This is a genomic window from Pseudomonas sp. PF05, from assembly GCF_056521845.1.
Genome location: NZ_JBWLPW010000001.1, coordinates 921,941 through 979,611, shown reverse-complemented (window position 1 = coordinate 979,611; position 57,671 = coordinate 921,941). Strand labels below are relative to the sequence as shown.

Genomic DNA, 57,671 nt, shown 5'->3' with positions numbered 1-57,671 from the left:
TCTCCAGCGCCCGCGCCGGCAGCGTCGTGCGCTACCTGCAGAGCAACGGCATCAGCAGCGACCGCCTTACCGCAGTCGGCTATGCAGACACCCGTCCCTTAGGCGACAACTCAACAACCCAAGGTCGCGCGCGCAACCGTCGAGTGGAGTTCATTCTGGAGCGCTAGGATGATGTCCTCGTTGCGGTAACCGGCGAGCAGGCAATATATCGATTGCCAGATATGCACTTGGCCTGGCACAGCAGCGCTACAGCACGCTGCGTCATCAATTCCCAGACATTGGACCGCTCGGGCGTTTTACATCGCGTTTGTTTTGCCTGGGCGAACCAGGGCTCGCCAGGCGGCTCGCTTGAGGTACCCGGTGGGTACGCAGCAACAAACCGATTTCCTGCGCGCTGACCGCTTTGCTGAAAAAGTACCCCTGGATTTCATCGCAGCCGTTATCACGCAAGAAGCTTTGCTGTTCCTGGGTTTCGACACCTTCGGCAATGACCTTGAGGTTCAGCTTGTGCCCCAACGAAATCACGGCGGTGGCGATGGCTTTGTCGTTCTCGTTGTCGGGCAGATCGCGCACGAACGACTGGTCGATCTTGAGTCTGGCGATCGGGAAACTTTTCAGTGCGGCGAGGCTGGAATAGCCAGTGCCGAAGTCGTCGATCGAGAGGCTGATCCCCATGGCTTGCAGGGCCTTCATTTTGCTGATGGCTTGCTGAAGGTCTTGCATGATCAGGCTTTCGGTCAGTTCCAGCTCGAGGTACATCGGGTCCAGGCCGGTTTCCTGCAAGGCATGCATCACCCGGTCGATCAGGTCCCTTTCGATGAACTGTCGGGCGGAAATGTTCACCGACATGGTGATCGGCGGCCAACCGGCATCCTGCCACGCCTTGTTCTGTCTGCAGGCGGTATGAATCACCCAGTCGCCGATGGGCACGATCAACCCGGTCTCTTCGGCCTGGGGAATGAATTTGATGGGAGAGACCATGCCCAGCTCGGGATGCTGCCAGCGGATCAATGCCTCCACGCCGATGATCTGGCCTGACTGCAAATCCACTTGTGGCTGGTACAGCAGCAGGAACTCGTCGTTATTGAGTGCGCTTCGCAGCCCGTCCTGCATGGCGAGCTTGCCCTGGACCTTGTTATTCATCTCGCTCGTGTAGAACTGGAAGCTGTTGCGCCCCAGCTCCTTGGCCCGATACATGGCGGCGTCAGCATTGCTGAGCAGCGTGTCGGTATCCGTGCCGTCGGCCGGGTAAGTGGACAACCCCATGCTGCAGGTGACATGGAGCGTATGGCCGCTGAGTTGAATCGGCCGCAGGATGGCTTCCTGGATTTTGTGCAGCACTGGCGTCACGCCGTCCAGGTCCGAGGGCTGGTCGAACAGGATGATCACAAACTCGTCGCCGCCCAGTCGCACGACCGTGTCGATACGCCGTACACACCCCAACATGCGCTGGGCGACGGTTTTCAGCAGTTCGTCCCCGGCACTGTGCCCAAGGCTGTCATTCACCAGTTTGAATTTGTCCAGGTCGAGAAACACCACGGTCACCAACCGGTTGTAGCGCTGGGCATATAGCATCGCCTGCTTGAGACGGTCTTCGAGCAGCGTGCGATTGGGCAGCCCGGTCAGGGCGTCATGATCGCCCATGAAGCGAATGCGCTTTTCGGTCAGTTGGCGTTCTATCGCAATGCCAGCAAGCGGTGTCGCCATGTCGATCAGTTGCGTCTCGGCCGCGCTGGGGCTGCGTACGGTGTTGGCATACAAGGCAAACGTACCCAGGACCTTGCGCTCATGGGACAGGATCGGCGTCGACCAGCAGGCGCGAAACCCATAGGGCGCAACGAGTGAACGGTACGCTTGCCACAGTGGATCCTGGTCGATGTCCGTGACGATGACCGGCTCTCGGCGATAGGCCGAGGTACCGCAGGAGCCGACGCTCGGACCGATCTCGATCCCGTCGATGAGTTCGCTATAGGCTTTCGGCAAACTGGGTGCAGCCCCGTGCAGCAGGTGCTTGCCCTCCTCGTCCAGCACCAGGATGGACACCTTCATGCCCTCCAGTTGGGACTCGACCAGGTGCGCCAGGCTGTCGAGCACCTCTGCAAGCTCGGTGCTCCTGGCGATCAGTTCCAGGACATGACCTTGTCCGGCCCGAACGATGGCCTCCTGCTCCAATCGGTCGTTTTGCACGGCGAGCCGCTCTGTGGCGATACTCAGTTGGGCCGTTCTTTTCTCCAGCTGAAGCCGGTCTTTGAGAAATTGATTCACCGCCCGCGCCATGTTGCCGATCTCGTCCTTCCCATGGTCGGCCATCAACAGATGCGTTTTGTCCGTGTGTTCCTGACGCAATTGCCGGCTTATTTCATTCAGGCGCACGAGCACATGGCGGCCCATGAAAACCCGGGTCACGAACCAGGCGAACACCAGGCTGGCGCCCAACATGATCAGCACCCATTGCTGGCTGCGATTGGAGGCCTCGACCAGGCGCTGCACCGCATCGCGATAGTCTTGGGTGTAGGCGTCCGATTGCGTACGGGCCAGCGCGACGAGGACCCCGGCCTCCTCATTGAGTTGCTCATTGAAGCGCTGCAGGACGTCCTGCTGATTGATGAGCGTCTGGCGCAGGGAAAAGAGATCCGGCGTCTGCACATCAGCGTCGGGTAAGATGCCTGCGGTGCGTGACAGGTGCTCGTAGCGGGTCCGCAGCCGTTGCACGGCCTCACTGTCGACCGCCTGCGGCAGATCGAAAAGCAGCACCGCCAGTTCGAGGCTGGCCCGGGTCTGGGTCGCCGTTAATCGGGCGGTTTGATCCTCCAGGGCCTGCTCGAAGCTGACTTCGGTTTGCAGTAGGCTTTCTCGTAACTGCGCAACGATGTTAGCGGTATTGCGGAACATCTGACTCGACTGATGCATGTCGAGTATCGCCACGCCACTGTTCGCGGCAGTCAGTTGCTGCACCCGTTGATCGAGGGCTTCAAGCTGTTCGACGGTCGCCGCATAGCTTGAACGCAGGATGTCTGGGGAACGGGTTGTCAGCAGCTGGTCGGTCTGGCGTTCGATCAGCAAGGTGCGCTGCACCATGTCTTGCCCATTTTGCATGCGGACCAGTCGTTCATCCGTCAGCTGACCAGTGGCGCTGTTTGAGGTGCGCAACGCGTAGACCGCCGTGGCGCCCGCTGCCAGGATCAGCAGCGCCAGCGTCAGGAACGCCAGGGTGAATTGTGCGCGCAGCGATTGTGGCAATAGCTGGCGTCCAAGCCGGGAAGTCATGTCCAACATCAGGGATTCCATTGGTGGCGATAGATGTCTCGATAGCCATTGTCAGGATCGTACTGGAATTTTTTCCCGCCATCGAAGGCGATATTGTCGGCATTGACCAAGTGAATCGGCGCGACGAAGCCGCTCACTGGTTGACCTGCAAACAATCGGTTCAATTCATCCATCACTTGCCAGCCATGCTGGTTGAGCGGCTCGGCCACAGTAACGGTCTGGTAGGTTTTTGCCTGTATGCGCAAGAAAGCCGAAGCGCTGCCGTCACCGGCAGACAACAGACTGATGCCGTCACTGGGTATGGCGGCGCTGGTCAGCGAGGCAATCGAGTAGTCGAAATAGATGTCGTTGATGGCCAACGTATGGGTCCAGCGCTTGCCATAGCGCTGAAGCAATTCTTTGGTGATCGCCGGCATCTTCTCGCCACTTTCGGAGATCGCCACATCGCGCACCTCCAGCAACGTACATTCACGACAGGCCCGAATGACGTCTTCCATGGCCTTGGCTTTCGCCATGGCAATGCTGTACTTGGAGTCGGTCAGGATGACCACGCCGGCGCGTCCGTCTGACTGCGCCACTGCCGCCATGGCCGTGAGGCGCGCCACTTCAAGCGGGTCGGTCGTGACGTTCATGGCCACCGGAGTGCCTTCAATCGGCCCGGGGCGCACCCCGGCGTGCCAGCCAACCACCGGCACCTCCTTGTTGGCGAAGAGCAGCAGCGCCGCCTTGTTCTCAAGGGCATCGGAGCCGCACAGGATGAGGCCGTCAGGCTTCGCGGCCAGGGCATCGGAAAAGGCTTTTGCGCGCCCGGCCGATGAGCCGGCACCATCGAATATCTTCAGCGTCCAGCCCAACGCGCTGGCGGCCTCACGGGCCCCCTGCGCGACGCCGACAATGCCTCCGTTACGCAAATCTTCTGCAACCAGCGCGATGCTCTTGCCCCGCTGGGCTTGCGGGCCGGATACCGGGCCGCTCCAGCGCACGGCGCCAAGGGAGGCCCTGGCAACGACTTCCTGCGCTTGAACCACTGTGACGGTGGCGTTTTCGAGACCCGCTGCGGTTGGCAGGTCCTGGCCGTACCCGGACGTTGCCGTGAAAAGACAGGAAATCGTTATTGAAGCCATTTGCAGCCGCCAGGACCTTCGTACCCTGGGCCCAATCGAACAGATTCGATCACCGCATGTGGTGCCGTGTCTGGGGCCGGTGGTGCGATCGAAGTCGGGCATGGCTTCCCTTTTTGCCAAGAATGCGGTGTTCCAAAAGGATAGCCGGTTCTGCTGACGTCCATGTAGCCCGGGTGACGCCAAGTTATTGGCGAAGTTAACGACGAGATAAAAATAAATTAATACAGTGACGGTTTCCCGACGCGCGGTATCCATGTGCCATTGCTGGGGCATTAAATCCAAGCTCATCATCGGTAGGCAACCCCGCTAAACGTTTGGGCCGCCGACCTGGACTACAGGATGTAATCAACCGCATCACTCAATGGAGCGACACCGAGATGATGACTGTCTATTTTGTTGTGATGACGATCTGCAGTGGCTTCGAAGGCTGTGTCGAGCAGCGACAACCAGGGCCAACCTTTGCTTCCAAGGCAATGTGCATGGAGACAACCAGAGTCATGGCGCCGCGCAAAGGGGTGAAGTTCAAGTGTCGCAAAGAACGTGTATTGGTGGTCAATGAGGCATCGCCAGTAGAAGGTTACGGCAAAATCGTCTCCACCAAGCCCACAGGCCAGCCTTAGTAATTAGAGCGGGCACGGCGCACCTAGAAGCAAGCTAAACAGCCCTGGACGCGGGCTGAAAAACTTCAGCTGAACGTGAGGGCGGCGTGCAACATCCGAACTTTGATCGTTGTACGCTCCTCACCCATTCCCAAGCATCTGCCACAACGACGCCCCCACCCCGGTAATGCTCTCCCCGGCAATCAACCCCGCCGCCGCGGTGATGGCGAAGCGTTCCGTGAGGCTCGGCCAGCGACAGTTCACCAGCCACGTCAGCACCGCACCGAGGGCCATCATCAGTGACACCGAGGCCGGCAGGACGAAGGCCAGGCCCAAGGCCGCCGTGCTTGGCAGGTAGCGAGCCCGATGCCCCGGTAGCAGGCTGTCGAGGACTCCCAACAACAAGCCGACCAGGCCACCGATGAAAATCGCCCAGCGAATGCTCGCTGACAAGGAATCCAGGCCCAGGGTCAAAGTTTGTGCCACGGCCTTCCAGGTGGCGACTGCCGGGGCTGGCCACTCTTCGGTGAGCAGCATGGTTTGCGGGTCGGGGATCAGGGCCAGGTAAGCCAACACACCGACGATGCTACCGACGAAAATCCCCAGGGTCTGGGCGATCAACTGCTTGCGCGGCGTAGCGCCAATCGCCCGGCCGACCTTGAAGTCGTTCATCAAGTCGGTGCACTGCCCGGCCGAACCGCCGGCGGTGTTGGCGCTCATCAGGTTGATCGGCACCTGCCCCGGCGCGACGATGCCAAAGCTCAACTGGGACAATTGCCCGATGGCCCCGATCGGTGGAATGCCCGTGGCGCCGACCACCCGGGCGGCCACCGCCGCCAGGCAGATCGCCAAGGGAATGGTCAACAGGGCCATCCATGGGTTGATGCCAAACAACAGCACTTGCAAGCTCACCACCAGGAAAATAGCCAGTACGAAACCAGCAGCAGGCCCAGGCTTGGGTATCGTCCAGATCGCCCCGCCGCCCGTCTTGGTGGACCTGTGCAATGCCCACAAGCGAATCGCCAACGAGACCAGGGTCGAGCAGACCATCAGGCTCACCCCCGGCCAGAGCAACCACTCCACCAGCGCCGCGAATTGCGGGCCGCTGCTGCCATCCGGCAACTGCACCAGGCCTTGCGCCAGCAGCCACGGCGCCAACCCGCCCCACGCCAGCAGGGCACCGAGCAGCAGGGTCAGGCCCACGCGAATACCGATGATCCCGCCGAACCCCACTAACAACAGCGAAGGGTCGGCGGTAAACGTCAGGCGCTCCAGTTGGGCGCTCGGAGACCAGCGCGGGATGGCCCACATGAAGGTGTCGAGCGCCTTGACCAGCCCGGACAGCAACGCGGCGCTGAGCAGCACCTTCAAGCGCGTCGCGGCTTCGTGACCATGGTTGTAGATGTGCAGCAATGTTTCCAGGGTCGCCATGCCCTCGGGAAATTTCAGTGCCTTGTCATTGAGCAGTGAGGGGCGCAGGTACCAGGCAATCCAGACCCCCAGGAAGCTCACCGAAAAGACCCAGGCCACCATGGGAATGGCGTCCAACTGCTGGCCGGTCAGCAAGGTATAGGCCGGGATGGGCGCGACCAGCCCACCGGAAATGATCGACGCAGCGGCAGAGGCCACGGTCTGGTTGATGTTGCTTTCGTGCAGCGTCCAGGGCAATCGACCCACCGACCGACTCGCCAGGCCTTGCCAGATGCCATAACCGATCAGCAAGGCAATGATCGACATATTGAACGACCAACCGATCTTCAACCCGGCATAGACATTGGAGGGTGTCAGCAGGATACCGAGGACGATGCCCGTACTGACCGCACGCGGGCTGAGCTCGCGTTCGACGGTGGCGTTCAAGGGGAATGTGGACGAGATTGGGTGCATGCGAATTCCTTATCGGCACTGAGACAGCGGCCAAATTCAGACTGACCCCTGTGGGAGCGAGCAAGCTCGCTCCCACAGGACCACTTAAAACGGCAACTTAATAAGTGAAAGCAGTATTGGCGCAAGGTTCACCTGACAGAGGCAAAACCGTGGAGCGTGCTCACCCGAGTCGTCCATCCATGGGCTGCGCTCGACTTATTTTTCCCCCTCGCAATTAACCATCCAGGCAATCCCGAAGCGGTCTTCAAACATGGCAAAGCGTTGCGCCCAAAAGGTCTTCTCCAAGGGCATGTAAACGCTGCCACCTGCACTCAAGCCATTGAACAGCCGCTCGGCCTCCTCCACGCTGTCGACATTGAGCGAGACCGACACGCCTTGCGGCTTGCGAAACGGCTGGCCTGGCGGGCAGTCGGAGGCCATGAGACTGAAAGCGCCGACGGTCAGGCAGGTGTGCAGGATCAGATTGGGATCCTTGGGCATCCCGGTTTCTTCAGGTGCCTCGGCAAAAGACATGGAAAACAGCTCGCCACCGAGTACCTCCTGATACAAGGCGAAGGCTTGCTTGCAGTGACCGTTGAAGGTCAGGTAAGGGATGATTCTCATGGTGGGGTCTCCTGTAATTGGCTTCACGATTGGCCGGACATCTGCGTCCGCAGGCGTTCTTCCTGCTCGCGCAATTCGGGAGTAAAGGACTCGCCGAACTCCTCGAGCTCGAAGATCTGGCGGATCTCGATTTCACTGTCGCTGACCATCGGGTTCGGGCAGCGCTTGACCCAATCGATGGCCTCCTGCAGTGACTGGACCTTGAAGATCCAGAAACCGGCGATCAGCTCCTTGGTTTCAGCAAAGGGCCCGTCGATCACCGTCCGGTCCTTGCCGGAAAACTGCACGCGTACGCCCTCGGCACTGGGGTGCAGGCCTTCACCGGCGAGCATCACCCCGGCCTTGACCAACGCTTCGTTGTAGGCGCCCATGGCGGCCAGCAATTGCTCGCTGGGCATTTCTCCGGCTTCCGATTCCGGACTGGCTTTGACGATCACCATAAATCGCATGCTCTGATCTCCTGAGAGTGGATGGATTAGGCCGTCCGTGTGGCGGCTCTATGGGTTAATCGAATGGCAATGGTCGAAATCGACAAGTCGACGCGATTATTTTTCGAGACGCCGTTGGCGGCCTGGGAGAGCTTAGCCTCCTCGCCATGAAGTCAAGAGCAGGTCGAAACTGCGGCATGACTATGCTCTTGGAACAGACACGTAACGGAGAATCCGTCCCCATGACCTCGAATCTTGCCGACATTTATAACCACTACCTTGCCTGCCTGAATGCACAGGATTGGCAAAACCTGGGCCTTTTTGTGCACCAGGAAGTGGTTCACAACGCGAGACGATTAGGGTTGCATGGCTATCAAAGCATGCTGGAAGCGAACTATCGGGACATTCCCGACTTGCGATTTGAAGTCGAATTCCTGGTGATCGACCCACCCAAGTTGGCGGCTCGCCTGGCATTCAATTGCACGCCGGCTGGGGAGTTCCTGGGGCTTGCGGTCAATGGCGCACGGATCGCCTTCACGGAAAACGTCTTCTACGCGTTCGAGGACGGCAGGATCCGCGAGGTCTGGTCGATTATCGACAAGCAAGCGATCGAAGCTCAGCTCCAATCAACGTAGCGGATGCTCCAGGCCGCGAATTGCAACGACCTGTGCATCGTGACTGCAGGCAGCAGCGTCACGGAGTTCTACCGGAAAACCAAATCCAACAAGCAATCATGCTCGACATCCATTGTTCGACGCAGCTCGAAGTGAGGAACCTGCCGAGCGCATAGTCTGTGAGCCACCTTGGAGGAGATGGCGATGACTCACACGCGCTTTTTTGGCAAGACCGTACTGACCTGCACGTTCGTCCTGGCGATGATCGGTTGGGGGATCGGCTTCTATGGGCCGCCGATCTATATGCAAGCGGTCATGGAGCGCACGGGTTGGCCGATTGCCCAGGTCTCGACTGCCGTGACCGTGCACTTTCTCAGCGGCACGATTGTCATCGCCAACCTGCCACGCCTTTACGCACGCTTCGGGATACCCGCCATCACCCTGCTGGGCTGCATCGTCCTGGGCATCGGCGTGAACATCTGGGCGCAAGCCAACCAGCTCTGGGTGTTGTATGCCGGCGCTGTCTGCTCGGGCATCGGTTGGGTGACATTGGGGGCTGCGGCCGTCAACAGTCTGATCGCCCCGTGGTATATCAAGGAAAGACCCAAGGCCCTGGGCAAGGCCTACAACGGCGCCAGCCTGGGTGGCGTGATCTTTTCACCGCTGTGGGTGTTGCTGATCGAGCGTTTCGGCTTTGCCACGGCCGCGCTGCTGATCAGCGTCGTCGCAGTGCTGCTCATAGGCGCGTTCGCCTTTCTGGTCTTCAACAAAAGCCCACAAAACCTGGGACAGCATCCCGACAATGCAGCCCCGCCGGAACCCGAGCGGGCCAACACCAGCGCCACGCCGTGGACCGCCATGCAGACGCTCAGGTCAGCCAGTTTCCGCAGCCTGGCAGCCGGCATGTCCTTGGGGCTGTTCGCCCAGATCGGCTTGATCGCGCACCTGTACTCGATCCTGGTGGGACGCATGGGGGCGCATGACGCCTCCTTCGCCATGGGTCTGGCCACTGCCAGTGCGATGGGCGGGCGATACGGCGCCGCACGCCTGATGATCCAAGGCATGAACCGCCGGCACCTGGCCTGCCTCGGGTATGCCATCCAGATGCTGGGCACGCTGATGCTTCTGGGCCTGGACCTTCACCCGACGATGGCCTGGGTAGCCGTGGTACTGATCGGTTCGGGCATTGGCAATGCCACCTCCTTGCCGCCACTGATTGCACAGAGCGAGTTCAGCCGAGAACAAACCGCCAAGGTGATCGCCCTGATGATCGCGATCAGCCAAGCCACCTACGCCTTCGCCCCGGCCTTTTTCGGCCTGGTCCGCACCCTCTTCACCGATCCGAATCACGCCATCGTCGCCGTCGTGACAGCAGCGGTCGTCGTGCAGGGGCTCGCTATTTGGTCGTTCTATCGGGGCGTGTCCGTTCGCAGCTTCAAGAAAACCGCTTGCTGGCAACGCGTCCCATAAAACACGCCTGGTCACTGCCCCACCCTGGCCCAGAAGGCTTCGGCAGATTGACTGAGTGGCGCCGATGGACGGGTCAGATGAATTTCCAGCGGTATATCCCAGCTTTCGTCGAGCGCTCTGACTAAGCGGCCATCCAGCATTTCCTGCTCGGTGAGGCTCTTGGGCAACCAGGCCACGCCTTTGCTTTCCAAGGCCATGGACATCAGCACCGCGGCAAGGTGGCTGCTGAAAAGTGGCTTGAGGTGAAGGTAATCTTCTTTGCCACGCAGCCTGTGGGCGACGATACGCCCCAATCCAGACTCATGGGTGTAAGCCAGGTATGGCAGTGCCGCAGGCGAGGTGCCGAAGTTGGCAGAAGCACTCGCCAGAGGAACGAGAACGTCTTCACCCACCTTCTTGCCGATGAACTGATCTGGGGCGAGCAAAGGTGGAACATCGGGATGGCGATGGCAGAGCAGAAACTGCACCTGGCCATGTATCAGCATCTGCTCACAGACAGCCATGCTATCGGAGTGCAGTTGCACAGCCTCGATGGGGGCACCGCTCTCCGAGCTTCGAAGCCACCTGGGAAAAAATGTGAACGACAGGGAATGCGTTGCCGCAAATTGAAGCGACCTGGCAGCCATCCCCGCAACCTCTTGAGCCTCGTTGCGCATTCTGTACAAGCGCCTGGCAGCCTCCTGAGCACTAGGCAAAATTTGCCTCCCGGCTTCAGTAAGCGTCGCGCCTTGAGGCGTTCGAACGAACAATTGCACCCCCATCCAACTCTCCAGCGAGCGCACTCTGCGACTGAATGCCGGCTGGGTAACGTGCCGCGCTTCAGCCGCCCGAACGAAGCTGCCGTACTCCGCAAGCGCTGAAAAATCCTCAAGCCAGACGAGTTCCAAGGGCCATGCCTCCTGTGCATAGGGTGCGGCATTAATAGCATTGGGCGGGTGACATCGCAAAGCATAACGTGGGGCTACAAACAACAAGAGGACCCCGTCATGCGCATCGTAGACATTCGTGAAAAAACTGTTTCCATTGCCTCCCCAATCGCTAACGCCTACATCGATTTTTCGAAAATGACCTGCTCGGTTGTCGCTGTCATCACGGATGTGATTCGCGACGGGAAGCCTGTCATCGGCTACGGATTCAATTCCAATGGCCGCTATGGCCAGGGCGCACTGATGCGTGATCGTTTCCTGGCGCGTATTACGGAAGCTGATCCAGACACACTCATCGACCATGCCAACAACAACCTGGACCCGTTCGCCATCTGGAAAACCCTGATGACCAACGAAAAGCCAGGCGGCCATGGCGAGCGCTCGGTTGCCGTCGGTACCATCGACATGGCTGTGTGGGATGCCGTCGCCAAGATTGAAGGCAAACCGTTGTATCGCCTGCTGGCCGACCGTTACCGTAACGGCGTGGCAGATGACAAGGTCTGGGTCTATGCAGCGGGCGGCTACTACTACCCTGGCAAAGACCAGACCAAGCTCAAAGCAGAAATGCAGAGCTATCTGGATCGTGGCTACGACGTCGTCAAGATGAAGATTGGTGCAGTGCCACTGGATGAAGATATCCGTCGCATCGAGGCGGTGCTTGAAGTGGTTGGCGACGGTCGTCGACTGGCGGTCGATGCGAATGGTCGTTTCGATCTTCAAACCGGTATTGCGTACGCTGAAGCTATCAAGAAATACAACCTCTTCTGGTACGAAGAGGTCGGCGATCCGCTGGATTACACACTCCAGGCTGAGCTTGCCAATCACTACGAACTGCCCATGGCCACCGGTGAAAACCTGTTCTCCCACCAGGATGCCCGCAACCTGCTGCGCCACGGCGGCATGCGCCCTGATCGCGACTACCTCCAGTTCGACTGCGCGCTGTCCTACGGGCTCGTGGAGTACATGCGCACCCTCAAGGTGATGGAAGACATGGGTTGGTCTTCTCGCCGCGTAGTGCCTCACGGTGGTCATCAGATGTCCCTGAACATCGCCGCGGGCCTGCACCTGGGCGGCAACGAATCGTACCCCGATGTGTTCCAGCCTTTTGGCGGCTTCGCCGACGGTATCCGCGTCGAAAATGGCTATGTCGGCCTGCCGGATATTCCAGGTGTCGGCTTCGAAGCCAAGTCCGCTCTGTATGCCGTCATGCGTGAGTTGGGCGAAGGCTGATCACCCTCTATCTGCGGTCTCTGTCAAAGAGGCCGCAACACCCGGTGTCCCCTCTCGACGCCAAGCCACAGCCCATCACAAAAATAAAATGAGGTGCTCCCGTGGAAATCTCCAAATCCCGCTGGTATGGCCAGTTGTATGTGCAAGTACTCATCGGCATCGTGATCGGTGCAGCAATCGGTTACTTCGTGCCTGATATCGGCGCCAAGCTCCAGCCCTTTGCCGATGGCTTCATCAAACTGATCAAAATGCTGTTGGCGCCGATTATTTTCGGTACGGTCGTTGTCGGTATCGCCAAGATGGGCAGCATCAAGGAAGTCGGACGGATTGGCGTAAAAGCGCTGATCTATTTCGAGATTCTTTCAACCATCGCCCTGGTCGTCGGCCTTATTGTGGTCAACATCGTCAAGCCTGGCGTCGGTATGAACATCAACGCCAGCACACTTGATGGAAGTGCCATCAGCAAATACAGCCAAGCTGCCAGTGAACAAGGCGGCACCATTGATTTCTTTCTCAATATCATCCCGCAAACCTTCATCGGCGCATTCTCCAACGGCGTCATGCTCCAGGTCATCCTGCTTTCGGTATTGATGGGCGTTGCCCTGGTTCAAATGGGCGAAACCAGCAAGCCACTGATCAACACCCTTGATCTGTTCCTGCAAGGCCTGTTCAAGATCGTTGCGATGGTCATGCGCCTGGCGCCGATTGGTGCCGGTGCCGGCATGGCGTTCACGATCGGCAAATACGGGATCGGTACCTTGCTGTCGCTCGGCCAGTTGCTGGTCGCGCTCTACATCACGACCTTGATTTTCATCGTGGTCGTGCTCGGTACGGTCGCTCGATGGACGGGCATGCCGCTGATGCAGTTTCTTCGTTATTTCAAAGATGAAATTCTCATCACCCTTGGCACTTGCTCAACCGAAGCCGTGCTACCGCGAATGATGGTGAAGCTTGAAAAGCTTGGCTGCAAAAAATCCGTCGTGGGCATGGTGTTGCCAACTGGCTACACCTTCAATGCGGACGGCACCTGCATCTATCTCACCATGGCCGCCATCTTTATCGCCCAGGCGACCAATACGCCACTGACTTTTGTGGATCAGATGATTCTGCTGGGCGTATTCCTGCTGACCTCAAAAGGCTCGGCCGGCGTGGCGGGTGCGGGGTTCGTAACGCTGGCTGCTACGCTCACAACCATCCACTCCATTCCTCTGGTCGGCCTCGTTTTGCTCTTGGGGATTGACCGGTTCCTGAACGAAGCGCGGGCGGTAACCAACTTGATCGGTAACGGCATCGGCACCCTCGCCATTGCCAAGTGGGACAACTCGTTCGATGTCGAGGCCTGCGAGCGTGAAATCGCCGCCATGAAACACGAAAAGGCAGCAAGAAAGGCATTGCTGGCGCAAAAGTAATCCGCAAGGCGCTCCGGTCATGCCGCTTCGAACATGGCATGACCGGTCGTGGTTTCCAGGTAATGCTTGCGGGATACAAGCCACCTCAGCCATCGACGCGTTTTGACTGACAGCACTCGGCTGCGGACTCAATCGATCGACGCAACAGATTGGCCCAATAGTACGGCGTTAGTATTGTTGTAAATGCTGGGGTTCTAAGCTTCGTCAATCGTTCGCGCTCGCCACCGGTGTCCGTGAGTGTTTAACGCGGCAAACAATCAAACCGAGGCTTTTAAGTCCACGCCCAATGCCTGAGCAAATGCCTTGACCAGGGGGCTGCGCACACTGTTATGACGCAGTATCAGGCTGAACGGCGTGACGATGTTGAAAAGGTCCGGACGCACCGCGCGAAACTCGCCCCGCGCTACCATCGGCGCGGCGTAATGCTGGGGCAGGAAGCCCAGGAAACGCCCCGTCTTGATCAGCAATGCAACGGCCTCCACCTGGGTTGCCGAGGCGGAAAAGCTGTCGTAGTGGGCAAATTTCAGTTTGTCGCGATGAATCGCGTAGCGATGGTTGATGCACTCGTAATCCTTGAGCACATTTTCCCCCATGTCCGCGTCCGCCATGGAGAACAGTGGATGGTCGAGCGCGCAGTAAACCTCCGAGTGCTCTTCGTATAGCGCGTAGTAATCAAACTCTTCGCGCTTTTGATAAATCGGCACAATTCCCGCCACCAATCGCCCCTCGACGACGCCTCTTTCAACCTCATCAAGTTGCGTGGCCTGAAGTTGAAACCTGACCTTGGGAGACTGTTCATTTATACGTTTAAGTGCGGCAACTAACGGTGAATTATCATCGGAGATTGTATTATCAATGACCCCCACGCCAAGATCACCGACAAGTTCGTTTTGCGCGGAACTAAGGCGGTCACGAAAGTTATCGACCGAGGCAAATAAATCTATTGACGCCTGATACACCAGACGCCCTTCTTCTGTCAGGTGAAAGCCTTCCCGCCCCCGCGTGCAAAGGCGCATGCCGATACGAATCTCCAGGTCGGAAATCTGTTTGCTGATGGCTGCCAGCCCCACATTCAGCTCATTTTGCGCAGCACTGAAGCCGCCTGCCTCGACCACGGCCTTGAACACCTTGAGCAGTTTGAAGTCCAGCCCACTGAGGGCTAACGGTGCCCGTTGCAGAGGTTTCGGCGGCGGGTTTCCGGAATTGGAAAGTGGGGTTTCCATAATGCTTATTTACCTCTGGTGCCCTATCCAACAATCTGTGCCCAACAACAAAAAATATAGCTGGCCTAATAATAATGAACACAGAAAACCAGGCTTGGCAACCGCCAATAAATCCCAGACATCAGTGCCGAACCACTGATCTCGAAACATCAAAAGCTGACACTTCGATCAGCTCTCGCTCCGTTGCAACTGCCCCCTTGAAAACTGCTCTGGCCTGATTTCGCTCGCTTATTTTTCAGCGACGTTACGGCCCGGACTACCCCTTTCAGTTCGCGTTACCGACGAGGAAAACAACAATGTCTCAAACCACCGACCGACTCTGGGGTGCTCGCTTCAAAAGCGGCCCTTGCGAAGCCCTGGCGGCCCTCTCCCGTTGCCCTGAGCGTTACTTCCGGCTCACCCCGTACGACCTCGCCGGCTCCAAGGCTCATGCTCGGGAATTGCAGCGCGCCGGGCTGTTGAGCGAGCAGGAAACCCTGACCATGCTCGACGCCCTGGAGCGTATCGGTGCGGACTACCACGCTGGCAGCATCGCCCCGACCCTGGATGACGAAGACGTCCACACCTTCATCGAGCGGCTGCTGACCGAACGCCTCGGCGCCCTGGGTGGCAAGCTGCGTGCCGGTCGTTCGCGCAACGACCAGACCGCCAACGACCTGCGGCTGTTCCTGCGTGACCACGTACGAACCCTGGCCGTTGAAGTGCTGGGCTTGCAGCACGCGCTGGTGGACCAGGCCGAGCAACACATCGAGAGCATCTGCCCCGGCTTCACCCACCTGCAACAGGCCCAACCGATCGTGTTTGCTCATCACCTGCTGGCCCACGCCCAGTCGATGCTGCGCGACGTGCAACGCCTGGTGGACTGGGACGTGCGTACGTCGCTGTCGCCACTGGGTGCGGCGGCCATGGCTGGCTCAGCTATCGCGCGCCTGCCTCAGCAATCGGCAAAAGAAATGGGCTACAGCGGTGTTTGCGAAAACTCCATCGACGCCGTGGCCAGCCGCGATCACGTCGCCGAGTTCCTGTTCATCGCCAGCATGCTCGGCATCAACATCTCGCGCCTGGCCGAAGAGTTTTGCCTGTGGTCGTCGCGACAGTTCCGCTGGGTCGCGCTGGATGACGCCTACGCCACCGGCAGTTCGATCATGCCGCAGAAAAAGAACCCGGACATCGCCGAACTGGCACGGGGCAAGGCGGGGCGCCTGATCGGCAACCTGACCGGCCTGCTGTCCACCCTCAAATCCTTGCCACTGTCCTACAACCGCGATTTGAGCGAAGACAAGCACGGCGTGCTCGACAGCGTCGACACCCTGCTGCTGGTGCTGCCGGCCATGGCCGGGATGGTTGCGACCATGAAGGTCAACGTCGAAGAACTGCGTCGCCAGGCACCGCTGGGCTTCACCCTCGCCACCGAAGTCGCCGACTGGCTGGCAGTGCGCGGCGTGCCGTTCAAGGAAGCTCACGAGATCACCGGTGCGTTGGTCCAGGCTTGTGAGAAACACGACATCGAATTGTGGGAAGCCTCCCCCGCACTGCTGGCGGAAATCGATCCGCGCCTCACACCGCAAGTACGCGAAAGCCTGACCCTCGAAGCCGCCATCGCTGCCCGTAGCGGCTGGGGCGGGACCGCGCCACAACAGGTGCGCGAACAGATCGGCCGGCTGAAAACCGCCCTCGCCGCCCAGCAGCAGTGGACCGAGGACTATCAGGGCTTGCGCCTCTGATGCAACACACAAAACCTGTGGGAGCGAGCTTGCTCGCGATTACGGTTTCACCTTCAACATCAACGTGGACTGACCCACCGCTATCGCGAGCAAGCTCGCTCCCACAGCGATAGCGCCGAAACCGAGTACGGAGAACCACCATGAGCCAGACACAGGCAGAACGACTCCAGGCGGAGCGCAAGCTGGCGGAAAACCAGTTCGACATCACCCAGTACGATCATGTGCCCCGGCGCTACTACGGGCGGATCTTCTTCGCCACGGTGATCGTCATCGCACTCATCGGCCTGGTGCGCGCCTTCGCCGAAGGCAAGATCGAATGGTCGTACATCGGCCAGTTCCTGACCTCCCAGGCGATCATGTGGGGCTTGCTCAACACCATCGTCATGGCAGTGCTGGCCATGGCGCTGGGTATCGTGTTCGGCGTGATCACCGCGATCATGCGCATGTCGGCCAATCCGATCCTGCGCTATGTGGCGCTGACCTACACCTGGCTGTTTCGCGGCACGCCGCTGATCCTGCAACTGCTGTTGTGGTTCAACCTGGCGCTGATCTTCCCCACCCTCGGCATCCCCGGCCTGTTCGAAATCGACACCGTGAGCCTGATGACCCCCTTCGTGGCGGCCCTGCTTGGCTTGAGCATCAACCAGGGTGCCTACACCGCCGAAGTGGTGCGTGCCGGCCTGCTCTCGGTGGACACCGGGCAGTATGAAGCCGCCAAGTCGATCGGCATGCCGCGCCTGCAGGCACTGCGTCGAATCATCCTGCCCCAGGCCATGCGCATCATCATTCCACCGGTGGGCAACGAGTTCATCGGCATGGTGAAAATGACCTCGCTGGCGAGTGTCATCCAGTACTCGGAACTGCTCTACAACGCCCAGAACATCTACTACGCCAACGCCCGCGTGATGGAGCTGCTGATCGTCGCCGGTATCTGGTACCTGGCCACCGTCACCGTCCTGTCCTTTGGTCAAAGCCGCCTGGAGCGTCGTTTCGCCCGCGGCGCCGGCAAGCGTTCCTGAGGAGCCCCCCATGAGAAGCATCGTCAAGGCCGTGAGCCTGAACAAATACTACGACCAATTCCACGCGCTCAAGGACATCAACATCGAAGTCGAGCAAGGCGAAGTGCTGTGCATCATCGGCCCGTCCGGCTCAGGCAAGAGCACCCTGCTGCGCTGCGTCAACCAGCTGGAAAAAATCGATAAAGGCGGCCTGTGGGTCGACGGTGAACTGGTGGGCTACCGGATCGCCGGCAACAGGCTGCATGAACTCAACGAAACGCAGATCGCCCGCCAACGCCTGTCCACCGGCATGGTGTTCCAGCGTTTCAACCTGTTCCCGCACATGACCGTGCTGCAGAACATCATCGAAGGACCGTGCCAGGTGCTCAAGCGTTCGCCCAAGGAGGCGAACGAAGAAGCCCTGGAGCTGCTCGCCCGCGTCGGCCTGACCGACAAGCGCAACAGCTACCCGATCGAGCTTTCGGGTGGCCAGCAGCAGCGCGTCGCCATTGCGCGTGCATTGGCCATGCGCCCCAAGCTGATGCTGTTCGATGAACCCACTTCGGCACTCGACCCGGAACTGGTCGGTGAGGTGCTGTCGGTGATGCGCGATCTGGCGCAGACCGGCATGACCATGATCGTCGTCACCCATGAACTGGGCTTCGCTCGCGAGGTTTCCAACCGCATGGTGTTCATGGACGGCGGCCAGATCGTGGAGGCTGGAAGCCCCGAAGAAATACTAATAAGTCCGCAAAACCCTCGCACCCAAAGCTTCATTTCTGCCGTTCGAACCTAAGCGCCCGTTGGCGCTCACAACACTCATAAGAGAACGACCATGAAGAACTTCGTTATTCCAGCAGTACTCGCAGGCCTTATGGCATCCGGCTTCACCTTCGCCGCACAATTGCCGGCCAGCATCAAGGCCAAGGGCGAGATCGTCGTCGCGATCATGCCAAACTACCCGCCGATGGATTTCAAGGACCCGGCCACCAACACCCTCACCGGCCTGGACTATGACCTGGGCAATGCCCTGGCCGAACGTCTGGGCGTGAAGATCAAATGGCAGGAAACCGGTTTCGAACAAATGATCAATGCCCTGACCACCGACCGCGTGGACATGGTGCTGTCGGGCATGACCGATACCGCCGAACGTCAGGCCAGCGTGACCTTCATCGACTACTTCACCAGTGGTCCGCAGTTCTACACCCTGCAGAAAAACAAGGACACCAACGACATCGTCGACCTGTGTGGCAAGAAAGTCGGCACCAGCCGCCGCACCACCTTCCCGTCGGAAATCGCCGCCTGGAGCAAGGCCAACTGTGAAGCCGCCGGCAAACCTGCGATCAACGTGATCGGCACCGAAGGCTCGGCCGATGCCCGTGCGCAACTGCGCCAGAGCCGCATCGATGCGGCCATGCAGGGCAGCGAAACCCTGCCCTACCTCAAGACCCAGGAAAAGGACATGTACAAGACCGTGGGCCTGCCGATCTCCAAGCAGTTCAGCGGGATGGGGGTGAGCAAGAACAAACCCGAGCTCAGCGAAGCGGTGAAGGTGGCGCTGCAGAGCATGATCGATGACGGCAGCTACCAGGCGATCCTGAAGAAGTGGGACTTGGAACTGGGGGCGATCAAGACCGCGACCATCAACGCCGGGAAGTAACCGCGCAGCCTCCCCTAATCCAATGTGGGAGCGAGCTTGCTCGCGAAGGCGGTGGATCAGCCGGCGCAGATGTTGAATGTACCGGCTTCATCGCGAGCAAGCTCGCTCCCACAGGGATGTGGTTGTGTATCTGAAAGATTATTGGAGCACTACAGATGTCCTCCTCGCCTCAACCCACCTGGCCTGACAACTACAAAGCCTGCCTGGCCCTGGCCTTCGACCTCGATGGTCCGACCGGTGACGCCATGCTCAACGGCTCGATCTGGCGCAAGCCCGAGTACTTCGGGTTCGGTGGCTATGGCCCTTACCGGGCGCTACCCCGCCTGCTCGATTTGCTCGACGAGTTCCGTATCCCGACGACATTCTTCGTCCCGGCCTGGGTCGTGGAGAACTGGCCGAGACAGTGCCAGGCAATTGTCGAACGCGGACATGAGGTGGCTTATCACGGCTACAAACACGAATCGTTCTACGCCCTGACGCTGGATCAGCAAAAAGAGGTGATGAACACCTCCCGCGAGGTGTTCTGGAAACACCTGGGTATCCACGCCGAAGGCTTTCGTACGCCGTCCGGCGACTGGCGTGCCGAAACCCCGGCAATGCTGGTGCAAGCTGGCGTGACCTACTCCAGCAGCATGCGCGGTGATGATCGACCGTACCTGGTGAACGTGCCGGGGTTCGATACGCCGCTGGTGGAAATCCCTGGCCGCTGGGAAATGGACGACTACGCCTCCCTCGCCTACACCCGTGCGCCGAACTTCCCGTCCGGGCTGGACCGCACGGCCAGCTACGCGCTGACCCTGGATAACTGGTGCCGCGAATACGGCGGCGCGATGGACGAAGGCTTATGCCTGACCACCCTGTTCCACCCCAAGATTACCGGTAAGCCGGGACGCATCCTGCTGCTGGAAAAACTCTTCGAACACATGCGCCAGCGCGACGACGTGTGGTTCGCCACCTGCCGCGACGTCGCCCAGTGGTGGCTGAAGGAGCATCACCATGGCTGATTCCACTCCCTGGCCCAAAGGCTATCGCTGCGCCGTGGTACTGACCGTCGATTACAACGACATCCACGGCATCCTCACCCAAGCCCCGGAAGTCGCCGGGCGTGACAAGACCTTGTCGGTATGGCGCTACGGCAGCCAACGCGGCGTGGAGCGGTTGCTCCGCCTGTTCAAGGAACTGGGGGTCTCCAGCAGTTGGTTTGTCCCCGGTATCGTTGCCGAGGAAAACCCCGGACACATTCAGGCGATCCAGGCCGACGGCCATGAAATCGCCTGCGCCGGTTATCGTCATCAGGACTACGACACCCTGGGCCTGGCCGCGCAAAGCGATGACATCGCCAAGGGCTGTGAGGCCCTGGCCGGGCTGACCGGCCAGCGCCCGGTCGGCTTTCGAATCCCGGCGGGCAATGGTGCGCCGGGGTTCATCGAGGCCTTGAAAGCCCAGGGCATTCACTGGTCCTCGTCATGGCGCGGCGATGACTTGCCATTCGCTCACCCGACTGCCCCCAGCGTCATTGAACTCCCCCTGCATTATGAGCTGGAAGACGAGCCGTACTTCGCCTTCAACTTGAGCCCGGCGGTGCCGCCGGGGCAATCGCGGATCGCGTCCTACAGCCACACCTTGGGCAACCTGCAAATGGACTTCGCCGGGTTCCATCGTTTTGGCCTTTGCTACGTGCTTCGCCTGCACCCGGAAATCATCGCCACGCCGGGACGGATAGGCCTGTTGCGCGAGTTGATCGAGGGCATTCAACAGCACGATGACGTGTGGATCGCCACGGGCGCCGAGGTCGCGCAGTGGTGGGCAGACACCGCAGCGCCAGTCGCTGAGGATCATCCGGCGTCAGTTTACGAGCGACATTATCGGGATTACGTCTTATGAGCGAACGTCTGCAACGTCTGGCGCAATTGTGTGTTGACCTGCGCTTTGAAGATTTACCGCCTGCCTTGGTGGCGCAAGCCAAGCGGCACATCCTCGATACATTCGGCGCAACGCTGGCCGGCGCCGATAGCGATGTCGCGCAACAGGCGCGCAAGGTGTTTGCCGGTGAAACCGGTGAGGTGTCGGTTTGGGGCACTGACTTGCAGGTGGGCGCGGCTCAGGCAGCGATGCTCAACGGTATTGCCGCCCATGCCCTGGAGCTGGACGACACCGGTGGCTGCGATCATTCCGGTGCCGTTGTGCTGCCGGCGGTGATGGCGGCCGTTTCACTGCTCCCACGGCCGGTGAGTGGTCGTGAGCTCATCAGCGCCGTCGTGATCGGCTACGAAGTGGGCCGGCGGGTACTCGAAGCATGCGGTGGCTATTCAGCCCACAACGGCGCCGGTTGGCATTCCACCGCGACCTGTGGGGTGTTCGGCGCAGCAGCAGCCAGTGCGCGGATCCTGGGCCTGGATGCGCGGCAAACCCTTGCGGCGCTGGGCATCGCCGGCAGCTTCAGTGGTGGCCTGTGGGCCTTCATCCACGACGGCTCGCAAAGCAAGAAACTGCACAGCGGACGCGCCGCAGAAGGTGGACTTCTGGCAGCGCGGTTTGCCCAACAGGGCATCAGCGGGCCGACGCAGTTGTTCGATGAGGTTTGGGGTGGTTTTCTGAAAACCCTCGCCCCAACGACCTCAATGCCCGAAGCGCTGGATGCTGACCTCGGTGCGGTCTGGAAGCTCGCCCGGTGCTCAATCAAGCCTTATGCCTCCTGCCGCGGCACCCATTCAGCCATCGACGCCCTCGGCTTGCTGCTGGATCAACTGAATGTACGGCTCGACCAGGTCGAAGACGTGCAGGTGCGGTTGAGCGGGTTTCTTCACACCATGTGTGGCGGCCGGGACGTCAGTACCCTTGCAGCCGCGCAAATGAGCCTGCCGTATGCCTTGGCCGCGCGGCTGGTGCAGGGGCATTGCCGATTGCAGGCCTATGACGACCTGCAACGCAACGATCCGCACATGAGCCAATGGTTGTCGCGTATTCACCTCGAAGTCGATCCGCGTCTGTCCGAAGATGGCGAGCCCGTGGTAACACTGCGGACCGTGGACGGTCGGCAGGCAAGCGTGTGCGTAGACGTGCCATTGGGCGCGCCAGGCAATCCGCTGACTGATGTGGCTCTGCAGGAGAAGTTTTTCAGCTTGGCGATGCGGGTGATGCCGCAGGAACAAGCTGAAGGATTACTGGGGCAACTGTGGCGCATCGAAGAACTGCAATCGGTACGCACGCTGGATCGGTGGCTTGTTCGCAGTAGCAGCGACGTGGTATTGCGGCGAACGCCAAACATCTGAATAAGGATATTTGCACCACCGTGGCCACTTACTCGCTCGTTATCCGACGCTTGATGATCGTTTCACTGACCATCGTGGTCAGTCGTGCCATCACCAGCCCTTTGCTTACGCTGTTCTTGAGCAACAAGTTGGGTCTCAACCAACAGGACGTCGGCCTGCTGCTTGGCATTGCGGTGTTCATCGCCACCCTGTTGGCGCTGTATGGCGGCTATGTCATCGATCGCCTGGAAAAGCGCCGGCTGCTCATCGTGGCGATGCTTTCCAGCGCCATCGGTTTCGTGCTGCTGACCTTTGCCCAGAACCTCTACCTGACCACCCTGACCGTGGTGATCACCGAGACCGCGTCCGCGCTGTTCCTGATCGGCTCCAAAGCGATCCTCAGCGAAAACCTGCCCATCGGCCAACGCGCCAAGGCGTTTTCCCTGCGCTACACCCTGACCAACATCGGCTATGCCACCGGTCCCATGCTCGGCGTGGTGATTGCCGGTGTCTATCCGATCGCGCCGTTCCTGATCGCCGGTGGTATCGCGTTTTTCAGCATCTTCCTGATGACCGGCATCCCCAAAGATCCGGCATCGACACCGGCCATTGGCCCACCACCCAGTTTTCTCAAGACGCTCAAGACCCTCAAGAATGACCGTACCCTGATCATGTTCACCTGCGGCTGTCTGCTCAGCACCGTGGTACACGGACGCTTCACCCTCTATTTGTCGCAATACCTGCTGGTGACCCACGACTCCAAACGCGCGCTGGACATCATGGCCGCCCTGCTCGCCTGCAACGCCATCACCGTGATCCTGCTGCAGTACCAAATCGGCCGGTTCCTCGATCGCGAGAAGCTGCGCTACTGGATTGCCGCGGGCACCAGCCTGTTCATGCTTGGCCTGATCGGCTTCAGCCTGGCAGACAACATGGTGAGCTGGTGCGTGGCGATGTTCATTTTCACCCTCGGTGAAATGATCATTTACCCGGCCGAGTTCCTTTTCGTCGATACCCTGGCCCCGGAAGAACTGCGCGGCAGCTACTACGGTGCCCAAAACCTGGCAGCGCTCGGCGGCGCCCTGAGCCCGGTAATCTGCGGGTACTTGTTGATGCATACTCCGGCACCGACGATGTTCTATGTGTTAGGCGCACTGACCGCGATGGGAGGCCTGCTGTGCTTCATGAGTGGTCGCAGAATGGCTATTGTGAAAAAGTAACGTGCGGTCCCCGACCGCCATTACCTGACGCCCATGTCGGAGCAAGGTCTGCCCCACCGAAGCCTCACAGAGTGCCTCTTTTTCAGCGACGCTTCGCTTTCGCCAGATCCGCAATCAGAAAATCCCTGAAGGCACAAACCGCTGCCGGTAAATTGCGACCTGCCATGCTTTGCAGTTCGATGCGCCGTGCCTGCATGCCTTCGTCAAGGATCGGCACGCATTGCAGGACCCCGTCCGCCACCTGCTTTTGCAAGGTCATTTCGCTGGCCAGGCTGATAACGCCTTCTTCGCGGACGAAGCTATAGAGCGCGGCAACGTAGTTAGTGGTCAACACCGGGTCGAACAACAGCCCCTGTACACCGCAACAGATGTCGAACAGTTGCCGTATCGTGGTGTCGGCCTTGGGCAACGCAATGGGCCAGGGCTGCAGCTCAGCGAGGCTGACCGCTTCACGCCCGGCCAAGGGATGGGAATTGGCGACCACGGCAAAAATCGCCCCGCTCAGGACATGTTCGACCTTGATTTCCTTTTGCGGCGTCAGGCTGAAGGTCATCGCCAGGTCGGCTTCGCCGGAACGCACCTTCTCGGTCGCTTCGGCAGGCGCACAGACCTCCAAGGTGAAATGAATGCCCTGATACTCACGCCTGAACGCGCTGATGCTCCTGGGCATGTATTCCAGTGCAAACCCTTCCGAGCAGGCAACATGCACATGGCCGCGCTGCAAGCCATGCAGTTCGGTAATCTCCAGCACCACCTGCTCAGCCTCAAGCTGGGACTTGCGCGCATAGGCCGCCAGTCGGGCCCCCGCCTCGCTGAGCACCATGCCTCGGGCACGACGCTCAAACAGGCTGGCATCCAGGGCCAACTCAAGCTTGGAAATCTGGCGGCTTACCGCTGACGCTGCAACATTGAGCCGCACCGACGCTTCGCTGATCGATCCGCACCGCGCGACTTCCAGAAAATAGCGCAACGCCGTGGATTGCACGCCATACAGCTGCATCGGAGCCCCCGAGGATTGCCTTTTCGGCAAAGCAAGTATCGAAAGATTGTGCTTGTGGCATTGATAGCCTTTCCCTACATTCGTGTCCAGACCAAAAAAAACTACGCCTGAGCTTCTCCTCCTCGTTTACCGCATTTGCGATTCGCTGCCCTTTGATTCAACCACTCTCGCCAACGGAGACGACGGCATGGGCATCAAAGGTTTCGCCTGCAGTTTTGCGCTGATGGGCCTCATCAGCAGTTTTCCGGCTCATGCCGGTAAAGCCAACGACACCCTGGTTTACGCTTCCGACAGCGAGCCCGAAAACGTCAGCCCCTATCACAACGATTTACGCGAAGGGGTGATTCTCGGCCGGCTGATCTGGGACAACCTGATCTACCGCGATCCCAAAAGCGGCGAATACAAACCCATGCTGGCCACCCATTGGAAACAGGTCGACGACACCACCATCGACTTTGAGCTGCGCAAAGGCGTCAAATTTCACAACGGCGACGCCTTCACCGCCGACGACGTGGTGTTCACCCTCAACTACGTGGTGTCGCCCGAAGCGAAAGTCGTTACCGTGCAAAACGTCGACTGGATCAAAAGCGCGGAAAAAACCGGTGACTACGGCGTCCGTCTTCATCTGAAAAAAGCTTTTCCCGCGGCACTGGAATACCTGTCCAACGCCGTACCGATGTTTCCCAAAACGTATTTCGAGAAAGTCGGCCTGGCTGAATTCAGTCGTAAACCGATTGGCACCGGTCCCTATAAAGCTGTGTCAGTAGTGGCAGGCGAAGGCGTGACCATGGCGCTCAATAAGGACTACTTCAAGGACAGCCCACAAGGCCAACCGCATATCGGCCACCTCAAGTTCCGGGTGATCCCTGATGCGGAAACCCGTCTGGCCGAGCTGATGACCGGCGGTGTCGACTGGACCTGGCGCGTCGCACCGGACCAGGCAGTCAACCTCAAGAGCATGCCGAACCTGACCGTGGCCAGCGGCGAAACCATGCGCATCGGTTTCCTGATCCTCGATGCTCGTGGCACCTCGACTGAAAACTCACCGATGAAAAACCTTAAGGTGCGTCAGGCCATCAACCACGCCATCAACCGCGATGCACTGGCCTCACAACTGGTGGGCGGCGAAGCCAAACCCTTGCAAGTCGCATGCTATCCGGGGCAGTTCGGTTGCGACACCACGGCAGCCACGGTCTACAACTATGACCCGGCCAAGGCCAAGGCGCTGCTCGCTGAAGCCGGTTATCCGAATGGCTTTGAGACAGAAATCTTCGCCTACCGCGACCGTGATTACGTCGAAGCGATCATCGGCAACCTGCGTGCCGTGGGTATCAACGCCAAGCTGCGCTACTTGAAGTACGCCGCCCTGCGCGATCAACAACGGGGCGGCAAAGTGCCGATATCGTTCCAGGCCTGGGGTTCGTTCTCGATTCTCGACACATCGGCGTCGGCTGGGACCTGGTTCAAAGGCAACCCGGACGACAACATCAAGGATCCTCAAGTCCAGGGCTGGTTGCAGACCGCCGACAACGCCCTCGACCCGCAAGTGCGCAAGGACAACTACCGCAAGGCGTTGCAGCGCATCAGCGAGCAAGCCTATTGGGCGCCGCTGTTCAATTACTCGATGAACTACGCCTATACCGCCGACCTGGCGTTCACGCCCTACCCGGATGAGCTACCGCGTTTCGTTCAGTCCAGCTGGAAGTAATCGACAGGTGCCGTGACGCGCGGTTTTAACCACGCTACGGCCCCCCCACACCTATCAGCCAATGGATACGAGGAAACTTGCCATGCTTGGATTCCTTCTACGCCGTCTGGGTATCGCATTTTGCGTTGCAATTACCGTGTCGGTGATCAGTTTTTCTCTTTTGCATCTGTCCGGCGACCTGGCCACTGCCATTGGCGGACCGGAAGCCAGCAGCGAACAGATCGAACAGATCCGCGTGCAGTACGGTTTGGACAAACCGCTGCCGACCCAGTACTTCAACTGGCTGGGCGATTTGCTGCGGTTGGATCTGGGCAACTCTTTTTTCTTTCAGGAATCGGTCTACAACCTGATCGTCAACCGCCTGCCGATCACCCTCGGCCTGGGAGCGATGGCATTGGGCATTGCACTGCTGGTGGCGATTCCGCTCGGGGTGCTGGCCGCAGTCAAACGCGACACCTGGATTGACCGCCTGGCGTTGAGCATTGCCGTACTGGGTCAGGCAATGCCAAGTTTCTGGTTTGCGCTGATGCTGATCGTGGTGTTCGCGGTGACGCTCAAGTGGCTGCCGGTGTCCGGCAACTCGACCCTGCTGCACTTCGTCATGCCGGCCATTGCCTTGGGCTATTACGCGACTCCGGCAATCATGCGTCTGACCCGTGCAGGCATGCTTGATGTGCTCAGTTCCGATTATATCCGCACCGCCCGCGCCAAGGGCCTGCGCCCTGCCCGCGTGTTGTTCAAGCATGCACTGCGCAACGCCTTGATTCCAGTCGTCGCCCTGGCGGCGGTGGAGTTCGGCTTCATGCTCGGCGGGTCGGTAGTGATCGAAACCGTGTTCTCCCTGCAAGGTATCGGACAGCTCGCCTGGGACGCCATCGCCCGTGATGACTTTCCGGTCGTACAGGCCGTGGTCCTGCTCATCGCAGTGATCTACATCATCCTCACCTTGCTGGCCGATGTGCTCAACGCACTGCTCGACCCGCGCATTCGCGTGCGCTAGGAGGCTTACATGAGCACCCCCACTACCCTCGCGATCAATGACTACCTGCCACCGCCCAGCAGCCTGAGCCGAGTCCTTGGCAAGAGCTTTCGTCATCGTGGTTTCGCCATCGGCACGGTGTTGTTGCTGATCATCTTCACGGGGGCACTCTTCGCGCCGTGGCTGGCACCTTATGACCCTTATGCGCAAGACGTGATGTTGCGTATGAAACCGCCGGTATGGATGGCCAACGGCACCTGGGAATACGTCCTGGGAACCGACAAGCTGGGCCGTGATTACCTGTCACGACTGCTCTACGGCGCTCGTATTTCATTGTTCATCGGCATTGCGGCGGCGCTTATTTCCGGCTTTATCGGCACCGTCATGGGGCTGTTGGCGGGTTACTACGGCGGCAAGGTCGATGCGTTTATCAGCTACTTGATCACCACCCGGCTGGCGATGCCGGTGGTGATGGTCGCGCTGGCCTCGGCCTCGCTGATGGGCGGCTCGCTGAAAGTGGTGATTGTGCTGCTCGGCTGCCTGCTCTGGGATCGCTTCGCGGTGGTGGTCAGGGCTTCGGTGCAACAGATTCGCGATGCTGAATATGTGGCCTCGGCCCAGGCTCTGGGCTGCTCGACCCTGCGCATTCTGGTCAGTGAAATTCTGCCCAATCTGGTCGGTGCGCTGATCGTCGTCGCGACGCTGGAAATGGCCCACGCGATCCTGCTGGAGTCGGCACTGTCATTCCTCGGGGTGGGTGTGCAGCCGCCGACGCCGTCCTGGGGGTTGATGATCGCTGAAGGCAAACCCTACATGTTCTTTTCCCCATGGGTCATCGCCATTCCCGGTGTCGCCCTGATGATTCTGGTGCTGGGCATCAACCTGGTCGGCGATGGCCTGCGCGATCTGATCCTGCCCGATGGCCGTAACTGATAGACGGCCGTAACTCATAGAGGGTACCGAACATGGCATTACTCCATGTAGAAAACCTGCGCGTGGATATCCCCATGGGCAACAGCCCAACGCCGGATGACACGCTGCATGCAGTGCGTGGCCTGAACTTTGAAGTCGAGCGCGGTGAAATGCTGTGCATCGTCGGCGAATCCGGCTGCGGTAAATCCTTGACGTCGCTGGCGCTGATGGACCTGTTGCCACGCAAGGCCAAACGTACTGCGTCACGGCTGACGCTGGACGGCATCGACATGATCGGCCAGAGCGAACGGCACATGTGCGACCTGCGCGGCAACCGTCTGGCGATGATCTTCCAGGAACCGATGACCTCGCTGAACCCGGCCTACAGCATTGGCGATCAACTCAGCGAAGTGCTGACCCGGCATCGCAAGGTGTCGCGCAAGGATGCCCTGGTTCGCGCCGGGCAGATGCTGGAGAAAGTCGGCATCAGCAATGCCACCGAGCGCTTGCGGCAGTATCCACATCAACTGTCTGGCGGTTTGCGCCAGCGGGTGATCATCGCCATGGCGTTGATGTGCGAACCGGACCTGATCATCGCCGATGAACCCACCACTGCATTGGACGTGACTATTCAAGCGCAGATCCTGCGCCTGATTCGCGATATTCAGAAAGAACTCGGCCTGGCGGTGATCTTCATCACCCACGACCTTGGGCTGGTGGCGCGGATCGCCGATCGGGTCGCGGTGATGTATGCCGGGGAAATCGTCGAAACCGCCCCTGCCCTGCAACTGTTCGAGAACCCGCAGCATCCGTACACCCGTGGTCTGCTGGCCAGTATTCCAATCCCTGGCCAGACCAAACCGGGTGAGGCACTGGGTTCGATTCCAGGCCTGGTGCCGAGCCTGGTGGGCGAGCAGCAAGGTTGTGCGTTCCGCAATCGTTGCGCTCAGGCGATACCGACCTGCGCGCAGAACATCCCCGAAGTCGAACAGGACGGACACATGGCGCGCTGCCTGTTCGCCGCACCGGCCCCGGCACCGATTCGCCTTCAGGAGCGTGCAAGGTCATGAAAAAAGACATTACGTTGGAGCTGTGTGACATCCGTCGCGAGTTTCGGATCAACCAGGGCTTTTTCAAACCCGCCGCCATCCTGAAAGCCGTAGATGGCGTTACCCTGCGTCTGATGCGTGGCGAGACCCTCGGTCTGGTAGGTGAGTCCGGTTGCGGAAAAAGTACCCTGGCAAAGCTGCTGCTCGGTCTGCTGCCGCCTACCAGCGGCGATGTGCTGGTCAATGGCAAGCATCTGGCGGCGACTGATCGCAAGGCAATGTCCCGGCATATTCAGCCGATATTCCAGGACCCGTATTCCTCGCTGAACCCACGCAAGACACTGCGCGAAATCATTACCCTGCCGCTGATCGTGCATGACATCGGCAGCCCCGCCGAGCGGCGCAAGAAGACCGAAGCGATGCTTGATGTGGTCGGCCTGCCCAAGCGGGTGATCGACAGCTACCCGAGCCAGCTGTCCGGCGGACAACGCCAGCGAGTCGCGATCGCACGAGCGTTGATCATGCGCCCCGATGTGTTGATCTGCGACGAGCCCACCTCAGCACTGGATGTGTCGGTGCAAGCGCAGATTCTCAACCTGCTGCAAGACCTCAAGCGCGAGTTCGGCCTGACCTATCTGCTGATCAGCCACAACCTCGCGGTCATCGAACACCTCGCCGACCGGGTCGCGGTGATGTACCTGGGGCGCATCGTCGAAGAACGTACGCGCGAATCGTTGTTTGCTGAACCCGGCCACCCTTATACCCGTGCCTTGCTGGATTCGGTGCTCACGCCCGATCCGCACCTGGGCATTCCCGAGATCGGCCTGCACGGCACCTTTCCCAATCCGATGTCACCGCCGTCCGGTTGCGCTTTCCACCCGCGCTGCCCGAGCTGCTTCGCACCGTGCAAAACGGCCTACCCGGCCAATGATTCCATTATCGGGGGCAACGTGCGTTGCCACCTTCACGACAATCCTGCCCAAACACTGGAGCTTGTCCACTCATGAGTCGTTCATTGGCCATCAGCAACACCACAGAGCAATTCGACAACGGCGCCTTTTTCAATCTGCTCGAACGTAGCGTCGCCTTGTCCACCGAAAGCCAGGCAACGGACAGCCAGCCCGAGTTGTATCGCTATCTCAATGACTTCATCACCCCGCATGTCAAGGCCATGGGCTTCAGCGTCAAGATTTATGACAACCCGGTGGCAGAGCGTGGGCCCTTCATGATCGCCACACGCATTGAGCATCCAGAACTGCCGACCGTACTGAGCTACGGCCACGGTGATGTGGTGCGCGGCTATGAAGCGCAATGGCGTGAAGGGCTGTCGCCGTGGCAAGTCACGGTCGAAGGCGATCGCTGGTACGGCCGCGGTACGGCGGACAACAAAGGCCAGCACCTGATCAACCTGACCGCGCTGGAACAAACGCTCAAGGCTCGCGACGGCAAGCTGGGCTTTAACGTCAAATTGCTGCTGGAAATGGGCGAAGAAGAAGGCTCCCCGGGCTTGAATGCGTTCTGTGCCGCCCACAGCGAAGAGCTCGCGGCGGATGTTTTCATCGCCTCGGACGGCCCGCGCCTGGCGGCATCACGACCGACCATTTTTCTCGGCTCACGCGGGGTGTTCAACTTCGAGCTGGTGGTCAATTTGCGCGAAGGCGCCCATCACTCTGGCAACTGGGGCGGCTTGCTGGCCAACCCTGGCATCATTCTGGCCAATGCCATCGCAAGCATGATCGATGAACAGGGCCGGGTGAAAGTGGCAGGCCTGCAGCCCGAGACGCTGCCGGAGCCGGTTCGCCTGGCACTGGCCGACATTGACGTGGGTGGCGGGCCGGGCGATCCGGACATCGACGCCAACTGGGGTAACCCGCAGCTCTCGCTGAGCGAAAAGGTGTTCGGCTGGAACACCCTCGACGTCATCGCCTTCAAGACCGGCAACCCGGACGCCCCCGTGCATGCGATCCCTGGTAAAGCCAATGCCCACTGCCATATCCGCTTCGTGGTGAACAGCGACTACACGACCTTCATCCCAGCTGTTCGTGCCCACCTGGATGCTCATGGCTTCAGCAATGTCGAGGTCAAGCAAAGCCGCATAGATGTGATGCACGCCACTCGGCTGGACCCGCAAAGCCCGTGGGTCAATTGGGCACTCAGCTCCCTGACACAGACCACCGGCAAAAAACCTGCGCTGCTGCCAAACCTCGGGGGTTCGCTGCCCAACGACGTGTTCGCGGACGTGCTCGGCCTGCCAACATTGTGGGTGCCGCACTCGTACCCGGCCTGCTCGCAACATGCGCCGAACGAGCATTTGCTGGCACCGGTGGTCAAAGAAAGCCTGCAAATCATGGCCGGTCTGTTCTGGGACCTGGGCAACGACGCGGCACGCCTGACTCAGGAGCATCAGTTGCGGGAGCAAGCGCAATGAGTGCCACGCCACAACAGGCGCTGGACTGGCTTGCCGACCAGCGCCACGCCATGGAAGCGCTGCTGCAGCGTATCGTCGACACCGACTCCAACAGTTACGACAAGGCGGGCGTCGACGCGGTGGGCGCGCTGCTCGCGGCTGAACTGGAAGCCGACGGCATCCTGCTCAAGCGCATGCCGGTCGATGATTTTGGCGACGTGATGCTCGCCGAAGTGCCAGGCGCCTCTGGAAAGCCGGTGCTGTTGCTGGGCCATCGCGACACGGTGTTCCCCAAAGGCACCACCACGACTCGCGGCTACAGCCGCGACGCCAACCTCGCCTATGGTCCCGGCGTCGCCGACATGAAAGGCGGCCTGGTGCTCAATTGCTTTGCGCTCAAGGCTCTCAAGCGCGCCGGTCAGTTGCCCTATCCGGTGCAGGTTCTGTACACCGGAGACGAAGAAATCGGCTCCGGCAGCGCCAGAACCCATATCGAAAAAGCCGCCCGTGGCGCGCGTGCCGTGCTCAATACCGAACCCGGCCGGGCCAGCGGCAACGTGGTCAGCGCACGCAAAGGCGGCGCCACGCTGATCATCGAAGTCAGCGGCCGCGCGGCGCATGCCGGGGTCAACCATGCCGACGGAGCCAGTGCCATCGAAGCCCTGGCACGCAAGATCGTCAAGCTCCATGCCTTGACCGATTACGCGGCAGGCATCACCACCAATGTTGGACTGATAGCCGGTGGCACCTCCAGCAACACCGTCGCGCCTGACGCCTCTGCCCGGCTGGATGTGCGCTTCATCGAACTCGAGCACTGGGATCAGATTTTTACCGCGATCCTGGGCATCGTCGCAGAAGAAGAGTTGATCGGCACCCGCGCTATCCTCAAGGAGGCGACAACCTTTCTGCCGATGGAAGCCTGTCATAGCGAACGGCTGCTGCAGATCTACCAACAAAAGGCCTTGGCGCTGGGTTTCAGCGTCGAAGGCGAATTCACTGGCGGTTGTGCTGACTCTGGATTCACTGCCAGCCTGGGCATTCCGACGCTGTGTGGCCTCGGGCCGGTGGGTGGCAAAGTCCATACCGAGCGTGAGTATCTGGAACTGGATACGCTGGTGCCTCGCGCTCTGGCGTTGGTGGCGACTATTCTGGCTGTTGGCTAGGGCAGTTGAGGCTTTTTTTGGGGGGATCTATTCGCGTTTTTCTGGACGGGGGGTGTGTATATCCGTTTTTTTGGTAACGGCGGCTGGCGGTTACAAAAAGAACGGATATACATACCACACCTGAAGTCCCGCAAATCCGATTCTATCTGAAGCCGGCCTCAAGCTTCCCAAGGGGCCACCGCATCAACATCAATGGCGTACCGCTCAATGGCCTCGGCACACACATTGGCATCGAGGCGCCCTTTGTGCACCAGGGCAGTCAGCGCACTCAAGACGATCTGGTGGCGGTCCACTTCGAAGAACCTGCGCAACTGACCGCGGGTATCGCTACGGCCAAAGCCGTCGGTGCCCAGTACGGTGTAACGGGCATCGAGATAACTGGCGATCAGCTGCGGCAAGGCGCGAACGTAGTCCGTGCAGGCAATGATCGGCGCCGAGTCGTTGAGCAACGCCTGGACATGACTGCTGCGCGAAGGCTGTCCAGGATGCAGTCGATTCCAACGTTCCACTTCACGGGCATCACGTGCCAACTCGGTAAAGCTGGTAACGCTCCAGACCTGACTGTCGATCCCCCAATCGCTGGCCAGCAACTCGGCGGCGGCAATCACTTCGCGCAGGATGGCGCCGGAACCCAACAACTGGACACGTCCACGCGCACCCTCGACTTCATGCCGGGCAAACCGATACATGCCCTTGATAATCGCCTGTTCGACACCTTCGGGAAGGTTCGGCTGCGGGTAGTTCTCGTTCATCAAGGTGACGTAATAAAACTCGTCCACCTGGCGCTCCAGCATCTGGCGCATGCCGTGATCCAGGATCACCGCGAGCTCGCCGGCGAATGCCGGATCGTAGGCACGACAATTGGGCACCATCGCCGCCATCAGATGACTGTTGCCGTCCTGATGCTGCAGGCCTTCGCCACCCAACGTCGTGCGACCTGCGGTGGCCCCGAGCAGAAAGCCGCGGGCCCGTTGATCCGCCGCCGCCCAGATCAGGTCGCCGATGCGCTGGAAGCCGAACATCGAGTAATAGATGTAGAACGGCAGCATCGGCAAGCCATGCACCGAATAGCTGGTCGCCGCCGCTACCCAGGAACTGATCGCCCCGGCCTCGCTGATGCCCTCTTCGAGAATCTGGCCGTCCAGGGCTTCTCGATAGCTCAGGATCGAACCGATATCTTCCGGCTCATATCGCTGCCCCACGCTGGAATAAATACCGATCTGTTTGAACAGGCTGGCCATGCCGAACGTACGCGCTTCATCCGCCACGATCGGTACGATTCGCGGCCCCAGTTGTTTGTCCCGCAGCAGACCACTGAGCATTCGAACGAAAGCCATGGTGGTGGACATTTCCTTGCCTTCGGCAGCAATGGCAAACGCGCCATAGCGGCTGACGTCAGGCACCGCCAATGATTCGGCAGTCGAAGGACGCGACGGCATGTAGCCGCCCAATGCATGGCGACGCTCGTGCAGATAGCGCATTTCAGCACTGTCTTCATCGGGTTTGAAGAAGCTCAACGAGGCGGCCTGTTCATCGGTCAACGGCAGGTTGAAACGATTGCGAAACGCGATCAGCGCCTCCCTGTCGAGCTTCTTCTGCTGGTGCACGGTCATCTTGCCCTGCCCGGCATCGCCCATGCCGAAGCCCTTTTTGGTCTGCGCCAGAATCACGGTGGGTTTGTTGCCTTCGAGCAGTGCGCTTTGATAGGCGGCGAAGATCTTCACCATGTCGTGACCGCCACGTTTCAGGCGATCGATCTGTTCATCGGTCAGGCCTTGTGCCAGCTGCGCCAATGCCTCGTTCTGGCCAAAGAAATGATCACGGTTAAAGCGCCCGTCTTTTGCCGCGAACGTCTGGAACTGGCCATCGACGGTGTTGGATAACGCCTTGACCAGCGCGCCATCCGCATCGCGCGCAAACAAGCCGTCCCAGTCGGCGCCCCACACCAGTTTGATGACGTTCCAGCCGGCACCACCAAATAGCGCCTCCAACTCGTCGATGATGCGACCATTGCCACGCACCGGCCCGTCCAGCCGTTGCAGGTTGCAATTGACCACCCAGACCAGATTATCCAGCCCTTCGCGCGCGGCCAGCGTCAATGCCGACATGCTTTCCGGCTCATCCATTTCCCCATCGCCAAACACGCCCCAGACGGTTCGCCCGGCGCTGTCTTGCAGGCCTCGATGCTCCAGGTAACGCATGAAACGCGCCTGGTAGATCGAGCTGATCGGACCAATGCCCATGGAGCCCGTCGGAAACTGCCAGAAGTCCGGCATCAACCAAGGATGCGGGTAACTCGACAGACCCCGGACACCCTTGGCGCGCGCGCTGATCTCTTGCCGATAATGCAGCAGATCCTTTTCTTCCAGGCGTCCCTCGAGGAACGCCCGGGCATAGACCCCTGGCGCCGAGTGCGGCTGATAGAACACCAGATCGCCACCGCTCCCTTCGGTTCGCGCTTTGAAAAAATGGTTGAAGCCCACTTCAAACAAATCCGCCGCGCTGGCATAACTGGCGATATGGCCGCCCAATTCGCCATAGGCGTAGTTGGCCCTGGCAACCATGGCCAACGCATTCCAGCGCATGATCGAGGCCAGCCGTTCTTCGATGGCCAGGTCCCCTGGAAATACCGGCTGGCACTCAACACTGATGGTATTGATGTAAGGCGTGCCATGGCCGGGCCGCCAACCGATGTCCGAGGCGCTTGCCACAGCCACCAGCATGTCGAGAATCTGTTTGGCCTGTGCCGTGCCGCTATGGGCGATAACTGACAGCAAGGCGTCCCGCCATTCAGCAACTTCTTGAGCATCGTCAGTGGTCTGGCCCGACCATTGGGCATCAATATCGGACAGGTTCATCGACAGCTCCTGCAAATGTCGGGCAACGCTTCAAGGTGGCGCAAATAGCTCAATCGGGCGAGTTTTTTGACTTGCTCTACCGCGTCAATGACGGAGCGCTCGGCCCAGCTGTCTCGCCCTATCTGGTAGATGCACGGGTTGCCAATGGAAAGATTGTTCAGCAGATACTCTTCAAGTTCACCGCAAACGAGAAAGCTGTAAGCACACCCTGCTACGTGTACTGCAACGCACCTGTCAGCCCCTGTATCCGAAGGTTCAACCTGTACAAGCGCGATATTGTCAAAACAGCTGAACCCATGATGCATCAGGTCAATATGGTCACTGTCAATTGCGGACACTATGACAACGATGCGGGTACGGCTCGAAGGTTCACGCATCCACTTCATGGTTTTAGAACGACAGTCGGCAGATCGGCTCATGAGTGTGGCCTCTCCATTGGGTAATCAATTCAGGCGTGTGTGGCGATGACTTTCGCTAGATGAAACAACGCTCTTGCAACCCGCTTTTCACCAGTGTCCGGGTCACCGATAAAATCTCTTCCACCTGTTTATCGATCGCTGCATGAGAGGCTGCGTCTTCCAGTTTGAGGACACGCAGTGGGTGACCGCAGACTGATCCCAGCCAGGTGAGACGGGGTATCGGGCTGACTTCGACATCCAGTAAAAAGCAGCCTTTGGACAGGCCGCGCAGCAGTTGGCTGGCCCGGCAGGTGGTCGCCGCCGCTGCATCTATCGGGTTGGACCCAAACTGCAACCAGTCGAGCATAAACGCCCTGGATTGCTGGACCACCAGATAAGCAACCTGGTCCCAGTCGTCGATCGCCATGTGCAACTTGTCAATCATGTATTTGGGCAACGCGGCGCTGGTCACGATGACGACTCCGGTATCCGCCAGCGGTTCTTTCACCCAGATTGCAGACTGCGATATCGCATGCATGGTGGTACTCCCGGCGTGGTTTGAACGCGAGCGTTTACTGCATGAGTATTGAGCCCGTGCGAACGGGCAAGCCCGCTCCCACAGTGAACTTCAACAGGCCTGCGCTCAGCCGTTACGAAACAGGAAGCTGTAGGCGTTCAGCGCCGGCGCCCCACCCAAGTGCGCGTAAAGCACTTTGGAACCTTCGGGAAATTCACCCCGACGGACCATTTCAATCATGCCGTGCATCGATTTACCTTCGTACACCGGATCTGTCAGTACCCCTTCAAGGCTGCCGCACAGTCGGATTGCTTCCAACGTGCCTTCGTTGGGCAAGCCATATTCCGGGTAGGCGAAACGCGTATCGAGCACTACATCCTCTTCCGTAATCTCGCGCCCCAGCTCCACCAACTCAGCGGTGTGTCGGGCGATGCGCAGGATCTGTGCCTTGGTCTGTTCCGGCTTGGCCGAAGCATCGACACCAATCACATTCTTCGAACGACCGTCAGCGGCGAAACCGACAACCATGCCCGCCTGCGTACTGCCGGTCACCGAGCAGACCACGATGTAGTCGAACTTGAAGCCCAGTTCTTTTTCCTGCTGCCGCACTTCTTCGGCAAAGCCGACGAAACCGAGGCCGCCATAGGGATGCTCGGAGCAACCCGCCGGAATCGGAAACGGTTTGCCTCCCTGCTCCACGACATCGCTCATGGCCTTTTCCCAACTTGGCCGAATGCCAATATCGAAGCCTGCTGCGTCAAGCCGCACGTCAGCGCCCATGATCCGCGACATCTCGATGTTGCCGACGCGGTCATACACTGCGTCGGAATAGTTCACCCAGTTTTCCTGCACCAACACGCACTTCATGCCCAAGTGGGCAGCGACGGCAGCGACCTGGCGGGTCTGGTTCGACTGAATGCCACCGATGGAGACCAGCGTATCGCAGCCTTGCTCGATCGCTTCGGGAATGAGGTATTCGAGCTTGCGCGTCTTGTTCCCACCAAAGGCCAGGCCACTGTTGCAGTCTTCACGTTTGGCATACAGCTCGACCTTGCCACCCAGGTGTTGACTGAGGCGCTTCAAGGGCGTGATGGGCGAAGGACCGAAGGTCAATGGGTAACGTTTAAAACGATTCAGGTTCATGACTCTGCTCCTTGATATTGAATATCCAAGCGCCAGACCGAAAGGAAAAAGGGCCGCATTCCAGGCTCTTTCAGGAGGGCTTCGATGAGTTCAATATTAAGAAGATTCCAAAAAATATGTGTTGCAAGTTTCCATCACTTCAAGAAACATAACTTCCATAAAGTCACACAAAACATACTTTCATTGCGTAGAAACCGATATGAAAGCAACAAATACTCACAAGAAGCCGGGCACCGCAGACCCCGTGCCGCATCCACTGGATCGAACCGATCGCGCCATTCTCAAGACCCTGCAACGAGATGCCTCCATCTCCAACGTGGCGCTTGCAGAGAAGGTGAAATTGAGTGCCCCTGCTTGCCTCAGGCGCGTTGAACGGCTCAAGCAGGTCGGCCTGATCAAGGACATCGTCGCGCTGCTGGACAATGAAGCGCTGGATGCGGGGATGGTGGTCTTGATCGGCGTAGTGCTGGATCGCTCCACGCCGGAATCCTTCGCCGCATTCGAGGCCGCCGCGCAAAAAGTGTCCGGCTGCATGGAGTGCCATGTGGTGACGGGGGAGTTCGACTACTTCATGTTGCTGCGCACCAAGGACAGCAACAGTTTCAACCGGCTCCACGCGGAGCAGTTGCTTTACCTGCCCGGGGTTCGCCAGATTCGCTCGTTCATGGGATTGCGCCAGGTCCTGTCGACAACCCACATCCCTCTTTGAGGCTCCGGTCAGCCCGGCATATCATCGACCCGTAGAATGTGCCGGTTCGGCGGTCATCGCTTACTCAGCGGCGCATCAAGGGGAATATCGAGGGTAAAGGTAGCGCCCTGTCCGACCCCGTCGCTGCGCACGCTCAAGCTGCCACCCATTTCCTGCGCGGCCAGCGCGCAACTATGCAGGCCAAAACCGTGACCGTCTTTGCGCGTCGTGAAACCATGGGAAAAGATAAGCGTCAGGTGCTCAGGCGCAATCCCATTGCCGTTGTCGGCCACCGTGATACGCAATACTGCCCCGTCAGCGAGGGACGCGCCGAACGTGACGCATCGGCTGCGATCGATCACGCCGTCCAACGCCTGCTTGGCATTGTTGATCAGGTTCACCAGAATCAGCAGCATCCGGTGCCGGTCCAAGGGCAGCAGGGGCAAGTCGTCAATCTCCTTGACCACCGTCACCTCCTCGCGCGCCAGTAATCCAGCACTCATGCGCAAGGCATCGTCGATTAACTCTGCGACCGGCACTGTCTCGACAATACTGACGGCGACGGCATAGGACTGCTGGGCAGCGACAATGGTTTTGATGTGGTCAATGCCCTTGGTGAGTTGCCCGAGTTCTTCGATGATGCCCTGTTGCTCCGCCGTCACCATTTTCGCCAGCTTGAGCAGGTAGTCAGGCAGCATCTTTCCTTTGTGGTCTCTAGTGAGAAAATCGCTCAGGTCATGGACGTGTTCGCTCAACAGTTGAGCCACCTTGCCCAATCCCTGGGCCTTGGAGGTGCGCATCTGGCTGCTGACCAGTTCTGCCGATACATTCACGCTGTTGAGGACGTTGCCGACGTTGTGCAGCACAGTCGTGGCGATTTCGGCCATGCCCGCCTGACGGGATTTTGCATGCAGTTCGGTTTGCACCTGGCTCATGCGTAGCGCCGCGCGTACGCGAGCCTTGAGCTCCAGCGGCGAGAAGGGTTTGGCGATATAGTCATCGGCGCCACTCTCCAGCCCGGAGACGCAGGCCTCGCTACCGCCGCGGGCGGTCACCAGGATCACGGGCAAATGGGCAAAACCGGCACTGGCCTTGATTCTGGCAGTCAGGCCGAAGCCGTCGAGCTTCGGCATCATCACATCCGAGACGACGACATCGATGGGGCGACGCTGCAGGACTGCCCAGGCCTGCTCTCCATCCACTGCGGTAGCGACGCTGTAGTCGTCGTGCAACAGTTCGCTGAGATAACCAAGCATTTCCGGGCTGTCGTCTACCACGAGCACTTTGGATCGCAGGGCGTGTTCCGGGTGCTGCTCGTCCGCTTCTTCCATCGGCGCCCGGTCATTGCGAATGCCAAGGCGACCGTCGTCGAAACGCAGGTGGCGCTGCTCGGTTGTGCTTGTAGTGCTCGGTGACGTTAGCTCGTGCATGTTGCTGGCTTCGGTCGGTACAGTGCTTTGCTCAGTCCCCAGCGGAAGTCGAACAAAGAAGCACGAACCCTGACCGGGCTCGCTGTTGACGCCGACTTCGCCCCCCATCAGTTCGACCAGATCCTTGACCAGGGCGAGACCGATGCCCGTGCCGCTGTAGTGGCGCGTAGCGGAATTATCGATCTGAGAAAAACGCTGGAACAGCAGCGGCAGTTTGTCAGGCGCAATGCCAATACCTGAGTCGTGCACCGCGAGTTCAAATCGCTCGCCATCAAGCGCAGTGACTGCCAGGTGCACGGTACCGCCCGCGGGCGTGAACTTGATCGCGTTGCTGACCAGGTTGAGAAGAATCTTCTCGAAGTGCCGGGGGTCCAGGAACACCGTGCCGAGCGCGGGATCAATGCTGCAGGTCAAGGTGCAGCCTTTGCCCTCGGCCACCATGGCGGCATCCTCGGCCAGCACACCCACCAACTTGTTCAAGTCAATTGGCGTTGGGCACAACTCGAACTTGCCCGCTTCGGCCTTGGAAAAATCGAGGATGTCGTTCACCCGGTTCATCAAGCGCAGCGCGTTGCGTTGGGCGCGGTCGACTTGCACATGCCAGTCCGCCGGCGGGATGGTCGCCGCCGAGAGCTGCTCCAGGGGGGCGAGAATGAGGGTCAGGGGGGTGCGCAGTTCGTGACTGACCGTGGCCACGAAATCGCTCTTTGCCTGGTTAGCCGCCTCGGCCTGGTTGCGCGCCTGAATGAGTTCGACAGCCTGCGCCTCCAGCACCTCGGTCTGCTGGTGCAGCGTGTCAGTCCGTTCGGCGACCATTCTTTCCAAAGAGGCCTGGACTTGCTGTCGTTCGGCCTCGGCCTCGGCCTCCAGCACCCGGATGCGCAAGGCATTCTCCTGGAACACTCGCACGGCGCGGGTCATGATTCCAATCTCGTCGCCGCGTCCGGCGCTGGCGATCTCGGCGTTCAGGTCGCCGGCCGCAAGTCGGCGCATGACCGAGGCCAGGGCCACGATGGGCTGTGCGACAAATCGCGACGTGCTCCAGGCGATGGCGCCGGCTAGCAGGATGGCGACGGTACCCGCAACGATCGTCGCAAACATGCCGCGATCATTGTGGATCAAGGCGCCGGAGCGCGCTTGGCCAGCGAAGCGCGCCACCAACAGGCCGGCGCTCCGTGCCTCGTTGCGAACCTGGTCGCGCGCGCCGCTCAAGGCGTTGCTCGCCTGATGGAACCTGGCGAATGCCGCCCGGTAGCCGGCAATCTGATCGCTGACAGTCAGGGGGATAGCCTTGGCTTGCAGCCCCACCGACGAAGGGAGAACGCGAGAGAGACGGGAGAGCTCGTCCAGGATCTCGCCGATCGAGCCGGCGACCTCAGCCGACGGCGACAGGCGAAACGACAAGGTCTGCGCCTCCAGGGTGGCAACACGCTCGGCAAAACGCTTGGACAACGCGGCGGCATTGTGCAGCAAACCGGTTGCTGCCTGAATGTCATTTGCGTCACGGGAAACATCCTCGTCCACTTCACCCAACATGGCATCGAGGCGCTCGACCACATCCTCGACGGCGGCCAGATGCCGCAAAGCCTCGTCTCCCCAAAGCTTGGGCGCCTCGCCAAAATGCTCGACCGCCTGGCTGACCGCAGCGACCGCCGTCGCCAACTGGTCCAAAGTCTCTCGCTCCTGCGGCGCCTCCATCAGCTCGCGCAATTGCTCGATCACCGGCGGGAGTGCCGCGCAAGTGTTGCGCGCCGCGGTGAAGGCCGCCCCATCACCGGACACCAGCATCTTGGCCACATTGGCGATGATGATCCGTTCACCGTCGCGCAGGATATCCAGAATGCGATGAGCAGTTTCGATGCGGCTCACCCGCGCCTCGTGCTCGGCGGCGCGCGAATCAATCCCCTTCAGCCCATCGGCAATGCCCTGTTCGACGAGGATCGTCGCCTCCCGCATCCGCCCGTAGTGGGCTGTCATGTTCTCTGTTTCGCCATCCATGGTCAGGGTCGCCGCCCGCAAGGCGGCGATTGCCGCGGCGAGCCTTTCCAGACTGCCTTTGAGCGACTGCGCCTCTTCCACCGCAATGGCGGTGAGGCCGGCGATAGCCGTCGCCACCATGCCTTCGGCCTGAGACAGGCTTTCCTGGTCGCGGGTGGCGATGAAGTTTTCCACCCGCCCGGTGGCCCCGTTGACCGAAGCCAGAATTTCCGCGGAATGGCTGGCGGAATCCACCGCGCGAACCATGCCTCGCAGGCCATAGAGGTTCACCAGCGATACCACCAGCATCAGGAACACCAGCGCGGCGACCGCCAGGCCAATCCTGACGGCAATGGGCCTGTCCGTGGAGGATTTGAATGTCAACATGGCGCCTCGCCTCCTCGCTCCACGCCTGCCACTACTGCTTCGTCACCTCCGGCAAAGGCGCTGGCGGCGCCGTATTGTTGATGGCCGCGTCGATCATCGCCGCAACGGAAGCCTGACTGTAGGGAGGATTAGCCGCGCCACCCACCGGCATCGTTGCGAGCCAGCCGTCCAGGTCTTTCGCATCGATGCGTACCAGCGGCACCTCGACGAACTTCGGCACCTGCTTGCCCGCCAGAATCTGCTGGGCCACCCAGAACCCCACCTGGGAAACGCTCGGAGAAGCGGAGACAGAAACGGTTTCATAGCCATTGGCATCGCGCTCCTGTTTCCACAGGGCGAGTTCATCCTGACGGTTTCCCATCACGATGATCGGCAAAGGACGTCCCGCCGCCTTGAACGCCATGGCCGCGCCATAACCGTCGCCCCCTTGAGTCGCGACGGCATCGATGTTGGGCAGTGACGGCAGCGCCAGCGCCACCTCCTTGCGTGCGACGGAAGCGGTCCAGTTCCCGTAGACGGTCTTGGCGAACTTCAGGCCCGGATAGTCGCTGGCGGCCGTGCGAATGCCGTCGCTGATGTTTTTATCGGTGGCATCGCCGGCAATGCCACGAATCTCCAGCAGCGTCCCGTTCCCCTTGAGGCGCTTGGCGATGTAATCCATTTCCACGCGGCCCATGGCGGCCCAGTTGTAGTCCACGGTATAGACGCAGCGTTCGGTAACCAGGCTGGCCATGACGACCACCACGATGCCGGCGTTGCAAGCATCGCGGATTACCCCGTTGAGGGCCGTGTCGGACGCGGCCAGGATGACGATGGCATTGACGCCCTTGACGATCATGTCCTGGACATGGGCCGCCTGTTCCGATGCCGAGTTATTGGCGCTGACCACCGGCGCCTCGCGGATCAAGCCATCCTTTTGCGCCTGGTCCGCAATCTCCTGCCAGTTGCGCACCATCACCTTGCGAAAATCGCTGCCCGCGTAGGAGTTGCTGAAGCCAATGCTATAGCTTGCGGTAGGGCCGCCGGCGATGCCCGCGTCGGCAGCTTGGACTGGAGGGGTGACAACCATCGCCAGCCCGGTCACGCAGCCGGTGAAGCACCACAAGATTTTGTGGGTGATCGAAGTATGCCGACGGACCGGCGTTACCAGACTGCGCATTCGACCGTGCAAATAATGGAACCGGGCATGAAGAACCAGCCACATACAGACTCCTTTCCTTGGGGGGGCGACAAGTGAAACCAGTACATTGCCTGCAGTGGCAATGAGCATAGTCTCAACGTGCCCGCTTCGCGCGGCCATGGAAGGATTTCAGCCAACTGAGCGCCCCTGGTCGCGCACCGACACTGTCACCCGGGGGTGATCAATACTAGCGTGGCCTACGGAATCGACCCGGTACTGACACCACTACACGCCCCTACTTCACCTGTGCTTCCTTCAAAAGCCAATGCGCAAATGCCTGGATGGGCACGCGGCTCAGCTCAAGGGGCTCGGGTAACACGAGGCAAAAAGTCTTGGCAACATTCGTCTCCTGCGGCCATGGCGCAACCAGCCGGCCTTGCGCCAGCTCTGCTTCCACGTACAAGCGCGGTACAAGTGCCACGCCGAGACCAGCCAGTGCGGCTTCGATCAACATCGCATGCAAATCGTAGCGTGCTCCCATCGCTGCGTTGCTCAGGACAATCCCGGTTTCCTGGGCATAGCGCTGCCAGGCATCCGGGTTCTGCCGGCGGTGCAATCGCGGCAGTGAATCCAGAGCCGTTGCCTGCTTGCCAGGGTTCAGGAGGTCAGGATGACAGACCGGAATTAACACTTCGTTCAACAGGCGGTGCGTATGCATGCCTGTCCAAGCTGGGTGCTCAAAATGGATAGCGGCATCGAAGCCGCTGCCGGCAAGTACGAACGGTTCCATACGTTCCGAGAGGTGCACGCAGATATTCGGGTGTTGCTCGCCAAAGCCGGACAACCGAGGAATTAGCCAACGCAGGGCAAAAGTTGGGCTGACGGCGATATCCAGGCTTGCGCCATCGTTGGGCTGGCCCATCAAATACTGGCTGTCCCTGTCGAGCCGGTCGAGTAGTTCGCGCACTTGGGCAGCGTAGCGCTCACCGTTAGGCAAAAGCCGCACGCGGTTGCCAACGCGCTCGAATAGCGTAACGCCCAGAAAGGCTTCCAGGCGCCCTATCTGCCGACTGATGGCGCCTTCGGTCAAGGCCAATTCGTTTGCGGCACGGGCGAAACTGCCATGACGGGCGGCTGTTTCAAAGGCTATCAAGGCGGCGTTACTAGGGAGTTTTCGACGCATGGGTTTTCCTGAGGCAAGTCTAGGCATCCACCTTGATGTTTAGTCACTGAATGGTGCGATAAAGTCGTTTTATAAGCGATTACCGTGTCACTAGCATGATAAAACATCAACCCATGAAGTGACATTTATGATTTACACAGTCGAATGCAACTACGCTGAACCCGCCAGCGAAGCCGAGTGGAATGCGTTTTACAGCCTGGAAAAACTGCCAGCGCTGATCTCGGTGAGCGGATTTAGCTCTTCACAGCGTTTCAAAGCCTTGAGCGGCAATTGCCCGGCCTACCTGGCCCTGCATTCAGTCGACACGCCAGCCGTATTACAGAGCGACGAGTACCGCCAAAAAGGGGGTGGCAATTTTTCCCGTTGGCAGTCGCACATCACTGATTGGAGGCGCAACCTCTATGCCGGGCTGGACCGAGCCGTTGCCGTGGGCGCGAACGAATTCCTGTTGCTCAGTGAACAAGGCCCTCAAATACTGATTGAATTAGGTCTTACACCTTTAGCGCTACACGCAGTTGCTTTGGACAAGAGACCTGCACACCGTTGGCTGGCCAAACTGGATTGCACTCAGGCAAAGGCCAGCGATCTGCAGGGGCTGGATGTCTATTGCGCAATGACCGTGCAGTTACAGTCATGAGTAACGTGGACATAAATCACCGGAGACTCCCCAGCCAGCAAATCGGCGAGTTTTCAATCACAGCCATCAGCGATGGCTACTTGGGTGCGAGCCTGGATTTTCTCGCTAATATCGCGCCAACGGAGGCGGCCCGACTTCAGTTAGCCGCCGGGATCAGCGAGCCAGCGTCGATCCATATCAATTGCTATCTGGTACGTGGGCGTGGCCGCACGATTCTGATCGACGCCGGCGCCGGCGGTTTCAATCAATGGGGCGGCGAGTTGCTGGCCAATCTTGTATTGGCTGGCGTGCAACCCGGCGAAATAGATACGATTCTGCTGACGCACGCGCACCCCGACCACATCGGTGGCTTGTTGAACGCAGCGGGAGAAATGGCCTTCACCAATGCTGAATTGGTTGTGCACCAGCGAGAGCTAGCGTTCTGGGAGGACGATGGCCACCTTGGTCAAGCCAGTGAACGCGCGCGTGGAAACTTTCTGTTTGCACGAAGGGTGTTCGAGCGGTACCGGCAAAATCTGCGCCCGTTCACCGCCAATGACGTACTGCCTGGAATCAGCGCGATGCCGTTGCCTGGGCATACCGTCGGGCATTGCGGCTACCGCTTCGAGTCCGCGGCGAGCAGCCTGCTAGTGTGGGGCGATATCGTTCATTTTCCTCAGATTCAGATCGCGCGCCCCGATGTCACGATTGCCTTCGACCAGGACCCATTGCTATCGGCGGCCACGCGAACGAGGCTGCTGGATGTTGCCAGTTCAGACAACTTGATGGTCGCTGGCATGCACTTGGCCGCGCTCGGCTTTGCTCATATCAAGCGTTCCGGTAACAGCTACACCATTGCTTACGAGACGTAAGCCAGGTACAGGCAGCAAGTCGTCTTACGACAGTTTTTCTTCGCGCCTGAAAACCTGCTTGGGGCGCTAAAGGGGCACATTTATTTTCGCTGCTGACGCTGGTCATGAGACCAGCGCCAACAGGACCTGTGGGTATCACCATTGATGTCAGCACGGTCCGCCATTCCCCGGTCTGCGGGAGCTTTTCGCCCCCGCCCGTAAAATATCGCCCCAGCGACGCACCAGATAGTTGTGCTCATCCATCACCGAGTTCCACACAGCGATATGCCCCATGCGCTGCTCATAGGAACCGCCATCGCGCACATCACCGATGTCTATCAGCGGCAAACCATCACTGCCCAGCAACTCTTCCCGCGCAGGTTGACCGGCGTACCAGTAATCCCACTCGGCACTGCTCAGATGGTCGCGACTGCGCGCCGGGTTGCCGATGTAGTAACCCTGGCGCGCCATCACGGCGCCGGGCCAGCCGGACAACCACCAATTGAGGTATGCATAGGCCGCATCCAGCACCGGGCCTTGGGCGTGGCGCGACAATGACAAACCGCCGAACCAGGCACGGTAGCCCTCGCGAGGTACCGCCAGACGGTATTTCACCCCGGCGCGATGCAGGCGCATCAACGTCGGCGACCACAAGCTCTGGATGTCGATGCTCGGGCTGAGCATCAATTGCGCGGCCTCCTCGTCATCGGACCAGAACGCCGCAAAGTGACCTTCCTTCTGTTTGCGCACCAGAATATCGGCCAGCACATCGATCTCTTCGATACTCATATTGCCGATGTCCTTGAAGCGCGCCAGTCCCGCACCCTGCACCGCCAGCGCGGCGTCCAGGGCACCGATGGCCGCATCGCTTTGCAGCGCAGTGCGCGCGCGCCACGCGGGGTCGAGCAACCACCCCCAACTTTCGTTGTCATGGCGAAACCCCTCGGGCAAGCGCTCGGGGCGGTAGGCGAAGCTGTCGGCGTTATGGGTCAAGGGCAGCATGCTGATCCGCTCAGTGACGGTGCTGCCGAGGCTGCCATCGTGCTGCACGAATAAACGCTCGCTAGGCACGCTGCCGCTGCCCAACCGATCATTGGCGGACAGGCGACCGCGCTTGGGCAGGTCGTTGATCTCATGCCACAACGCAATGCGCCGCGTATCGATGGGTTGGATCGCCCGGGCCGGCCACACGAAGTCAACGTTGTGGAACCACTGGTCGTACAGGTCGTAGCTGTCGGGCTGCATCACCGCGATGCGCTGGGCCTGTTCGACGTCGTGTACTTGGTAAACCAAGCGGATACCCAGTTCCTGTTCTGCCCGCACACGCAGGCATTCGAGCAAAGTCACCGAGGTGCCAAGGACGCGGAGTGTGATCATGCGGCGAACCGCTGGGAGAACACGTCAAAGGAGCGCCGCAGCAGCGCGGGGTCGAGGCCACGCAGGATAAACACCAGTCGCGATTGCCGATCAGTGCCCGGCCAGGCAGGCAAGTGCACCGGGGCGTGCAGGCAGTGCTGCACACCATGGATGACGATGGGGGCGTTACTGGTGTTCACGTTGAGCAGTCCTTTGACACGAAGGATTCGTTCGCCGTGGCATCTTAACAGCATCGACAACCAAACCCCGAAACCGACCCAATCCAGCGGCCGGTCGAAGGTCAGGCTGCATACTTGCGCGGCACCATGGGTGGCGCTGATACTGCGATGCAGTTGCCAGCGACTGACTTCCTCTGTCGGTTCGGCGCTGCGCAAACCTTCACCCAGCAACAGTTGATCGCCGCAGCGGACGTCGCTGGTATTGAGGATCGGCGTTCCGGCATTGAGCGCTTGCAGGTGCGCGCGCAGTGTGGCGCAGTCCTCCACCAAGTCGGTCTTGCTCAACAACAAGCGATCCGCGGCGGCGACCTGGGCGAGCCATTCCGGATGCAGGCGCTCTTGCAGCGCGGCATGGCTGGCGTCGACCAAGGTGACCACTAGGCCGATATGCAAGCGCCCGCGCAATTGCACATCGTTGTTCAACGTGGCGAGGATCGGCGCCGGGTCGGCCAGGCCGGTAGTCTCCAGGATCACCCGTTTGAACGCCGGGATTTCGCCACGCTCACGGCGTTGCAACAGGGCGAGCAATGCGTCTTTGAGTTCGCCACGAATCGAGCAACACACACAGCCACTGGGCAGCAGCACGGTATCCGGGGCGACTTCTTCCACCAGCAGATGGTCGATGCCGACGTCGCCGAATTCATTGATCAGCAAAGCCGTATCACCGAGGCTTTCGCCTTGCAGCAGGCGCTTGAGCAAGGTGGTTTTGCCGCTGCCCAGGAAACCGGTGATGACGTTGAGAGCGATGCTCATACGGCTGACTCCAAGTGATCCAACAGGTGCGGGTCCAGGGGGTCCAACGGGCGACCGAGCATGGTTTCGGCCGCTCGCCAGAGTTGATCCAGGCCACTCGCCAGTTCTTGCTTGCCGGTCGCGCCGAGCAGCAGATAAGAGGCGCCCTGAAAGTCCTCGACCTTGAGCCGGAACACCGCCAGTACCTGATTGATCGCGGCGATGCGGCGCAGGCGTTCGCGGCGCCTGGGCAGCTCATCGCCCAGGGGGTCGCTCCAGTGCAAGTCTTCGCCGAGCAAACCGCAGAGTCCGCACATGGCTACACCTCGCTCATGGCATGACATCGCCGGAGTTCGGGCCGAGGGTCTGGCCAACGAACAGGTTGCCACCCGGCTCGCTGGCCAGCAGCACGGCGGTGGGCGCCACTTCATTCGCCAGGCCGAACCGGCCGAGGGGCAACTCGGCGGCTTTGGCGCGCTTCCAGTCGTCGCTGATCCCGACGACCAATGGCGTTTCAATCGGCCCTGGAGCGATGGCATTGACCAACACGTTGTCCTTGGCGACTTCCAGCGCCAGGGACTTGGTGAAGCCGATCACCCCGGCCTTGGCCGCGGCATAGTGGGTGAGTTCGGCGCCGCCCTTGATGCCCAGTTGCGAGGCCACGTTGATGATCCGCCCCCAACGCTGGGCGAGCATATGCGGCAAGGCGCGCTGGCTGGCTACGAATACGCTGGTGAGGTCGACGCGCAGCATGTCGTTCCACATTTCGATAGTGAGGTCGACGCAGCGTGCCTGGGTGAGCATGCCGGCGTTATTGACCAGGATGTCGATGCCGCCGAAATGTTCGACGCAGCGGTCGATACTGGCCTGGGCGCCTTCGACAGTGCCTACATCGGCGAGGCACTCCAGCACTTCGGCGCCGAGGTTGCGGCAGGTGATAGCGGTTTCGGCGAGGCTGACGGCGTTACGATCGGCCAGCAACAGGCGCGCGCCTTCAGCTGCATAGGCATGGGCGATGGCGGCACCGATACCGCTGCCGGCACCGGTGATGACGGCGCGGCGATTAGTCAGTTGGGGCATGTAAACAATCTCCCGAAAAAACACAGTTCCAATGTGGGGCTTGCTCGCGCCCACATTTTTGATCCAGTACAGTCAGTCAGGCCAGCGCACGGTCAGGCCGCCATCAATCACGATGCTCTGCCCGGTCAGGTAACTCGACGCATCACTGGTCAAGAACTGCACCAATGAAGCCACTTCATCCGCGCGCCCTACCCGCCCCAACGGAATCGACCTTGCAGCTTTCGCCAAGCCTTCCGGCCCGAGGGAGTTCTTCGCATCCAACGACTGCGGCGTCTCGATCAACCCCGGTATCACCGCATTGCAACGAATGCCCTGTGCTGCCAACTCCACCGCCAGGGAACGGCACAACCCCGGCACACCGGCCTTGGCCGCTGCGTAATGGCTGTGCTCTTGCCAGCCATACACGCCGCCGGCAATCGACGAAATCGCCACCAACGCCCCGCCCTCGCTCATATGCCGAGTCGCCGCGCGAAAGGTTCGCATCACCCCCGTCAGGTCGACGCTGAGCATCTCGTCCCACAGTTCATCGGTCATTTCCAGCAACGGCGCACGGCGCAGCAAACCGGCGTTGGCAACGGCGTAATCCAGGCGGCCGAAGTGCTGCACCGCTTGTTCGGCCAGTGCATCCACCGACGCGGTATCGCTCACGTCCAGCGCCAGCATCAGGCATTCGCCACCGGCTTCTTCCACCATGGCCTCCGTGGTCTGCGGGTCATGGGGATCGGCCGGGTAATACCCGCCGACGACCGCCACACCGCTGCCCGCATAGGCTACGGCGAGGGCTTGACCGATGCCGCTGGCGGCACCGGTAATCAAGGCAACTTTACGGTTCATCAAAAACTCCTTACTGAACGGTTTCCGGGCGCACGTGGCGTGCGGCAAACATCAGGGCACCGGACAAGAAGCACGGCACCGCACCGAACCACAGTGCAGCGGTCTGCCAATCACTGCCGGCGGACAGCACCTGGGTGGCGCCAAACCCTGCGACCACCGCGCCAATCGGACCCATGGCATGAATGATCGCGCCACCGGTGGCGCGGATGCTGGTAGGGAAACTTTCACTGATAAAGAACAGCGCCGCCGAGTACGGCCCAATCAGGAAGAACAGGCCCAAACTGTACAGCCCGACCACCATCGGCATGTTGCTCGGGCCGAACAGCATCCCGGCAAACGACAGGCCGCCGAGCATCCAGCCCAGGCCGATCACGTTGCGGCGGCCAATCTTGTCGCCCATCCAGCCGTGACTGAGGTAGCCGCAGTAACCCACCAGGTTCGACAGCACCAGGATGATCAAAGAGTTCTCGAACGAGATGTGGTGCACGCTGACGATTACCGAGGTGCCCAACACGCTGAACACCTGGATCGCCGCCCAGTTGAGCAACAGCGCGGCGCCGATCACCAAGGTAGCGCGACGGGCTGGGCCACGGAACGCGGCTTTGAGGCCGGCCTTGCTGTGTTCGTCGTAGTCGACGCCGTAGGTCACGGCCACGTTCTGCGCTTCGATCACAGCGCCGCTTTTACGCAGTGCGCTGATGCGCTGGTGGATCTGGAACTGCGGGCTCTCCTTGAGCTTGCGTGCCATGATCGCAATCACCACCGCCGGAATCGCGGCGAAGATGAAGCAGCCCTGCCAACCGATGATCGGGAGCAACAGCGCGGTCAACCCCGCCGCGATCAACGCACCGACCGGCCAACCGCCCTGCACCAGGCTGTAGATGAAACCACGACGTTTGGTCAGTCGCGGGTCTTGCGAGGCGCCATACAATTCGGTCAGATAGGTGGCGTTGACAGTTTCTTCGGCATAGCCCAGGCCGCCCAACGAACGGATCAGAATCAGCGGCGACTTGCCCCACGCCCCGCCAATCGCGGTGAGCGCCGAGCACAATGCGGATCCGGCCACCGTGAAGATAATCCCTTTGCGTCGCCCCAACTTGTCGACGATCGGCCCGATGGCCAACGCGACAACAGCGGTACCCACCGCCACCCAGGTCGCGATTTCAGCTTGCTCCACTTCGCCCCAGCCAAAGTGCCGGCCGATCTCGGGCAGCAAGGTGCCGAACAGGATGAAGTCATACACCGCAAACACCCAGGCGAAGAAGGCGATCCAGGTGGCGAAGCGTACTTCCTGGGACGTCAACTGCCGGGGTTTCCAGCCAGTCAGGTCAAGCTTGTTGTAGATAGACATGAATCGCGCCTCGGAGGGTGGGTGTCAGGTACGGGGTTGGCGACGGACAAAGTCGTCGGCGATTTCGTCGAAAGTGACGAAGCGCACGCCGGCATGGCTCTGGATATGTTCGATCAGACGTTCAAGCATCAGCAGCACTTGCGGGCGACCGGATACATCGGGGTGGATAGTCATGGTGAACACCGCGTAGTCGTGTTCGCGGTAGACCCAGTCGAACTGGTCGCGCCACATTTCCTCGAGGTGACGTGGGTTGACGAAACCGTGACTGTTGGGGGCCTTTTTGATGAACATCATCGGCGGCAAATCGTCGAGGTACCAGTTGGCCGGAATCTCCACCAGATCGGTTTCTTCACCGCGCACCAAGGGTTTCATCCAGGTGTCGGGATGCTGGCTGTAGTCGATCTTGGTCCAGCTGTCGCCCTTGCGTACGTAGTAGGGGTGGAAGTCGTTGTGCATCAGGCTATGGTCGTATTTGATGCCTTTTTTCAGCAGCAGCTCGTTGGTGACTTTGCTGAACTCCCACCACGGCGCGACATAGCCAGTGGGGCGTTTGCCGGTGACCTGGGTGATCAGCTCGATGGATTTATCGAGCACGATTTCTTCCTGCTCGGCGGTCATGGCAATCGGGTTTTCGTGGCTGTAGCCGTGCACGCCGATTTCGTGGCCGGCGTCGGCCACGGCCTTCATCTGCTCGGGGAAGGTTTCCATCGAGTGCCCGGGAATAAACCAAGTGGTGCGCAGGCCGTAACGCTCGAACAGCTTGAGCAAGCGCGGGGCGCCAATTTCGCCGGCGAACAGGCCGCGGGAAATATCGTCAGGCGAATCCTCACCACCATACGAGCCCAGCCAGCCTGCCACGGCGTCTACGTCGACGCCGAAGGCGCACAGAATTTCTTTAGCCATCATTGTTCTCCTGCGGTTTTATCAAATCAGTCGTGGGTTTCAGGGCTGGCGCAACGCGGCTTCCACTGCCAGCGCCGCGCGCAACAATCGAAAGTCTTCACCCGCAGGCGCACTAATCAACATGCCGGTGGGCAAACCGAGCGCATCGCGGCCGCTGGGCAGTGACACTCCCGGCAGATCCAGCAAGCTGCCGGGCATGGTCAGGCGCAACGTCGCGAGATTGGTGCGCACGAACAGCTCGTCATCGGCTTCCAGTGGCGACAGAGGTGGCGCCACATGGGCTACGCTCGGTGTAATCAAAAACGCGCCATCCAGCTCATCGGTCATTTGTTGCTGCAGCCGGTTGCGCGCGCTGTGGAGGTTGATCAACTGGCTGGCGGGAAATGCACGTGCGGCTTCCAGACGGCGTCGCACGCGGGGGTCGAGTCGGGTGGCGGCATCGCTGTCGAGCAGAGGCTGATGCAGAGCGAAAGCCTCAGGGGCGCCAAGCCAGCCTTGCGCCTCGATAAGCTGAAGCGTCGCTTGAAAGGCTGGCGAAGGCCGCAGGTCAATCAGCGCACCGTGATCTTTCAATACGCTCAAGCAGTTCAGCAGGTTGTCACGCACCGCAGGTTCTACACGTGCATCCTCAAGGGCCGACTGGTCGACCCAAAAACGCTGCCCTGCCAGACCGCGGGGGATGAGTGATGTCGACTTGGTGCGCCCGCACAGGATGTCATCGATAGCCAAGGCATCACGCACGCTACGTGTCAGAGGCCCGACACTGTCGAGGGTATGCGCGAGCGGAAAGACGCCTTCGCGACTGTAACGCCTGCAACTGCTGCGAAATCCCACCAGCCCATTGAAGGCCGCTGGAATTCGGATTGACCCTGCGGTGTCCGTGCCCATGGCAATCGGTACGATTCCCGCCGCGACCGCGACCGCTGAGCCTGAGGACGAGCCGCCCGGAATGCGTGGCTGGTCCAGCCCGACTGGATTGTGCGGCGTTCCAAAATGGGGATTGAGTCCAAGGCCTGAGTAAGCGAACTCGCTAAGGTTTGTTTTCCCCACACTGACCATTCCGGCTTTAGCCAGTTGACCTACGACATTCGCGTCAAGCAGCGCTGGCGTAATGTCGCGGCGCACGGCTGCGCCTGCGGTGGTTGGGCTGCCTGCGACGTCGAACATGTCTTTCCAGGCAATGGGTACGCCGTCCAGTGCGCTTGCCGGCTGTCCGGCCTTCCAGCGTGCGGCTGATGAGTGGGCTTCGCGAAAGGCACGCGCCGAACAGAGAGAGATGAACACGTCATCGACTTGCGCCACCCTGGCCAGCGTTTCTTCCAATGCCTTGACCGGGTCGCTGCTGCCCGAGGCGAATGCGTCCGCCATCGCCAATGCATCGGACTCAAGCGGTAATTGAGGACTGGTATGGGCCATCTGATCCACCAACAAACGTATTCATTATTAAAATGTACGTTTTATAGAGCAGATAGCGTGCCAAACTGAATACGGAAGGAACGTCTGAGCGGTAACCTATAGCCATCAGCCTACGCCCAGCACTCGAACTAGACACCTTGCCAATCGGGTTGGTACTCCTTTGCGCAAAGCATTCTGCGCAGAATTAGCTAAGGCACCCTGATAATGTACTTATTAGAAAATATCCGTTTTGGTGCAAAATCGTAACAACGGCCCTACGAACGCGCACAAATGACGTGGTCCACGGTGACAACAGACTTGTGCGAGAATCTTCCCCCGCCTTTCGAGAAGCGTATGAGATCGATGACCGCCGAGGATTACCGCACTGCATCGCGCTACGCCATGATCCGCCAGGTCCTGCGTGACGCCATCGTGAATGGAGAGGTGGCTCAAGGGCTCGTCCTGCTCGAAGCACCTCTGGCCGAGCTGTTCGGAACCAGCCGCGTCCCGGTGCGCAAAGCATTGGACCTGCTGCATAAGGAAGGCTTGATCAGTCGATTCGATGGCCGCGGTTATCTGGTCAATCCGAAGGGGGTTGAAGTGGAGCCACTGCGGTTGGCCGTTACCCACAAGCAACTTGGCCTTGATAGCAGCGAAGAACTGGTCGATACCCGCCCATTGGGCGAGCGGATGTTCGACGAGATTGGCTCGGCTTTATCGACCTGTATTGCCTTCGGGCACTATCGACTCGACGAGCAAAAGGCGGCCGAGCATTACGGCGTCAGTCGGGCGGTGATACGCGAGGCATTGATGCGTCTGCGTGACCGCGGCCTGGTGGAAAAGGAACCCTACTCCCAGTGGCTGGCCGGCCCGCTCACCGCCAGGGAGGTCACCGAAGACTACGAGTTGCGCGCCTGCCTTGAACCTGAGGCGTTACGCCAGAGCGCACCAGGGCTTAGCCGGCAAGCCCTTGAAGCGATGCTGGCTCGGGTTAAAGAGGCACAGAGCAACCCACATTGCAGCCTGGCTTGCATCGAACGACTTGAAGAAGACCTGCACTACCACTGCCTCGCCGGAATAAACAATCGCAAGATCGCTACGCTGATCCGGCAGGCCCAGAGCCCCAGGATCATCAGTCGGATTTTTTACAGTCAGTTGGGCCTCGGTCCCGACGAAGCCATGCTGGCCGAGCACCGTCTGATTCTAGAGCTGCTATTGCATGGCGCATTCGACGCAGCAGCGCTGAACCTCAAGGAACACCTTCACCGCGCCCGCCAACGCATGTTGCAGCGGTTGAAAGTTCTGTCAGTGCTCCCTGAGCAACAAGTGCCGGAGTATCTGACCAGGCTGAGCTGAAAGCAGGTTCGGCGCGTACCGTTTCATTTCCATGGCCGTTGCCACCTGCCACCTGCCACCTGCCACCTGCCACACCATCGGCAATAGCGGCAGCAATACAAGCACCTAATTAACACCCGGAGCCGGCAAGCGCTGTGCGGCGTGGAGGATGAACCTGTACACCCAGTTCGTCAGTTTGGGATGAGTTGTTTTTATCAGCATCATCAAGCGCTCCGGATCGGTCCGCCCTGCGCCCTTCCAAGTTCAGCGCCTTGTCGCCATCTCTACGTTAGCGTCAGGACATTGGCAGGTGCCTTACGGCATTTGCGCGTTGCGTCATGCGGCTTCAGATGGCCCCTTTTGCTCCGTTCCTTAGCCAAGTCCAGGTTGAAGAATGCTGGCAATGATCTTCGCGTAGGAAGTAGCACTGGAAGAACATCGATAGTCAACTGACTGCTTGTTAATAAAAGAGCTAGCCTTTTCGATTGTAACAATGGTTTTTTAATCAAAACCAAACCTATACTCAAGAGCGATCCGGATCAAAAAACAACTCAAGCGCATTAATATAACTCGTTGTTATAAAAGAATTTTTTGAAGCGCGCCGCTAATTTTTTTCAATTACTGGCCGATGACCTTTCACGGAATCAAGGAACAGTCGGAATGAGAAATAATCAGCCAGTTACGCAGCGTGAAATTTCACTCGCCCCCCACCAGAAACTCATCTCGACGACCAATGATCGAGGCGTTATCACGTACTGCAACGACGCCTTCGTCGAGATCAGTGGTTTTGATAGAACCGATCTAATTGGCGCCCCGCAAAATATCGTCCGCCATCCTGACGTCCCGCCTGCCGTATTTGCCCATATGTGGGGGGCTCTCAAGCAAGGCCGCCCGTGGATGGGTATCGTCAAGAACCGCTCCAGAAATGGCGATCACTACTGGGTCAACGCCTACGTCACACCGATATTTGAAGGCAGCCAAGTGGTGGGCTTTGAGTCGGTCAGAGTCAAACCGACGACTGATCAGATTCGTCGAGCTGAATCCCTGTATAAGCGCATCAGCCAGGGAAAACCAGCTGTCCCCCGCCAAGATGCTTGGCAAGCGTCCCTGCTGGATTGCTTGCCGTTCTTAGCCATGGGGCTGGCAGGCACCCTGGGCGGCTTGTTCTTCAGCACGCCTGTTGCAATTGCCGTGGCCGTAGGCATCGCCGTGCCGATCGGCTTGCTCTCGTCACGCTGGCAGATGCGAGGAACTTTGCGCCTGCTGCAGATGGCAGAGCCCTCTACCTCCGATTTACTGATCGCTCAGATGTACAGCGATGCGCGCGGACCACAAGCACGCCTGGAAACCGCCTTCGTCAGCCAGACTTCGCGCCTGAAGACTTGCCTGACGCGCCTGCAAGACACCGCCGAGCAACTCAGCAAACTGGCGGAACAATCCGATGTACTTGCCACGGACAGCTCCAAAGGGCTGGATCGTCAGCGCGTCGAAACCGAACAGGTGTCTGCCGCGGTCAACCAGATGGCCGCGACCACCCAGGAAGTCGCCAGCCACGTCCAGCGCACGGCTGACGCTACTCAACAAGCCAACCTGCTGACCAATCGCGGCCGCGATGTGGCCCGAGACACCCGAGAGGCTATCGAGCGCCTCTCCGCCGCGGTCGGCGAGACAGGCCTGACCGTTGCACAGCTGGCCAAGGACAGCAATGAAATAGGCACAGTCGTTGACGTGATCAAAGGAATCGCCGACCAGACCAATCTGCTGGCATTAAATGCCGCCATCGAAGCAGCGCGCGCCGGCGACATGGGCAGGGGTTTCGCCGTCGTGGCCGATGAGGTTCGTCAACTGGCCCAACGCACCTCGCAATCCACCACCCAGATCCATGACCTGATCACCAAGCTCCAGGCGTCGTCCAACAACGCCGTGCAGACCATGGAGAGCGGGCATCGTCAGGCCCAGGAAGGCGTGACCTGGGTACTGGAGGCAGACAAGGCATTGGTGGGCATCAGCGAAGCGGTCTCCCACATCACCGAGATGACCACCCAGATTGCCGCGGCCACTGAAGAGCAAACTGCCGTCGCCGAGGAAATCAGCCGAAACATTACAACCATCGCCCACTTGGCCGATAAAACCTCGGAACAGGCGCACCAATCGGCAGATCTGAATAAGGAACTGACCAGGACCGCGTCCACGCAGTACTCATTGGTCGAGCGGTTTAACCGATAACCGATCTCTCTTCATGGAGAGGCCCGCCTTACGCGGGCCTTTGCCCGGGATTTTGTTTGCGCCCTGTCTTGCTATCGACAAAAAATCCGACCAAATGCCGGTTATTTCGCTCCCGCAGCATGCTTTTCACGAAATATTTACAGTACGAAGCCTAGATTGAACAGACAAAAGGATTTGACCCCATACAGAGAGCCCGTCATGCGC

General features: G+C 59.8%; 48 protein-coding genes and 3 pseudogenes (1 of these 51 cut by a window edge). 26 read left to right on the top strand and 25 right to left on the bottom strand.

Annotated elements, in window-relative coordinates:
- Positions 1 to 167, top strand: partial view of an OmpA family protein gene (locus tag AC09SL_RS04365; RefSeq protein WP_081264398.1) — the end only. The gene continues 787 nt to the left of window position 1, outside the view; only the last 167 of its 954 coding nucleotides appear in the window; its start codon lies beyond the left edge, outside the window; it ends in the stop codon at positions 165 to 167.
- 97 nt (positions 168 to 264) lie between these two features.
- Here the strand turns inward: AC09SL_RS04365 and AC09SL_RS04360 are convergent, their stop codons facing one another.
- On the bottom strand, positions 265 to 3,288 hold the full coding sequence (locus AC09SL_RS04360; protein WP_058546304.1) for an EAL domain-containing protein: 3,024 nt from the start codon (positions 3,286 to 3,288) through the stop codon (positions 265 to 267).
- A complete protein-coding gene (locus AC09SL_RS04355; RefSeq protein WP_058546305.1) occupies positions 3,276 to 4,295 on the bottom strand; it encodes a substrate-binding domain-containing protein in 1,020 nt (339 codons plus the stop codon). The genes AC09SL_RS04360 and AC09SL_RS04355 overlap by 13 nt, the downstream gene beginning before the upstream one ends.
- A gap of 473 nt (positions 4,296 to 4,768) precedes the next feature.
- Here AC09SL_RS04355 and AC09SL_RS04350 point away from each other — a divergent pair, with 473 nt between their 5' ends.
- The gene (locus tag AC09SL_RS04350) at positions 4,769 to 5,011 is read left to right on the top strand and encodes a hypothetical protein (protein WP_133247206.1); all 243 of its coding nucleotides are present in this window, start codon (positions 4,769 to 4,771) and stop codon (positions 5,009 to 5,011) included.
- A gap of 120 nt (positions 5,012 to 5,131) precedes the next feature.
- On the opposite strand, the gene AC09SL_RS04345 is transcribed toward AC09SL_RS04350, so the two are convergent.
- The 3 genes from AC09SL_RS04345 to AC09SL_RS04335 all read right to left on the bottom strand — a co-directional run bounded on the left by AC09SL_RS04345 (position 5,132) and on the right by AC09SL_RS04335 (position 7,926).
- On the bottom strand, positions 5,132 to 6,874 hold the full coding sequence (locus AC09SL_RS04345; RefSeq protein ID WP_058546306.1) for an OPT family oligopeptide transporter: 1,743 nt from the start codon (positions 6,872 to 6,874) through the stop codon (positions 5,132 to 5,134).
- 195 nt (positions 6,875 to 7,069) lie between these two features.
- On the bottom strand, positions 7,070 to 7,477 hold the full coding sequence (locus tag AC09SL_RS04340; RefSeq protein WP_058546307.1) for a VOC family protein: 408 nt from the start codon (positions 7,475 to 7,477) through the stop codon (positions 7,070 to 7,072).
- 23 nt (positions 7,478 to 7,500) lie between these two features.
- Positions 7,501 to 7,926 carry a YciI family protein gene (locus AC09SL_RS04335; protein ID WP_058546308.1) on the bottom strand — a complete coding sequence of 142 codons (426 nt, stop codon included), beginning with the start codon at positions 7,924 to 7,926 and terminating at the stop codon, positions 7,501 to 7,503.
- Positions 7,927 to 8,147: 221 nt separating this feature from the next.
- Between AC09SL_RS04335 and AC09SL_RS04330 the strand changes: the two genes are divergently transcribed.
- The gene (locus AC09SL_RS04330; RefSeq protein WP_058546309.1) at positions 8,148 to 8,540 is read left to right on the top strand and encodes an ester cyclase; all 393 of its coding nucleotides are present in this window, start codon (positions 8,148 to 8,150) and stop codon (positions 8,538 to 8,540) included.
- Positions 8,541 to 8,723: 183 nt separating this feature from the next.
- A complete protein-coding gene (locus AC09SL_RS04325) occupies positions 8,724 to 9,989 on the top strand; it encodes an MFS transporter (RefSeq protein WP_058546310.1) in 1,266 nt (421 codons plus the stop codon).
- 11 nt (positions 9,990 to 10,000) lie between these two features.
- Here AC09SL_RS04325 and AC09SL_RS04320 read toward each other — a convergent pair whose 3' ends face one another.
- On the bottom strand, positions 10,001 to 10,876 hold the full coding sequence (locus tag AC09SL_RS04320) for a LysR family transcriptional regulator (protein WP_053187398.1): 876 nt from the start codon (positions 10,874 to 10,876) through the stop codon (positions 10,001 to 10,003).
- A 99-nt stretch (positions 10,877 to 10,975) separates the two neighbouring features.
- Between AC09SL_RS04320 and AC09SL_RS04315 the strand changes: the two genes are divergently transcribed.
- Positions 10,976 to 12,145, top strand: coding sequence for a mandelate racemase/muconate lactonizing enzyme family protein (locus AC09SL_RS04315; protein ID WP_058546311.1), 1,170 nt, complete (start codon positions 10,976 to 10,978; stop codon positions 12,143 to 12,145).
- A gap of 101 nt (positions 12,146 to 12,246) precedes the next feature.
- On the top strand, positions 12,247 to 13,554 hold the full coding sequence (gene dctA / locus AC09SL_RS04310) for a C4-dicarboxylate transporter DctA (protein ID WP_058546312.1): 1,308 nt from the start codon (positions 12,247 to 12,249) through the stop codon (positions 13,552 to 13,554).
- Positions 13,555 to 13,811: 257 nt separating this feature from the next.
- Here the strand turns inward: dctA and AC09SL_RS04305 are convergent, their stop codons facing one another.
- Positions 13,812 to 14,777 carry a LysR family transcriptional regulator gene (locus AC09SL_RS04305; RefSeq protein ID WP_058546313.1) on the bottom strand — a complete coding sequence of 322 codons (966 nt, stop codon included), beginning with the start codon at positions 14,775 to 14,777 and terminating at the stop codon, positions 13,812 to 13,814.
- A gap of 296 nt (positions 14,778 to 15,073) precedes the next feature.
- Between AC09SL_RS04305 and argH the strand changes: the two genes are divergently transcribed.
- The 8 genes from argH (at position 15,074) to AC09SL_RS04265 (ending at position 23,630) form a co-directional block, all read left to right on the top strand.
- Entirely contained in the window at positions 15,074 to 16,501 is a 1,428-nt protein-coding gene (gene argH, locus AC09SL_RS04300) for an argininosuccinate lyase (protein WP_058546314.1), read from the top strand.
- A gap of 140 nt (positions 16,502 to 16,641) precedes the next feature.
- Positions 16,642 to 17,520, top strand: coding sequence for an amino acid ABC transporter permease (locus AC09SL_RS04295; protein WP_058546315.1), 879 nt, complete (start codon positions 16,642 to 16,644; stop codon positions 17,518 to 17,520).
- A gap of 10 nt (positions 17,521 to 17,530) precedes the next feature.
- A complete protein-coding gene (locus tag AC09SL_RS04290; RefSeq protein WP_058546316.1) occupies positions 17,531 to 18,295 on the top strand; it encodes an amino acid ABC transporter ATP-binding protein in 765 nt (254 codons plus the stop codon).
- Positions 18,296 to 18,334: 39 nt separating this feature from the next.
- A complete protein-coding gene (locus tag AC09SL_RS04285) occupies positions 18,335 to 19,159 on the top strand; it encodes an ABC transporter substrate-binding protein (protein WP_058546317.1) in 825 nt (274 codons plus the stop codon).
- Between the two features lie 155 nt (positions 19,160 to 19,314).
- Complete coding sequence (locus AC09SL_RS04280) at positions 19,315 to 20,163, top strand: polysaccharide deacetylase family protein (protein WP_058546318.1); 849 nt, start codon at positions 19,315 to 19,317, stop codon at positions 20,161 to 20,163.
- Positions 20,156 to 21,043 carry a polysaccharide deacetylase family protein gene (locus tag AC09SL_RS04275; protein ID WP_064106793.1) on the top strand — a complete coding sequence of 296 codons (888 nt, stop codon included), beginning with the start codon at positions 20,156 to 20,158 and terminating at the stop codon, positions 21,041 to 21,043. The genes AC09SL_RS04280 and AC09SL_RS04275 overlap by 8 nt, the downstream gene beginning before the upstream one ends.
- Positions 21,040 to 22,431, top strand: coding sequence for an MmgE/PrpD family protein (locus AC09SL_RS04270; protein WP_058542134.1), 1,392 nt, complete (start codon positions 21,040 to 21,042; stop codon positions 22,429 to 22,431). Before AC09SL_RS04275 ends, AC09SL_RS04270 begins: the two co-directional genes overlap by 4 nt.
- A 20-nt stretch (positions 22,432 to 22,451) precedes the next feature.
- Positions 22,452 to 23,630: an MFS transporter gene (locus AC09SL_RS04265; RefSeq protein WP_058542133.1), complete on the top strand. Its 1,179-nt coding sequence runs from the start codon at positions 22,452 to 22,454 to the stop codon at positions 23,628 to 23,630.
- Between the two features lie 82 nt (positions 23,631 to 23,712).
- Here the strand turns inward: AC09SL_RS04265 and AC09SL_RS04260 are convergent, their stop codons facing one another.
- Positions 23,713 to 24,630, bottom strand: a complete 918-nt coding sequence (locus AC09SL_RS04260; RefSeq protein WP_058542132.1) for a LysR substrate-binding domain-containing protein — start codon at positions 24,628 to 24,630, stop codon at positions 23,713 to 23,715.
- 187 nt (positions 24,631 to 24,817) lie between these two features.
- Between AC09SL_RS04260 and AC09SL_RS04255 the strand changes: the two genes are divergently transcribed.
- From AC09SL_RS04255 to AC09SL_RS04225, 7 genes are all read left to right on the top strand, one after another.
- The gene (locus tag AC09SL_RS04255; protein ID WP_058542131.1) at positions 24,818 to 26,338 is read left to right on the top strand and encodes an ABC transporter substrate-binding protein; all 1,521 of its coding nucleotides are present in this window, start codon (positions 24,818 to 24,820) and stop codon (positions 26,336 to 26,338) included.
- 82 nt (positions 26,339 to 26,420) lie between these two features.
- Positions 26,421 to 27,338 carry an ABC transporter permease gene (locus AC09SL_RS04250; RefSeq protein ID WP_058542130.1) on the top strand — a complete coding sequence of 306 codons (918 nt, stop codon included), beginning with the start codon at positions 26,421 to 26,423 and terminating at the stop codon, positions 27,336 to 27,338.
- Between the two features lie 9 nt (positions 27,339 to 27,347).
- Entirely contained in the window at positions 27,348 to 28,250 is a 903-nt protein-coding gene (locus AC09SL_RS04245; RefSeq protein ID WP_014338928.1) for an ABC transporter permease, read from the top strand.
- A gap of 32 nt (positions 28,251 to 28,282) precedes the next feature.
- The gene (locus tag AC09SL_RS04240) at positions 28,283 to 29,299 is read left to right on the top strand and encodes an ABC transporter ATP-binding protein (protein WP_058542129.1); all 1,017 of its coding nucleotides are present in this window, start codon (positions 28,283 to 28,285) and stop codon (positions 29,297 to 29,299) included.
- Complete coding sequence (locus AC09SL_RS04235; RefSeq protein ID WP_058542128.1) at positions 29,296 to 30,285, top strand: ABC transporter ATP-binding protein; 990 nt, start codon at positions 29,296 to 29,298, stop codon at positions 30,283 to 30,285. Before AC09SL_RS04240 ends, AC09SL_RS04235 begins: the two co-directional genes overlap by 4 nt.
- The gene (locus tag AC09SL_RS04230; RefSeq protein WP_058542127.1) at positions 30,282 to 31,706 is read left to right on the top strand and encodes a M20 family metallopeptidase; all 1,425 of its coding nucleotides are present in this window, start codon (positions 30,282 to 30,284) and stop codon (positions 31,704 to 31,706) included. The genes AC09SL_RS04235 and AC09SL_RS04230 overlap by 4 nt, the downstream gene beginning before the upstream one ends.
- Entirely contained in the window at positions 31,703 to 32,848 is a 1,146-nt protein-coding gene (locus tag AC09SL_RS04225; RefSeq protein WP_058542126.1) for a M20 family metallopeptidase, read from the top strand. Before AC09SL_RS04230 ends, AC09SL_RS04225 begins: the two co-directional genes overlap by 4 nt.
- A gap of 158 nt (positions 32,849 to 33,006) precedes the next feature.
- Here AC09SL_RS04225 and mdeB read toward each other — a convergent pair whose 3' ends face one another.
- From mdeB to AC09SL_RS04205, 4 genes are all read right to left on the bottom strand, one after another.
- The gene (mdeB, locus tag AC09SL_RS04220) at positions 33,007 to 35,706 is read right to left on the bottom strand and encodes an alpha-ketoglutarate dehydrogenase (protein ID WP_058542125.1); all 2,700 of its coding nucleotides are present in this window, start codon (positions 35,704 to 35,706) and stop codon (positions 33,007 to 33,009) included.
- Positions 35,703 to 36,125, bottom strand: a complete 423-nt coding sequence (locus AC09SL_RS04215) for a hypothetical protein (RefSeq protein WP_058542124.1) — start codon at positions 36,123 to 36,125, stop codon at positions 35,703 to 35,705. The genes mdeB and AC09SL_RS04215 overlap by 4 nt, the downstream gene beginning before the upstream one ends.
- A gap of 55 nt (positions 36,126 to 36,180) precedes the next feature.
- A complete protein-coding gene (locus AC09SL_RS04210; RefSeq protein WP_058542123.1) occupies positions 36,181 to 36,642 on the bottom strand; it encodes a hypothetical protein in 462 nt (153 codons plus the stop codon).
- A gap of 105 nt (positions 36,643 to 36,747) precedes the next feature.
- The gene (locus AC09SL_RS04205; protein WP_058542122.1) at positions 36,748 to 37,764 is read right to left on the bottom strand and encodes a 1-aminocyclopropane-1-carboxylate deaminase; all 1,017 of its coding nucleotides are present in this window, start codon (positions 37,762 to 37,764) and stop codon (positions 36,748 to 36,750) included.
- Between the two features lie 199 nt (positions 37,765 to 37,963).
- Between AC09SL_RS04205 and AC09SL_RS04200 the strand changes: the two genes are divergently transcribed.
- Positions 37,964 to 38,473: an Lrp/AsnC family transcriptional regulator gene (locus AC09SL_RS04200; RefSeq protein ID WP_058542121.1), complete on the top strand. Its 510-nt coding sequence runs from the start codon at positions 37,964 to 37,966 to the stop codon at positions 38,471 to 38,473.
- 53 nt (positions 38,474 to 38,526) lie between these two features.
- Here AC09SL_RS04200 and AC09SL_RS04195 read toward each other — a convergent pair.
- The 5 genes and pseudogenes from AC09SL_RS04195 to AC09SL_RS04175 all read right to left on the bottom strand — a co-directional run.
- A pseudogene (locus AC09SL_RS04195) lies at positions 38,527 to 38,868 on the bottom strand (ATP-binding protein); the annotation flags it as partial.
- Positions 38,869 to 39,387: 519 nt separating this feature from the next.
- Positions 39,388 to 39,723: pseudogene (locus AC09SL_RS04190) on the bottom strand (response regulator transcription factor); the annotation flags it as partial.
- A 207-nt stretch (positions 39,724 to 39,930) separates the two neighbouring features.
- Positions 39,931 to 40,983, bottom strand: a pseudogene (locus AC09SL_RS04185) (sensor histidine kinase); the annotation flags it as partial.
- Positions 40,984 to 42,277: 1,294 nt separating this feature from the next.
- Entirely contained in the window at positions 42,278 to 43,450 is a 1,173-nt protein-coding gene (locus AC09SL_RS04180; protein WP_058542119.1) for an ABC transporter substrate-binding protein, read from the bottom strand.
- Between the two features lie 211 nt (positions 43,451 to 43,661).
- Positions 43,662 to 44,549, bottom strand: a complete 888-nt coding sequence (locus tag AC09SL_RS04175) for a LysR substrate-binding domain-containing protein (RefSeq protein WP_058542118.1) — start codon at positions 44,547 to 44,549, stop codon at positions 43,662 to 43,664.
- Positions 44,550 to 44,676: 127 nt separating this feature from the next.
- Here AC09SL_RS04175 and AC09SL_RS04170 point away from each other — a divergent pair, with 127 nt between their 5' ends.
- Together AC09SL_RS04170 and AC09SL_RS04165 are read left to right on the top strand one after the other, a co-directional pair.
- Positions 44,677 to 45,186, top strand: a complete 510-nt coding sequence (locus tag AC09SL_RS04170) for a hypothetical protein (protein ID WP_058542117.1) — start codon at positions 44,677 to 44,679, stop codon at positions 45,184 to 45,186.
- Positions 45,183 to 46,037, top strand: coding sequence for an MBL fold metallo-hydrolase (locus tag AC09SL_RS04165; RefSeq protein ID WP_058542116.1), 855 nt, complete (start codon positions 45,183 to 45,185; stop codon positions 46,035 to 46,037). Before AC09SL_RS04170 ends, AC09SL_RS04165 begins: the two co-directional genes overlap by 4 nt.
- Positions 46,038 to 46,184: 147 nt before the next feature.
- On the opposite strand, the gene AC09SL_RS04160 is transcribed toward AC09SL_RS04165, so the two are convergent.
- The 8 genes from AC09SL_RS04160 to AC09SL_RS04125 form a co-directional block, all read right to left on the bottom strand.
- Entirely contained in the window at positions 46,185 to 47,393 is a 1,209-nt protein-coding gene (locus AC09SL_RS04160; RefSeq protein WP_058542115.1) for an ABC transporter substrate-binding protein, read from the bottom strand.
- The gene (locus AC09SL_RS04155; RefSeq protein WP_058542114.1) at positions 47,390 to 48,364 is read right to left on the bottom strand and encodes a CobW family GTP-binding protein; all 975 of its coding nucleotides are present in this window, start codon (positions 48,362 to 48,364) and stop codon (positions 47,390 to 47,392) included. Before AC09SL_RS04155 ends, AC09SL_RS04160 begins: the two co-directional genes overlap by 4 nt.
- Complete coding sequence (locus AC09SL_RS04150; protein ID WP_047229666.1) at positions 48,361 to 48,660, bottom strand: hypothetical protein; 300 nt, start codon at positions 48,658 to 48,660, stop codon at positions 48,361 to 48,363. The genes AC09SL_RS04155 and AC09SL_RS04150 overlap by 4 nt, the downstream gene beginning before the upstream one ends.
- Before the next feature lie 13 nt (positions 48,661 to 48,673).
- Positions 48,674 to 49,423: an SDR family NAD(P)-dependent oxidoreductase gene (locus tag AC09SL_RS04145; protein WP_058542113.1), complete on the bottom strand. Its 750-nt coding sequence runs from the start codon at positions 49,421 to 49,423 to the stop codon at positions 48,674 to 48,676.
- Positions 49,424 to 49,495: 72 nt separating this feature from the next.
- Positions 49,496 to 50,257: an SDR family NAD(P)-dependent oxidoreductase gene (locus AC09SL_RS04140; protein WP_058542112.1), complete on the bottom strand. Its 762-nt coding sequence runs from the start codon at positions 50,255 to 50,257 to the stop codon at positions 49,496 to 49,498.
- Between the two features lie 10 nt (positions 50,258 to 50,267).
- Positions 50,268 to 51,608 carry an MFS transporter gene (locus tag AC09SL_RS04135; protein WP_058542111.1) on the bottom strand — a complete coding sequence of 447 codons (1,341 nt, stop codon included), beginning with the start codon at positions 51,606 to 51,608 and terminating at the stop codon, positions 50,268 to 50,270.
- A gap of 24 nt (positions 51,609 to 51,632) precedes the next feature.
- Positions 51,633 to 52,511, bottom strand: a complete 879-nt coding sequence (locus AC09SL_RS04130) for a polysaccharide deacetylase family protein (protein WP_058542110.1) — start codon at positions 52,509 to 52,511, stop codon at positions 51,633 to 51,635.
- 39 nt (positions 52,512 to 52,550) lie between these two features.
- Positions 52,551 to 53,927, bottom strand: a complete 1,377-nt coding sequence (locus tag AC09SL_RS04125) for an amidase (RefSeq protein ID WP_058542137.1) — start codon at positions 53,925 to 53,927, stop codon at positions 52,551 to 52,553.
- A gap of 342 nt (positions 53,928 to 54,269) precedes the next feature.
- On the opposite strand from AC09SL_RS04125, the gene AC09SL_RS04120 reads away from it, so the two are divergent.
- Both AC09SL_RS04120 and AC09SL_RS04115 read left to right on the top strand, forming a co-directional pair.
- Entirely contained in the window at positions 54,270 to 55,262 is a 993-nt protein-coding gene (locus tag AC09SL_RS04120) for a GntR family transcriptional regulator (RefSeq protein ID WP_419555124.1), read from the top strand.
- A 639-nt stretch (positions 55,263 to 55,901) separates the two neighbouring features.
- On the top strand, positions 55,902 to 57,467 hold the full coding sequence (locus tag AC09SL_RS04115) for a methyl-accepting chemotaxis protein (protein WP_058542108.1): 1,566 nt from the start codon (positions 55,902 to 55,904) through the stop codon (positions 57,465 to 57,467).
- Positions 57,468 to 57,671: the final 204 nt, after the last annotated feature.

Coding starts and splice junctions, on each gene's coding strand:
- AC09SL_RS04360 (WP_058546304.1), bottom strand. CDS start 3,288: ATGGAATCCCTGATGTTGGACATGACTTCCCGGCTTGGACGCCAGCTA.
- AC09SL_RS04350 (WP_133247206.1), top strand. CDS start 4,769: ATGATGACTGTCTATTTTGTTGTGATGACGATCTGCAGTGGCTTCGAA.
- AC09SL_RS04345 (WP_058546306.1), bottom strand. CDS start 6,874: ATGCACCCAATCTCGTCCACATTCCCCTTGAACGCCACCGTCGAACGC.
- AC09SL_RS04340 (WP_058546307.1), bottom strand. CDS start 7,477: ATGAGAATCATCCCTTACCTGACCTTCAACGGTCACTGCAAGCAAGCC.
- AC09SL_RS04335 (WP_058546308.1), bottom strand. CDS start 7,926: ATGCGATTTATGGTGATCGTCAAAGCCAGTCCGGAATCGGAAGCCGGA.
- AC09SL_RS04330 (WP_058546309.1), top strand. CDS start 8,148: ATGACCTCGAATCTTGCCGACATTTATAACCACTACCTTGCCTGCCTG.
- AC09SL_RS04325 (WP_058546310.1), top strand. CDS start 8,724: ATGACTCACACGCGCTTTTTTGGCAAGACCGTACTGACCTGCACGTTC.
- AC09SL_RS04315 (WP_058546311.1), top strand. CDS start 10,976: ATGCGCATCGTAGACATTCGTGAAAAAACTGTTTCCATTGCCTCCCCA.
- AC09SL_RS04305 (WP_058546313.1), bottom strand. CDS start 14,777: ATGGAAACCCCACTTTCCAATTCCGGAAACCCGCCGCCGAAACCTCTG.
- argH (WP_058546314.1), top strand. CDS start 15,074: ATGTCTCAAACCACCGACCGACTCTGGGGTGCTCGCTTCAAAAGCGGC.
- AC09SL_RS04295 (WP_058546315.1), top strand. CDS start 16,642: ATGAGCCAGACACAGGCAGAACGACTCCAGGCGGAGCGCAAGCTGGCG.
- AC09SL_RS04290 (WP_058546316.1), top strand. CDS start 17,531: ATGAGAAGCATCGTCAAGGCCGTGAGCCTGAACAAATACTACGACCAA.
- AC09SL_RS04285 (WP_058546317.1), top strand. CDS start 18,335: ATGAAGAACTTCGTTATTCCAGCAGTACTCGCAGGCCTTATGGCATCC.
- AC09SL_RS04280 (WP_058546318.1), top strand. CDS start 19,315: ATGTCCTCCTCGCCTCAACCCACCTGGCCTGACAACTACAAAGCCTGC.
- AC09SL_RS04275 (WP_064106793.1), top strand. CDS start 20,156: ATGGCTGATTCCACTCCCTGGCCCAAAGGCTATCGCTGCGCCGTGGTA.
- AC09SL_RS04270 (WP_058542134.1), top strand. CDS start 21,040: ATGAGCGAACGTCTGCAACGTCTGGCGCAATTGTGTGTTGACCTGCGC.
- AC09SL_RS04260 (WP_058542132.1), bottom strand. CDS start 24,630: ATGCAGCTGTATGGCGTGCAATCCACGGCGTTGCGCTATTTTCTGGAA.
- AC09SL_RS04255 (WP_058542131.1), top strand. CDS start 24,818: ATGGGCATCAAAGGTTTCGCCTGCAGTTTTGCGCTGATGGGCCTCATC.
- AC09SL_RS04250 (WP_058542130.1), top strand. CDS start 26,421: ATGCTTGGATTCCTTCTACGCCGTCTGGGTATCGCATTTTGCGTTGCA.
- AC09SL_RS04245 (WP_014338928.1), top strand. CDS start 27,348: ATGAGCACCCCCACTACCCTCGCGATCAATGACTACCTGCCACCGCCC.
- AC09SL_RS04240 (WP_058542129.1), top strand. CDS start 28,283: ATGGCATTACTCCATGTAGAAAACCTGCGCGTGGATATCCCCATGGGC.
- AC09SL_RS04235 (WP_058542128.1), top strand. CDS start 29,296: ATGAAAAAAGACATTACGTTGGAGCTGTGTGACATCCGTCGCGAGTTT.
- AC09SL_RS04230 (WP_058542127.1), top strand. CDS start 30,282: ATGAGTCGTTCATTGGCCATCAGCAACACCACAGAGCAATTCGACAAC.
- AC09SL_RS04225 (WP_058542126.1), top strand. CDS start 31,703: ATGAGTGCCACGCCACAACAGGCGCTGGACTGGCTTGCCGACCAGCGC.
- mdeB (WP_058542125.1), bottom strand. CDS start 35,706: ATGAACCTGTCCGATATTGATGCCCAATGGTCGGGCCAGACCACTGAC.
- AC09SL_RS04215 (WP_058542124.1), bottom strand. CDS start 36,125: ATGAGCCGATCTGCCGACTGTCGTTCTAAAACCATGAAGTGGATGCGT.
- AC09SL_RS04210 (WP_058542123.1), bottom strand. CDS start 36,642: ATGCATGCGATATCGCAGTCTGCAATCTGGGTGAAAGAACCGCTGGCG.
- AC09SL_RS04205 (WP_058542122.1), bottom strand. CDS start 37,764: ATGAACCTGAATCGTTTTAAACGTTACCCATTGACCTTCGGTCCTTCG.
- AC09SL_RS04200 (WP_058542121.1), top strand. CDS start 37,964: ATGAAAGCAACAAATACTCACAAGAAGCCGGGCACCGCAGACCCCGTG.
- AC09SL_RS04180 (WP_058542119.1), bottom strand. CDS start 43,450: ATGTGGCTGGTTCTTCATGCCCGGTTCCATTATTTGCACGGTCGAATG.
- AC09SL_RS04175 (WP_058542118.1), bottom strand. CDS start 44,549: ATGCGTCGAAAACTCCCTAGTAACGCCGCCTTGATAGCCTTTGAAACA.
- AC09SL_RS04170 (WP_058542117.1), top strand. CDS start 44,677: ATGATTTACACAGTCGAATGCAACTACGCTGAACCCGCCAGCGAAGCC.
- AC09SL_RS04165 (WP_058542116.1), top strand. CDS start 45,183: ATGAGTAACGTGGACATAAATCACCGGAGACTCCCCAGCCAGCAAATC.
- AC09SL_RS04160 (WP_058542115.1), bottom strand. CDS start 47,393: ATGATCACACTCCGCGTCCTTGGCACCTCGGTGACTTTGCTCGAATGC.
- AC09SL_RS04155 (WP_058542114.1), bottom strand. CDS start 48,364: ATGAGCATCGCTCTCAACGTCATCACCGGTTTCCTGGGCAGCGGCAAA.
- AC09SL_RS04150 (WP_047229666.1), bottom strand. CDS start 48,660: ATGTGCGGACTCTGCGGTTTGCTCGGCGAAGACTTGCACTGGAGCGAC.
- AC09SL_RS04145 (WP_058542113.1), bottom strand. CDS start 49,423: ATGCCCCAACTGACTAATCGCCGCGCCGTCATCACCGGTGCCGGCAGC.
- AC09SL_RS04140 (WP_058542112.1), bottom strand. CDS start 50,257: ATGAACCGTAAAGTTGCCTTGATTACCGGTGCCGCCAGCGGCATCGGT.
- AC09SL_RS04135 (WP_058542111.1), bottom strand. CDS start 51,608: ATGTCTATCTACAACAAGCTTGACCTGACTGGCTGGAAACCCCGGCAG.
- AC09SL_RS04130 (WP_058542110.1), bottom strand. CDS start 52,511: ATGGCTAAAGAAATTCTGTGCGCCTTCGGCGTCGACGTAGACGCCGTG.
- AC09SL_RS04125 (WP_058542137.1), bottom strand. CDS start 53,927: ATGGCCCATACCAGTCCTCAATTACCGCTTGAGTCCGATGCATTGGCG.
- AC09SL_RS04120 (WP_419555124.1), top strand. CDS start 54,270: ATGACCGCCGAGGATTACCGCACTGCATCGCGCTACGCCATGATCCGC.
- AC09SL_RS04115 (WP_058542108.1), top strand. CDS start 55,902: ATGAGAAATAATCAGCCAGTTACGCAGCGTGAAATTTCACTCGCCCCC.